Origin of the sequence: Leifsonia sp. YAF41 (assembly GCF_052113185.1) — a bacterium.
Lineage (GTDB): Bacteria > Actinomycetota > Actinomycetes > Actinomycetales > Microbacteriaceae > Cryobacterium.
Window position 1 is genome coordinate 112,619 of record NZ_JBFRCS010000008.1, and the last position, 57,671, is coordinate 170,289.

At 65.9% G+C, this 57,671-nt stretch carries 47 protein-coding genes (2 of these 47 running past the window's edge); 18 read left to right on the forward strand and 29 right to left on the reverse strand.

Annotation, left to right across the window (positions count from 1 at the left end; genetic code table 11):
- The 3 genes in view from AB4Y63_RS09795 to AB4Y63_RS09805 are tightly spaced (each overlapping or abutting the next) and all read left to right on the forward strand, a layout consistent with a single transcriptional unit that may run on beyond the window.
- Positions 1-155 carry the end of a peptidoglycan-binding protein gene (locus AB4Y63_RS09795; protein ID WP_441790864.1) on the forward strand. It extends 913 nt beyond the left edge of the window, so only the last 155 of its 1,068 coding nucleotides appear in the window; its start codon lies off the left edge, out of view; the stop codon is at positions 153-155.
- Positions 152-916 (forward strand): ABC transporter ATP-binding protein, encoded by a 765-nt coding sequence (locus tag AB4Y63_RS09800; protein WP_441790865.1) that lies wholly within the window; start codon positions 152-154, stop codon positions 914-916. Before AB4Y63_RS09795 ends, AB4Y63_RS09800 begins: the two co-directional genes overlap by 4 nt.
- Positions 913-2,103, forward strand: a complete 1,191-nt coding sequence (locus tag AB4Y63_RS09805; protein WP_441790866.1) for an ABC transporter permease — start codon at positions 913-915, stop codon at positions 2,101-2,103. The genes AB4Y63_RS09800 and AB4Y63_RS09805 overlap by 4 nt, the downstream gene beginning before the upstream one ends.
- 188 nt (positions 2,104-2,291) lie before the next feature.
- Here AB4Y63_RS09805 and AB4Y63_RS09810 read toward each other — a convergent pair whose 3' ends face one another.
- The 3 genes from AB4Y63_RS09810 to AB4Y63_RS09820 form a co-directional block, all read right to left on the reverse strand.
- A complete protein-coding gene (locus AB4Y63_RS09810) occupies positions 2,292-3,245 on the reverse strand; it encodes a carbohydrate ABC transporter permease (protein ID WP_441790867.1) in 954 nt (317 codons plus the stop codon).
- Positions 3,246-3,247: 2 nt separating this feature from the next.
- Positions 3,248-4,195, reverse strand: a complete 948-nt coding sequence (locus AB4Y63_RS09815) for a carbohydrate ABC transporter permease (protein WP_441790868.1) — start codon at positions 4,193-4,195, stop codon at positions 3,248-3,250.
- Between the two features lie 124 nt (positions 4,196-4,319).
- Complete coding sequence (locus AB4Y63_RS09820; RefSeq protein ID WP_441790869.1) at positions 4,320-5,582, reverse strand: extracellular solute-binding protein; 1,263 nt, start codon at positions 5,580-5,582, stop codon at positions 4,320-4,322.
- A gap of 340 nt (positions 5,583-5,922) precedes the next feature.
- Between AB4Y63_RS09820 and AB4Y63_RS09825 the strand changes: the two genes are divergently transcribed.
- The 7 genes from AB4Y63_RS09825 to AB4Y63_RS09855 all read left to right on the forward strand — a co-directional run bounded on the left by AB4Y63_RS09825 (position 5,923) and on the right by AB4Y63_RS09855 (position 13,430).
- A complete protein-coding gene (locus AB4Y63_RS09825) occupies positions 5,923-6,813 on the forward strand; it encodes an SIS domain-containing protein (RefSeq protein WP_441790870.1) in 891 nt (296 codons plus the stop codon).
- Positions 6,810-7,823, forward strand: coding sequence for an ROK family protein (locus AB4Y63_RS09830; protein ID WP_441790871.1), 1,014 nt, complete (start codon positions 6,810-6,812; stop codon positions 7,821-7,823). Before AB4Y63_RS09825 ends, AB4Y63_RS09830 begins: the two co-directional genes overlap by 4 nt.
- Complete coding sequence (locus AB4Y63_RS09835; RefSeq protein ID WP_441790872.1) at positions 7,820-8,848, forward strand: 1-phosphofructokinase family hexose kinase; 1,029 nt, start codon at positions 7,820-7,822, stop codon at positions 8,846-8,848. Before AB4Y63_RS09830 ends, AB4Y63_RS09835 begins: the two co-directional genes overlap by 4 nt.
- Positions 8,845-9,732 carry a class II fructose-bisphosphate aldolase gene (locus AB4Y63_RS09840; RefSeq protein ID WP_441790873.1) on the forward strand — a complete coding sequence of 296 codons (888 nt, stop codon included), beginning with the start codon at positions 8,845-8,847 and terminating at the stop codon, positions 9,730-9,732. The genes AB4Y63_RS09835 and AB4Y63_RS09840 overlap by 4 nt, the downstream gene beginning before the upstream one ends.
- 2 nt (positions 9,733-9,734) lie before the next feature.
- Positions 9,735-10,520: a DeoR/GlpR family DNA-binding transcription regulator gene (locus tag AB4Y63_RS09845; RefSeq protein WP_441790874.1), complete on the forward strand. Its 786-nt coding sequence runs from the start codon at positions 9,735-9,737 to the stop codon at positions 10,518-10,520.
- The gene (gene nagA / locus AB4Y63_RS09850) at positions 10,520-11,677 is read left to right on the forward strand and encodes an N-acetylglucosamine-6-phosphate deacetylase (RefSeq protein WP_441790875.1); all 1,158 of its coding nucleotides are present in this window, start codon (positions 10,520-10,522) and stop codon (positions 11,675-11,677) included. Before AB4Y63_RS09845 ends, nagA begins: the two co-directional genes overlap by 1 nt.
- Positions 11,678-11,771: 94 nt before the next feature.
- Positions 11,772-13,430, forward strand: coding sequence for an amino acid permease (locus AB4Y63_RS09855; protein ID WP_441790876.1), 1,659 nt, complete (start codon positions 11,772-11,774; stop codon positions 13,428-13,430).
- Between the two features lie 96 nt (positions 13,431-13,526).
- Here the strand turns inward: AB4Y63_RS09855 and AB4Y63_RS09860 are convergent, their stop codons facing one another.
- Positions 13,527-14,774, reverse strand: coding sequence for an MFS transporter (locus tag AB4Y63_RS09860; RefSeq protein ID WP_441790877.1), 1,248 nt, complete (start codon positions 14,772-14,774; stop codon positions 13,527-13,529).
- 161 nt (positions 14,775-14,935) lie between these two features.
- Between AB4Y63_RS09860 and purU the strand changes: the two genes are divergently transcribed.
- From purU to AB4Y63_RS09880, 4 genes are all read left to right on the forward strand, one after another.
- On the forward strand, positions 14,936-15,808 hold the full coding sequence (purU, locus tag AB4Y63_RS09865; RefSeq protein ID WP_441790878.1) for a formyltetrahydrofolate deformylase: 873 nt from the start codon (positions 14,936-14,938) through the stop codon (positions 15,806-15,808).
- A 177-nt stretch (positions 15,809-15,985) separates the two neighbouring features.
- Positions 15,986-17,332, forward strand: coding sequence for a PIN-like domain-containing protein (locus tag AB4Y63_RS09870; protein ID WP_441790879.1), 1,347 nt, complete (start codon positions 15,986-15,988; stop codon positions 17,330-17,332).
- 208 nt (positions 17,333-17,540) lie between these two features.
- Positions 17,541-18,452 (forward strand): hypothetical protein, encoded by a 912-nt coding sequence (locus AB4Y63_RS09875; RefSeq protein WP_441790880.1) that lies wholly within the window; start codon positions 17,541-17,543, stop codon positions 18,450-18,452.
- Positions 18,453-18,542: 90 nt separating this feature from the next.
- The gene (locus tag AB4Y63_RS09880; protein WP_441790881.1) at positions 18,543-18,899 is read left to right on the forward strand and encodes a YrdB family protein; all 357 of its coding nucleotides are present in this window, start codon (positions 18,543-18,545) and stop codon (positions 18,897-18,899) included.
- 611 nt (positions 18,900-19,510) lie between these two features.
- Here the strand turns inward: AB4Y63_RS09880 and AB4Y63_RS09885 are convergent.
- The 10 genes from AB4Y63_RS09885 to AB4Y63_RS09930 form a co-directional block, all read right to left on the reverse strand.
- Entirely contained in the window at positions 19,511-21,247 is a 1,737-nt protein-coding gene (locus tag AB4Y63_RS09885; RefSeq protein ID WP_441790882.1) for an ABC transporter ATP-binding protein, read from the reverse strand.
- A 77-nt stretch (positions 21,248-21,324) separates the two neighbouring features.
- The gene (locus AB4Y63_RS09890) at positions 21,325-22,521 is read right to left on the reverse strand and encodes a serine hydrolase domain-containing protein (RefSeq protein WP_441790883.1); all 1,197 of its coding nucleotides are present in this window, start codon (positions 22,519-22,521) and stop codon (positions 21,325-21,327) included.
- Positions 22,518-23,678 carry a dipeptide epimerase gene (locus AB4Y63_RS09895; protein ID WP_441790884.1) on the reverse strand — a complete coding sequence of 387 codons (1,161 nt, stop codon included), beginning with the start codon at positions 23,676-23,678 and terminating at the stop codon, positions 22,518-22,520. The genes AB4Y63_RS09890 and AB4Y63_RS09895 overlap by 4 nt, the downstream gene beginning before the upstream one ends.
- Positions 23,675-24,931 carry an MFS transporter gene (locus tag AB4Y63_RS09900; RefSeq protein WP_441790885.1) on the reverse strand — a complete coding sequence of 419 codons (1,257 nt, stop codon included), beginning with the start codon at positions 24,929-24,931 and terminating at the stop codon, positions 23,675-23,677. Before AB4Y63_RS09900 ends, AB4Y63_RS09895 begins: the two co-directional genes overlap by 4 nt.
- A complete protein-coding gene (locus tag AB4Y63_RS09905; RefSeq protein WP_441790886.1) occupies positions 24,928-25,470 on the reverse strand; it encodes a GNAT family N-acetyltransferase in 543 nt (180 codons plus the stop codon). The genes AB4Y63_RS09900 and AB4Y63_RS09905 overlap by 4 nt, the downstream gene beginning before the upstream one ends.
- A 7-nt stretch (positions 25,471-25,477) precedes the next feature.
- Positions 25,478-26,650: an anhydro-N-acetylmuramic acid kinase gene (locus tag AB4Y63_RS09910; protein WP_441790887.1), complete on the reverse strand. Its 1,173-nt coding sequence runs from the start codon at positions 26,648-26,650 to the stop codon at positions 25,478-25,480.
- A complete protein-coding gene (gene murQ / locus AB4Y63_RS09915; RefSeq protein ID WP_441790888.1) occupies positions 26,647-27,597 on the reverse strand; it encodes an N-acetylmuramic acid 6-phosphate etherase in 951 nt (316 codons plus the stop codon). Before murQ ends, AB4Y63_RS09910 begins: the two co-directional genes overlap by 4 nt.
- A complete protein-coding gene (locus AB4Y63_RS09920; protein ID WP_441790889.1) occupies positions 27,594-28,559 on the reverse strand; it encodes an ABC transporter permease in 966 nt (321 codons plus the stop codon). Before AB4Y63_RS09920 ends, murQ begins: the two co-directional genes overlap by 4 nt.
- Positions 28,556-29,527 carry an ABC transporter permease gene (locus AB4Y63_RS09925; protein WP_441790890.1) on the reverse strand — a complete coding sequence of 324 codons (972 nt, stop codon included), beginning with the start codon at positions 29,525-29,527 and terminating at the stop codon, positions 28,556-28,558. The genes AB4Y63_RS09920 and AB4Y63_RS09925 overlap by 4 nt, the downstream gene beginning before the upstream one ends.
- A gap of 68 nt (positions 29,528-29,595) precedes the next feature.
- Positions 29,596-31,149: an ABC transporter substrate-binding protein gene (locus AB4Y63_RS09930; RefSeq protein WP_441790891.1), complete on the reverse strand. Its 1,554-nt coding sequence runs from the start codon at positions 31,147-31,149 to the stop codon at positions 29,596-29,598.
- 218 nt (positions 31,150-31,367) lie between these two features.
- Here AB4Y63_RS09930 and AB4Y63_RS09935 point away from each other — a divergent pair, with 218 nt between their 5' ends.
- Complete coding sequence (locus AB4Y63_RS09935) at positions 31,368-32,267, forward strand: MurR/RpiR family transcriptional regulator (protein ID WP_441790892.1); 900 nt, start codon at positions 31,368-31,370, stop codon at positions 32,265-32,267.
- Entirely contained in the window at positions 32,268-35,084 is a 2,817-nt protein-coding gene (locus AB4Y63_RS09940) for an FAD-binding and (Fe-S)-binding domain-containing protein (RefSeq protein ID WP_441790893.1), read from the forward strand.
- Between the two features lie 619 nt (positions 35,085-35,703).
- Here AB4Y63_RS09940 and AB4Y63_RS09945 read toward each other — a convergent pair.
- The 9 genes from AB4Y63_RS09945 to AB4Y63_RS09985 form a co-directional block, all read right to left on the reverse strand.
- A complete protein-coding gene (locus AB4Y63_RS09945; protein WP_441790894.1) occupies positions 35,704-36,999 on the reverse strand; it encodes an MFS transporter in 1,296 nt (431 codons plus the stop codon).
- Positions 37,000-37,156: 157 nt separating this feature from the next.
- Positions 37,157-37,942 (reverse strand): glucosamine-6-phosphate deaminase, encoded by a 786-nt coding sequence (locus AB4Y63_RS09950; protein WP_441790895.1) that lies wholly within the window; start codon positions 37,940-37,942, stop codon positions 37,157-37,159.
- Between the two features lie 75 nt (positions 37,943-38,017).
- On the reverse strand, positions 38,018-39,550 hold the full coding sequence (locus AB4Y63_RS09955; RefSeq protein WP_441790896.1) for a glycoside hydrolase family 3 protein: 1,533 nt from the start codon (positions 39,548-39,550) through the stop codon (positions 38,018-38,020).
- On the reverse strand, positions 39,547-40,506 hold the full coding sequence (locus tag AB4Y63_RS09960) for a carbohydrate ABC transporter permease (protein WP_441790897.1): 960 nt from the start codon (positions 40,504-40,506) through the stop codon (positions 39,547-39,549). The genes AB4Y63_RS09955 and AB4Y63_RS09960 overlap by 4 nt, the downstream gene beginning before the upstream one ends.
- A complete protein-coding gene (locus AB4Y63_RS09965) occupies positions 40,503-41,447 on the reverse strand; it encodes a carbohydrate ABC transporter permease (RefSeq protein WP_441790898.1) in 945 nt (314 codons plus the stop codon). Before AB4Y63_RS09965 ends, AB4Y63_RS09960 begins: the two co-directional genes overlap by 4 nt.
- Positions 41,448-41,579: 132 nt before the next feature.
- Positions 41,580-42,932 carry an extracellular solute-binding protein gene (locus tag AB4Y63_RS09970; RefSeq protein ID WP_441790899.1) on the reverse strand — a complete coding sequence of 451 codons (1,353 nt, stop codon included), beginning with the start codon at positions 42,930-42,932 and terminating at the stop codon, positions 41,580-41,582.
- Positions 42,933-43,003: 71 nt separating this feature from the next.
- Positions 43,004-44,179 (reverse strand): ROK family transcriptional regulator, encoded by a 1,176-nt coding sequence (locus tag AB4Y63_RS09975; RefSeq protein ID WP_441790900.1) that lies wholly within the window; start codon positions 44,177-44,179, stop codon positions 43,004-43,006.
- A gap of 171 nt (positions 44,180-44,350) precedes the next feature.
- Positions 44,351-46,246: a heavy metal translocating P-type ATPase gene (locus AB4Y63_RS09980; RefSeq protein ID WP_441790901.1), complete on the reverse strand. Its 1,896-nt coding sequence runs from the start codon at positions 46,244-46,246 to the stop codon at positions 44,351-44,353.
- A 121-nt stretch (positions 46,247-46,367) separates the two neighbouring features.
- On the reverse strand, positions 46,368-48,578 hold the full coding sequence (locus AB4Y63_RS09985) for an NADP-dependent isocitrate dehydrogenase (protein ID WP_441790902.1): 2,211 nt from the start codon (positions 48,576-48,578) through the stop codon (positions 46,368-46,370).
- Positions 48,579-48,754: 176 nt separating this feature from the next.
- Here AB4Y63_RS09985 and AB4Y63_RS09990 point away from each other — a divergent pair, with 176 nt between their 5' ends.
- Entirely contained in the window at positions 48,755-49,207 is a 453-nt protein-coding gene (locus AB4Y63_RS09990) for a GNAT family N-acetyltransferase (RefSeq protein WP_441790903.1), read from the forward strand.
- A 19-nt stretch (positions 49,208-49,226) separates the two neighbouring features.
- Positions 49,227-49,553, forward strand: coding sequence for an MGMT family protein (locus AB4Y63_RS09995; RefSeq protein ID WP_441790990.1), 327 nt, complete (start codon positions 49,227-49,229; stop codon positions 49,551-49,553).
- A gap of 22 nt (positions 49,554-49,575) precedes the next feature.
- On the opposite strand, the gene AB4Y63_RS10000 is transcribed toward AB4Y63_RS09995, so the two are convergent.
- From AB4Y63_RS10000 to AB4Y63_RS10025, 6 genes are all read right to left on the reverse strand, one after another.
- Entirely contained in the window at positions 49,576-49,746 is a 171-nt protein-coding gene (locus AB4Y63_RS10000) for a hypothetical protein (protein ID WP_441790904.1), read from the reverse strand.
- 10 nt (positions 49,747-49,756) lie between these two features.
- Positions 49,757-50,908 (reverse strand): AI-2E family transporter, encoded by a 1,152-nt coding sequence (locus tag AB4Y63_RS10005; RefSeq protein WP_441790905.1) that lies wholly within the window; start codon positions 50,906-50,908, stop codon positions 49,757-49,759.
- Between the two features lie 5 nt (positions 50,909-50,913).
- Positions 50,914-52,452: a leucyl aminopeptidase gene (locus tag AB4Y63_RS10010; protein WP_441790906.1), complete on the reverse strand. Its 1,539-nt coding sequence runs from the start codon at positions 52,450-52,452 to the stop codon at positions 50,914-50,916.
- Positions 52,453-52,463: 11 nt separating this feature from the next.
- Positions 52,464-54,206: an MFS transporter gene (locus AB4Y63_RS10015; protein ID WP_441790907.1), complete on the reverse strand. Its 1,743-nt coding sequence runs from the start codon at positions 54,204-54,206 to the stop codon at positions 52,464-52,466.
- A gap of 168 nt (positions 54,207-54,374) precedes the next feature.
- The gene (locus AB4Y63_RS10020) at positions 54,375-56,180 is read right to left on the reverse strand and encodes an ABC transporter ATP-binding protein (protein WP_441790908.1); all 1,806 of its coding nucleotides are present in this window, start codon (positions 56,178-56,180) and stop codon (positions 54,375-54,377) included.
- Positions 56,177-57,671, reverse strand: the 3' portion of a protein-coding gene (locus AB4Y63_RS10025; RefSeq protein ID WP_441790991.1) for an ABC transporter ATP-binding protein. It continues 278 nt past the right edge of the window; only the last 1,495 of its 1,773 coding nucleotides appear in the window; the start codon falls outside the window, past its right edge; the stop codon is at positions 56,177-56,179. Before AB4Y63_RS10025 ends, AB4Y63_RS10020 begins: the two co-directional genes overlap by 4 nt.

The window sequence follows — 57,671 nt, forward strand, 5'->3', positions numbered from 1 at the left end:
TCTTGGCCCAGCCGGGTGGCGGCTTCGCCGTGGAAACGCTTAAGGGCACAAACAGCACAATCGTTCCGGTCGAGCTCGGAGCTTTTGCCGACGGAATGGTGGAGATCGTGTCGGGCAAACTCGTCGAGGGCGCGGCTGTGGTGGTCGGGCAATGAGCGCGACCGTGCTCGCTTCGCCGCCGATCGTGAGACTCGCCGGAGTGTCCCGCTCCTACGGTTCTCCAGCCACCGTCGCGCTCTCCGAGGTCGACCTTCTGATCGAACGCGCCGAGATGGTCGCGGTAGTGGGGCCGAGCGGTTCAGGAAAATCAACCCTGCTCAACCTCGTCGGGACTCTTGATCTGGCCAGCACTGGCGAGGTGCACATTGCCGGTCACGACGTCGGCACGATGACCGATGCCGAGCTGTCTGCCCTGCGCGCCCACACCATCGGCTTTGTCTTTCAGCAATACCATCTCGCCGACGGGGTGCCGGCGCTCGACAATGTGGCAGAAGGGTTGCTCTACACCGGCATGCCGCCGAAGGAACGCCGGGCCCGCGCCGAACATGCGCTCGAACGCGTGGGACTCGGCGCCCGAATGCGACACCGCCCCCGCGAGCTGTCGGGCGGCGAGCGCCAACGGGTGGCAATTGCGCGCGCGGTGGTCGGCGAGCCGGCACTCATCCTGGCCGACGAGCCGACCGGCGCCCTCGATACCAAATCCGGGGAGGGAGTGATCGAGATCTTGCAGGAGTTGAACGCTGCCGGAACGACCGTCGTCGTGATCACCCACGACCTCGGTGTCGCCGATCTGGTGCCGCGCCGGGTGTCACTGCGCGACGGCAGGGTCGTCGACGATGCGCGAGACGCGGGCATGCGCCGTGCTCGCAGCGTGGATGCGCCGACAACGTTGAAGCTCGCCGGGGTGCCCTCATGAGCGCGCCGCTGCGTTCCCGGCTGCGCCCGCAGGATCTCGTCGGGCTGGGCTTCCACGGCCTGCGCGCGCATCCGCTACGTGCCATGCTCTCGGCTCTCGGGATTGCGATCGGGATCGCCGCGATGATCGCGGTGATCGGGATCTCAACCTCCAGTGAGGCGCTCGTGCGCGAGAAACTCTCGGCGCTCGGCACCAACCTGCTCACCGCATCGGCGGGCGATGATTTCTTCGGCAAAGAATCGACGCTTCCGGTCGATGCGGTTGAGCGGGTGCGCCGGATCGACGGAGTCGAGCAGGCCAGTTGGACGGCCGCCCTGAGCGAGGTGCACGTCTACCGCAACACCTATATCGACACCGGATCGACCGCGGGTCTGACAGTTCACGCCGCCGATGCGCATCTGCTTGAAGCCACCGGCAGCGAACTACTCGCCGGCTCCTGGCTGAACGCCGCCACCGAGCGCTACCCCGCGGTCGTGCTCGGTTCGACCGCGGCCGAGCGGCTCGGCATCCGCAGTGTGGGCACGCAGGTCTGGCTCGGCGGAACACAGTTCTCGGTCGTCGGCATCCTGAAGCCCTCACCGCTTGCCCCGGAGCTCGACAGTGCGGCTCTGGTCGGGGCGGCGTTCGCCGCAGAAGCGTTCGGTTTCGACGGCTCGCCGACGGTGATCTACGAGCGTTCCGCCGAAGAGTCGGTCGAGGCCGTTCGGGCCCTGCTGCCCGCGACCATCAACCCAGAGTCACCCAACGAAGTGGGGGTGAGCCGACCGTCCGACGCCCTCGCCGCCAAGAACACCATCGACCAGGCATTCACCGGGCTGCTCGTCGGCGTCGGCTCGATCGCGCTGCTCGTCGGCGGCATCGGGGTGGCGAACACCATGGTCATCTCGGTGTTGGAGCGACGTCGCGAGATCGGGTTGCGCCGCTCCTTGGGAGCCACCCGGGGCCATATCCGTTCGCAGTTTCTCGTGGAGGCGATGCTCCTGGCCGCTTACGGCGGAGTGGTGGGAACACTCCTCGGCTGGGGAATCACCGCGCTCGTTGCGCACGGCAACGGATGGTTGGTGTCGATCCCTCCGGCGGTGCTGGTCGCCGGCGTCGGCGTGACCGTGCTGGTGGGAGCGGTCGCCGGTGTCTTGCCGGCGATGCGGGCGGCGCGAACCTCCCCGACGGCGGCGCTCGGCGCGTAGGCCCGGCGAGGCCATTTCGTTGATCGAGGAGCAGCCGACGAAGGAGGCCGCGTCTCGAGATCTCGCGAGCCAATCTTTGAACGCGGGTTGCGTCTGAGGAAGGGCTTGCGGGGTCTCGAGACACGGGCTCGCTGCGCTCGCTCGCTCCTCGACCACCGAGAGCGCGACGCACGGCTCCGCGGCGTGGGCTACTTGACGCTGCCGGCCGTCAAGCCGCCGACCAAGCGCTTCTCAATCAGCAGGAACAAGAGCACCACCGGCAGGATGGCCACGATCGAGACGCCGAACACGTAGTGCCAGCTCGTCTCGTACTGCCCGACGAATTTCGTCAGCGCGACCGACAACGGCTGGTTTCCGTCGGTGGACAGGATGACCAGGCTGGCCGCGAACTCGTTCCAGCACGAGACGAAGGTGAAGACGATCGCCGTGACGATGCCCGGCCAGACCAGTGGCAGGTTGATTTTGAACAGCACGGCCAGGCGTCCGGCGCCGTCGATCTGTGCCGCCTCGTCGACCTCTTTGGGCACGCCGGCGAAGAAACTATGCATGATCCAGGTCGCGAACGCCAGGTTGAAGGCGGCGTTGATGATGATCATCGCGACCCAGGTGTCGGTGAGTCCGAAGAAGCTGAACTGGCGGAAGAGGCCCGAGGTCAGCACGGCCGGCTGCAGCATCTGCGTGACGATGACGAGGAAGAGGAACGCCAACCGGCCGGGAAATTTGAACCGAGCGGTGTAGTACGCGGCGGGAAGTGAGACGGCCAGCACCAGAATCGTCGCGAAGACGGCGATGACGATGGTGGAGATGAGGTTCTGCACGAGGGGCGTCTCTGGCGCCGACCACATGGTGATGTAGTTGTCGAAGTTCCAGGTCGTCGGCAGGTAGGTCGGGTTGACCGAGCGAATCTCACTCTTCGTCTTGACCGAACCGAAGAACATGATCAGGTACGGCAACACGAAGATGATCAGCACGATGGCGCCGACGATCATCCGCAGCACCACTGAACCGAGCGGAACCTGATCCGTCGTGAACCGGCGCTTGCGTGGCTTGCTCGGCAGAAGCGGGGCGGATGCCGTCTGGGCGGGTGCCGCGTCGAGGCTCTGATCGATCGGGGCGTTGATCGCCGTGTCGAGTTCGGTCATGATCAGACCTCCTTCATGGGCTTGACGATCTTCACGTAGGCCGCGACGATCACGATCACGATCAGGAACGCGACCACGCTGAGGGCGCTGGCGACGTCGATCTTGTGCTCGTTCTGGATGTATTTGAAGATCATCGTGATGATCGTGTCGGCGTCGTAGCCCGGGATCGACCCGGTCATCACCTTCAGGATCGGCAGCGAGTTGAAGACGTTGATGATATTGATCAGCACGGCGACAGCGAGAGCGCCGCGCAGCTGCGGGAGAATCACGCGGAAGTAGGTGCGCACCGGGCCGGCGCCATCCATCTTCGCCGCCTCGAGCACGTCACCGGGCACGCTCTGCAGCCCGGCGAGAATCGTGTAGGTGGTGAACGGCAGCGACACGAACACGGCGATGCCGATCGACCAGTTGAACGCACTGACGGCGTTCTTCGTCCAGCCGTAGGGCTCGTCGATCAGGTGGATGTCCACCAAGAATTTGTTGATGATGCCGATGTACCCCTCGAGGCCGTAGTAGATGACGAGGGTGGTCATCACCACGCTCGCCGCCCAGGGAACGATCACGGCCATGCGCACCAGGCGCCGACCGGGGAATGCCTTGTTCAGCAGTTGGGCGAGGGCGAGAGAGAGCACGACGGTGATGCCGACCACGGCGACGACCCAGATCAGGGTGCGCAGCATGATGCCGCCGAGCGGCTCGAAGGCGAGGAGGGTCGCATAGTTCGCGAAGCCGACCGGTCCCTTATCGATCCCGCTGATGCTGATGTCGCGCGTCGAGTTGTAGAACATGACGATCGCCGGAAACAGCACGACGCCGAAGATCAGGATGAGCGCCGGGCCGATCCAGGGCAGCGCGGCGAGAAGATCGGACCAGCGGGAGCCGACCGCCGCCGGGCGGCGACTCTTCGTCGGTCGCGCCTCGGGCGGGGCGTCATTCAAAGTTCGTGTCATGGGGGTCAATCACCGATGCGTGTCGAGAACTGCGGGTCAAAATGTGTCTTTAAGTAGGGAGCGGTGGTCGTGTTCTCGCCGGAACACCGGCCGGAAACACGACCACCGCAACTGAGGTGAACGCCTAGCCGGCGTCGACCTTTGCCTGGATCTCAGTCAGAACTGCCTGCGGGTCCTTGCCCTGGGCGACCTGGCCGATGAGCGCCTTGAAGGCGGCGTCGGTGGCCGACCACTTCGGGTTGGTGCTCGGGTAGAACTTGGCGTTCGGCAGAGCGGCGAGGAACGGAGCGAGGTCCTTGTCGCCGTTCATCTGCTCGGCGCCCGACTTGGTGGTCGGCAGGAACTTCTCGGTGGTGACCCAGTTCACGTACTGATCAGCCGAGAACGTGAAGTCGAGGAACTTGGTGATGGCTTCCTTCTTCTTGGCGTCTTCGTCGTTCTTGAACGCCATCAGGTGGTCAGCCACACCGAGCGTGAACGGCGCGCCGTCAACGGTCGGGATCGGGTTGATCGAGTACTTGAGCGCCGCGTTGTTCTCGGCGATCTGGCCGACGGTCGGCGGGAGGCCGATGATCATGCCGATCTTGCCCTGCACGAAGACGTCCATCAGCGGGCTGCGGTCGGTGGCACCGGCGTCGGGCTGGGTTGCGCCCTCGTCGACCATCTTCTGCATGAACTGCGCAGCGGTGAGGTTCGTCGGGGTGTCGACGGTGATCTCCTTGGCGTCGCCGAAGGTTCCGCCGCCTCCGTAGAACCAGATCGCGCTTTCAGCCTGCGCCTCTTCGGAACCGAGCGGCATGCCGTAGCCGGCCACTCCGCCGCCGATCGCAGCGATCTTCTTCGACGCGGCGAGCAGTTCGTCCCAGGTCTTCGGCACTTCGGCGACACCGGCCTGCGCGAGCAGGTCGGTGTTGACGAACAGTGCACGAGCGGATGCGATCAGCGGGGCGCCGTACTGCACGCCGTCAACCGAGGCGCCTTCGACGAACGACGGCTGGAAGTCGGCGAGGGTGTCAGCGGAGACGACATCCTTGATCGGGTAGAGCAGGTCGTCGGCGGCGAAGCCGGCGAACGGGCCGCCGTTCATGATGTCGGGAGCCTTGTTGCTGGAGACCTTGGTGGTGATCACGCTGTCGAGGTTGTCCCACGACTGCACCTCAAGCTTGACCTTGATGTCGGTGTTTTCCGCTTCAAAGTCCTTGATGACGCCTTCCCAGAGGCCCTTGGTGGCGTCGGAGTAGCTGGGAACGAGCAAGCTGATGGTCGTTGCCGATCCGTCGGATCCGGAGTCGGCAGCATCGCCGCTGCTGAAGCCACAGGATGCGAGCGACATGGTGGCCAGCGCCGCAGTCGCGACGATGCCTCCGATTCGCAAAGACTTTTTCATAGTGGTGCATTCCTCACTGTTGGGTGCAGAGCCGCCGCAAAAAGAGCCTCTCGCGACGTTGCGTGTGGTTCAGGTCGCCCTCGGATCTCACAATCGCGATGACTACTGATGACTACTTGAGCGCCCAACCAATCAAGATTGTTCAGCCGCCGGACACATCCTGTAAGCATTTTTCGCCCAAGTCAAGGGTTTGGACCGAAATTGTTATGATCCTTTACAATCAAGAAACATTCATGAAATGATTGCGGAACTACTGTTACGATCATCTTCGATCACTTTGGCGGGTGTAAACCCGCTCGAACACCCCACACCTACTCACAGAACCTCGAGGAGCACCGCCATGACCCCCACCCCCGAACACATGGCCGTCGAGCTCGCTTCGCAGCCTGAGACCTGGGCTCGTGCTGCCGGGATGCATGCGGAGCACGCGATCCTTCCCGTCTCCGGCGCGAAGGTGGCCATTGTCGGCTGTGGCACGTCCTGGTTCATGGCGCAGGCCTACGCGGCGCTGCGGGAGAGTGGCGGTCACGGCGTCACCGACGCGTTCGCGGCATCCGAGGCCTTCGTCGACCGCGACTACGACGCGATCATCGCCCTCACCCGGTCGGGAACGACGAGCGAGGTGCGCGAACTCGTCGGCGCCCAGCGCGGCCGCACTCGCATCATCGGCATCGTCGGCGATACCGCCTCCCCCTTCGTCGACGAGGTCGACGACCTGATCGCCCTGCCGTTCGCCGACGAGCAGTCGGTCGTGCAGACCCGGTTCGCCACCACTGCTCTCGCCTTCCTGCGCGCCTCGCTCGGCGAAGACCTGACTGCGGCGATTGACGACGCCCGGATCGCCGTTGCCGACGAGCTCGATGACGACCTCGTCGCGGCCGAACAGGTCACCTTCTTGGGTCGCGGCTGGACCGTCGGCCTGGCGCACGAGGCCGCGCTGAAGATGCGTGAGGCGTCGCAGTCCTGGACCGAGTCATACCCCGCGATGGAGTACCGCCACGGCCCGATCAGCATTGCAGCACCTGGCCGTGTCACCTGGATGTTCGGCGCCGCTCCCGAGGGCATCGACCAGGATGTCGCAGCCACCGGCGCCCGGTTCATCTCGAGCGAGCTCGATCCGCTGGCCGACCTCATCCGGGCGCAGAAGCTGTCGCTGCTGCGCGCCAGGGCGAAGGGGCTGAACCCCGACGAACCGCGCAACCTCACCCGTTCTGTCATTCTGGCTTCGTGAGACCCAGCAGAGCGGCCCCGACCGCAGTGACGACAGAAGCACTCCCCCTCGGCGACGGCGATGCCGTCATCGCGATCGATGTGGGCGGCACCGACACCAAAGCCGCCCTCTTCGACGGCTCGGGGCGCATGCTCGGGCTCAGCCGTACTCCGACTCCGCTCGATGGCGCGCGCACGGCGCCCGCGGTGATCGCGCGCGTGCACGAGCTCACACTGCAGTTCGCTGCCGACTTCCCCGGTGTCAGCCCGCGCGCCGTGGGACTGCTTGCGCCGGGCCTCGTCGACGATGACGCGGGGATCGGCATCCTGTCGACGAACCTTCACTGGTCGAATGTGGAGTTCAAGCGGCTGACCGAGCAGCTCGTGCACCTGCCGACCACGTTCTCGCATGATGTGCGGGCCGCCGGCGAGGCAGAGTTTCGGCTGGGCGCCGGACGACCGTATCGCGACCTCGTCGTGATGGTCATCGGCACCGGCATCGCGGCCTCGCTGTTCGTCGATGGCCACGCGCACACCGGCGGAGGCTACGCGGGCGAGATCGGTCATTGCATCGTCGACCCGAACGGCCCGGTCTGTGCCTGCGGTTCGCGCGGCTGCCTCGAGACGATCGCCTCGGCCGGAGCCATCGCACGTCGGTATGAGGAGCGCACCGGAGTGCGCCCGACCGGCGCCCGCGACGTGTTGGCTCGGGCCGCGGCCGGCGACGAGACGGCAGACCAGATCTGGGGCGAGGCTCTCGACGCACTCGCGCTCAGCATCGCCCAGCTCGCGGCCGTGTTCGCCCCCGAAGCCGTGGTCATCGGCGGCGGTTTGGCCCAGGCCGGCGACACCTTGTTCGTTCCCCTGCGTCGGCGCGTCGACGCGCTGCTCAGCTTCCACCGTCGCCCCGCGCTCGTGCCGGCCCTGATCGGCGAGAACGCCGGCCTGCTCGGTGCGGCGCTGCGCGCACGCGACCTGGTGCGCGATTCGGCTCACGATCCGGCCCTGACCGCCGTTGGCACGTCTGCATGATCGTCACCGTCACGCCGAACCCGGCACTCGATCTGACCTACCCGGTGAATGTCGTGCGCCTCGGCGACACGAACCGCGTCGCGGCCGCCTTCGTGCGCGCCGGCGGCAAGGGCCTCAATGTGGCCCGCGTGGTGCACCAGCAGGGTCACCGGGTGCTGGCCATCGCTCCGGTCGGCGGAGCGTCGGGCGACGAGTTCGCCGCGGAACTCGCCGCCAGCACGGTGACTCACCAGCTGGTTCGGGTGCAGGCGCCCACGCGACGCACGATCGCGTTCGTCGAACAGGACACCGACCAGACGACGATGTTCACCGAGAACGGTGAGAACCACACGCCCGCCGAGTGGCAGTCATTGACGGATGCCGTCGCATCCGCTCTGCCGGCGGCCCGCTGCCTCGTCGGCTCGGGAAGCCTGCCGGCCGGTGCCCCCCTCGATTTCTATCCGCGCCTCGTCGCACTCGCCGCGGCCCGCGGAGTGCCGAGCATCATCGATACCTCGGGCGCCGGGCTCCTCGCCGCTGCCGCCGCCGGCGCGACGGTACTGAAACCCAACCGCCAGGAACTCGCCGACGCGACGGGACTCGGCGATCCGCTCGCCGGTGCCCGGCATCTGCTCAGCCTCGGGGCGGGCCTGGTGCTGCTCTCGCTCGGCGAAGCGGGAATGGTCGCACTCTCCGCCACCGATCCAGAGCACCCCCGCTCCGCCCGCCTCCCCCGGGTTCTGCACGGCAATCCCACCGGTGCCGGCGACGCGGCCGTCGCCGCAGCCGCCGTCGCCTTTGCGACGGGGCAGCACCAGATCGACCAGGTGCTGAGGGCCGCCACCGCGTGGTCGGCCGCCGCGGTGCTGATGCCGCTCGCCGGCGACATCTCGCCCGAACACCAGGCTCTCGCCGGCGAGTTGCTCTTCGACACGCTGGCCGCCGACGAGCTGAGTTTCGATGAGCCGGCCGCCAACACCCAGACCTCTGGCCCCCTGAGCTCAGGCTCCCAGATTTACGTCCCGACCGATCGAGAGAACCCATGACGCTCACTCCCACTCGCGCGCTCATGCAGGGCGCCGCCACGGCCGGCACCGGCATCGGCGCGTTCAACGTGATCCACCTCGAGACAGCCGAGGCGCTTGTCGCCGGCGCCGAACGCGCCGGCCTGCCTGTGATTCTTCAGATCTCCCAGAACTGCGCCACGTACCACGGAGGCCTCTCGCCCATCGCGCTGGCCAGCCTCGCGATCGCGGGGGCGGCATCCGTGCCGGTGGCCGTGCATCTCGACCACGCCGAAGACGAGCGCCTGGCGCTCGAGGCGGTCGATCTCGGCTTCGGCTCGGTGATGTACGACGGCGCGCACCTGCCCTACGCCGAGAACGTGGCGGCCACCGCCCGGGTGCGGGCGTACGCGCACACGGCCGGCATCTTCGTCGAGGCCGAGCTCGGCAAAGTCGGCGGCAAAGACGGCGCGCATGCTCCCGGTGTGCGCACCGATCCCGCCGAGGCCGTTTCTTTTGTGAGCGCAACAGGCGTCGATGCACTGGCCGTGGCCGTCGGCTCCTCTCACGCGATGACGGCACGCAACGCTGCGCTCGATCTCGAGCTGATCGCCCAGCTGCGTGCCGCCCTGACTGTTCCGCTGGTGCTGCACGGTTCGTCGGGTGTCGCCGACGACCAGATCGTCGCCGCGATTCGGGCCGGAATGACCAAGATCAACGTCTCGACGCACCTCAACGGGTTCTTCACCGCCGCGATTCGCGGCTACCTGGCCGAGCATGAAACCGTCGTCGATTCCCGCAAATACGTGGCGGCAGGGCGCGAGGCCGTCGCCGGAGAGGCCGCGAGACTGCTCACTCTGTTCGCGAGTGGCGCCGCCGTTGCCACCGGCACGGATGCGACACTTGCAGTGGACATAAAGGGGTAACCATGAACCGCGCAGAGCGCCTCACCGCTGTGCTTGACCTGCTCGCCGAGACGGGTCATCTCGATGTCGAAGACATCATCACCAAGCTGCACGTGTCGGCTGCCACCGCGCGCCGCGACCTCGACACGCTCGCCGAGCAGCAGTTGCTCACGCGCACGCGCGGCGGAGCGACCGGTCAGACCGTCGCCTACGACCTTCCGATCCGGTACAAGAAGGAGCAGCACGCTCCCGAGAAACTGCAGATCGCCCACGCGGCGAGCGCCCTGGTTCAGCGCGGCGCGGTGATCGGGCTCTGTGGTGGCACGACCAGCACCTCGATCGCGGCGGTGCTCTGCGCTCGCGCCGACATCATGGAGGCATCCCCCCACTCCAGCCTGACCGTGGTGACCAACGCCATCAATATCGCGGCCCAGCTGGCCATGCGCCCCCAGATCAAAACCGTCGTCACCGGCGGCGTCGTTCACCCGCGCTCCTACGAGCTGGTCGGACCGTACAGCGATGTGATGCTGCGCAAGATCACCCTCGACCTCGCCTTCATCGGCGTGAACGGCATCGACCCGGTGATGGGTGCCACCGTGCACGATGAGCAAGAAGCCGCGGTGAACGCGCTGATGGCCAGCCGCGCCTCCCGGGCCGTGGTCGTCGCGGATTCGAGCAAGATCGGGGTCATCGCGTTTGCGACGATCGGCGGATCCAAGCTGTTCAGCACGCTGATCACCGACGCGGGAATCACCGACGAACAGGTCGCCGCGTTCAACGACAACGGCATCGCCGTGATCGTCGCCTGATGAATCCCACCGACGTGATCATCCATTCCGCGCGCCTCGTCTCCAACGGTCAGAGCATCGCCGATTCCTGGGTTGCGTTCAGCGGCGACACCATTTCCGGCGTCGGCACCGGCCCCGGCTGGCAGGCGTTCGCCAGCCCGCACACGACGGTGACGGATGCGGCCGGCCGCCTGCTCACTCCCGGCTTCGTCGACATCCACTGCCACGGCGGCGGCGGGGCGGCGTTCGACCTCGGCGCAGCCGACATCGCCACCGCCCTGGCCGTGCACCACCGGCATGGCACCACCCGGGCCGTGCTCTCCCTGGTCACCGCCGGGCAGTCCGACCTGGAAGCGCGCGTCGCGGTCATCGCCGACGCGGCCGAGCAGAACCCACTCATTCTCGGTGCGCACCTCGAAGGACCGTTCCTCGACACCGAGTTCCGCGGTGCTCACGATCCCGACCTGTTGCGTGCCGCCGACCCCGATTCGATCAGCCGACTGCTCGCCGCCGGCCGCGGCACGATCCGTCAGGTGACGCTGGCCCCCGAGCTTCCCGGCGCATTCGAGGCCATTCGGCAGCTCACCGCCGACGGTGTCGCGGTGGCGGTCGGACACAGCGCCGCCGACTACGACACCGCGCGTGCCGCCTTCGACGCCGGCGCCTCGATTCTGACGCATGCCTTCAACGGCATGCGTGGCATCCATCACCGAGCACCGGGTCCGGTCGCCGCGGCCACCCGCTCGCCCCATGTCACCCTTGAGGTCATCAACGACGGCGTGCACGTGCATCCGGAGGTGGTTCGGCTCGCCTTCGCCGGGGCACCCGGCCGCATCGCGCTGATCACCGACGCGATGGCCGCCACCGGCGCCGCCGACGGTGCGTACATTCTCGGCACCCTGCCGGTCACGGTGACCGATGGCGTCGCCCGGCTGACCGAGGGCGGCTCGATCGCCGGCTCGACCCTGACCATGGATGTCGCCCTGCGCCGCGCCGTCACCGAGGTCGGTGTGTCGATCGAAGAAGCGGTCGCCGCCCTCACCTCGACGCCGGCCCGTGCGATCGGACGCTCCCACGATCTCGGCGCTCTCGCGGTGGGCTTCGCGGCCGACGCGGTGCTCCTGAACGACGGGTTCGAGGTCGAGGCGGTGTTCGCCGCCGGGCGGCGCCTGATCTGATCCGATCTGAAAGTTTGACCCACATCCGGGGTACAGCCGGGGGTCTGCCGGAGTAAAGTTGGGCCGCACACCCGATTGATTCGGAGCATGCACAATGACGAGCAGACCTGGCGAACCGAACGACAGTACCCTACCTCCCGCTCCGGCCGGGAGCGGGGCAGAGCAGACACGGCAGCAACCTCCCGATCCGCCGCACGTGCATCCGCCGCACGGCCATCCGCACGTCGAGCACCTGCCCGACCACCTCGAGACCCCCGTCGAGCACATCGTCGATGCGGTCACGGTTCACGAGGATGCCGGGCTGCACAAAGGCCTGAAGGCTCGCCAGGTGCAGATGATCGCGATCGGTGGTGCGATCGGCACCGGGTTGTTCCTCGGCTCGGGCGGACGCCTGGCCACAGCCGGACCCTCGCTCGTTTTCGTCTACGCGATCTGCGGGTTTTTCGCGTTCCTGATTCTGCGTGCCCTCGGCGAGCTGGTGCTTCACCGCCCCTCGTCCGGCTCATTCATCTCCTACGCCCGCGAGTTCTTCGGAGAGAAAACGGCGTTCGTGACGGGATGGCTCTACTGGCTGAACTGGGCCATGACCGCCATCGTCGATGTGACCGCCGTCGCGCTGTATATGGGATTCTTCGCCAAGTATTGGGCGCCATTCGGGGCCGTTCCGCAGTGGTTGTATGCGTTGCTCGCGCTCGGCATCGTGCTCTCGCTCAACCTGCTCTCGGTGAAGGTGTTCGGTGAGATGGAGTTTTGGTTCGCACTGATCAAGGTGGTCGCCATCATCGCTTTCCTCGTGGTCGGCACCTGGATGGTCATCTTCGGCACACCGATCCCCGGCCAGCAAGTGGGCTTCTCGCTCATTGCCGACAACGGCGGTTGGTTTCCGAACGGTTTGATCGCCACGGTTCTGGTGGTGCAGGGCGTCGTCTTCGCCTACGCGGCGATCGAACTTGTCGGCACAACGGCCGGCGAGACGAAGAACCCCGAAAAGGTGATGCCGAAGGCCATCAACACGGTCATCATCCGGATCGCCGTCTTCTACGTCGGATCCATCCTGCTGCTCTCCCTGCTGCTGCCGTACTCCGACTACAAAGCCGGGGAAAGCCCGTTCGTGACCTTCTTCGGCAGCATCGGCCTGGAGGGTGTCGACGTGATCATGAACCTCGTCGTGCTCACAGCCGCGCTCTCGTCGCTGAACGCCGGGCTCTACTCAACCGGTCGCATCCTGCGCTCGATGTCGTTGGCCGGATCGGCCCCGCGCTTCGCCAGCCACCTCAGCCGTCACGGGGTGCCGTTCGGTGGCATCCTGCTCACCGGCGTCGTCACATTGCTCGGCGTCGGCCTGAACGCGTTTGTTCCGCAGGAGGCATTCGAAATCGTGCTGAACGCGGCGGCGATCGGCATCGTCAGTTCGTGGGGAATGATCGTGCTCTGCCAGCTGCGATTGCTGGCCTGGTCGAAGAAGGGACTCATCGCGAGACCGGCGTTCCGGATGATGTGGGCACCGTACTCGGGCTATCTCACGCTGCTGTTTCTCGTCGGTGTGCTGGTGCTGATGGCGTTCGACTGGCCCGTCGGCACGCTCACGATCAGCTCACTCATCATCATCATCCCGGCGCTGATCGGAGGGTGGTTCCTCTGCCGCGACCGGATCTTCGCCATCGCCGTCGAACGGGAGGGCTTCACCGGGCACGTGCCGGTGGTGGCCAACCGTCCGCTCGCCGACCAAGCCGGAGACGATCAGTCCACGTAGGCGGTCCTTGCGGGCGTCGAACCGTGTCGAATCACCATTCGTGAGCACTCGAAATGGTCATTCGGCACGGCTCGGCGGCGGGCTAACGGCGACGGGCTAGGCCAGCGCCTTCCGGCGAATCACGATGTCGCTGACAACGAGCAGCGCGCAGGCCGCCGCCAGGAGTCCGACGTAAACGAACGGCAGCATGTTGAGTCCGACAACGTTCAGCACGATGGCGCCGAGAAGCGCGCCACCACCGATTCCGGCGTTGAACGCCGTCGTGTAGAAGGCGCTCGCGGTGTCCCGGAATCGCACCGACGCGGTGTGCAGCATCCGGGTCTGCAGGAGAGGCGGGAAGGTGCCGAATGCGATGCCCCAGAGCACAAAGGCGGCGATCGCGACGGGGAGGTTGCTGGCGAACAGGGCGAATGCACTCACGCTGAGCGCCGACACGATCACGGCCAGCATGATGCCAAGCTGCGGGCGGGGTCCGAAGACGGTGCCCGAGAGCAGCAGCCCGACGGCGCCGGCAATTCCGAAGACGAAGAGCAGCGGGGCGAGCCCGTCGGTGCCGACTCCCAGTACGTCGATCAGGTACGGCGCGATGTAGGTGTAGAAGGTGTAGTGGCCGACCATGATCAGCGCGGTGATGCAGCAGATCAGAATGACGGCGGCAACGGTCGGGTCCTTCTCTTTTTTGAGCTTCTTCGCGCCCGGTGCCACGGTCGGCGTGACGTTGGTGTCCGTGTTCCGAATCGCGTGGTGGGTGACCTTCGGCAGGAAGCGCCAGACGAGCACCGCACCGATGAGCATGAGCACGGCGAGCGCCACAAATGACATCCGCCAGCCGATCAGATGCCCGGCCGCCGTGGCGAGCGGAACGCCGAAGACGAAGGCGAGAGTGCCGCCGGCGACGGTGATCGAGACGGCGCGGCCGATCTGTTCCTTGGGAACCAGGTGCGCGGCGTAAGCGCCGACGACCGACCAGAACAGACCGTGTGCGAGTCCACCGAGCACCCGCGAGGCGACGACGAGTTCATAGGTCGGGGCGAAGGCGGTCATCACATTGCTGACGGCGAAGACGACGAGCACGGCGATGACGAGACCGTGGCGGGGTAGCCGCCGGGTCACATGCGCCATGGTCGTGCTGGTGGCGACGACGGTGAAGGCGAACCAGGTCACCAGCAGGYCGACGCTCGACTCGCTCACGCCGAGCGATTCGCTCATCTCGGGCAGCAGGCCGGTCGGCAGCATCTCAGACGTGATCGACAGAAAGACGGCGGCGGCCAGGGTGATCAGGCCGACCCAGGGGAAAGAAGAAGAAGAGGCGACAGGCGCCTTCGGAACAGCGGTTCTTGACATAGAAGGACTAACTCACGGACGGCAGATCCGTTGAATGCTCACCTGGAGCCGGATCGACTGCGCGCGACGGGCGCGCCCGGGGCCGCGCGAATCCGGCGCGACCAACGATGAGTCTAACCGATGCCGCATCGCCTTGCCTGGATGGCCGGTAGCCTAGGCGAATGAACAGTTTCACCCCGGCAACCCCTCACCACCACTGGGTGATCACCCTGGTCTGCGCCGACCAGCCCGGAATCGTGCACGCGGTCAGCGGCGCCATCGTCGCTGCGCGCGGCAACATCACCGAGAGCCAGCAGTTCTCGAGCGCCGACACCGGTCGATTCTTCATCCGTCTGCAGGTCGAGTCGCCCGCCGACCGTGCCGAGTTGCACGCCTCCCTCGACCCCGTGATCGCGCGCTACGACATGCACGCCGTCATCGATGTCGTCGGCCGCCCCTTGCGCACCCTGGTGCTCGCGTCGACCGCCGGGCATTGCGTCAACGACCTGCTCTTCCGTCAGCGCGCCGGGCAACTCGCCGTCGAGATCCCGCTTGTGCTCAGCAACCACGGGAGCCTGCGCGACCTGGTCGGCTTCTACAGCGTTCCGTTCGAGTCGATGCCGATCACGGATGCCGCCAGCAAGGCGGCGTTCGAGGACCGCGTGATCGAGGCGATCGAGGAGCACGACATCGAGCTCGTCGTGCTCGCTCGCTACATGCAGATTCTCTCCCCCGAACTCTGCGCGCGCCTCGAGGGCCGCGCCATCAACATCCACCACTCGTTCCTGCCCGGGTTCAAGGGGGCCAACCCCTACCGTCAGGCTCACGCCCGCGGCGTGAAGCTGATTGGGGCGACGGCGCACTTCGTCACCAGCGACCTCGACGAGGGGCCGATCATCGAGCAGAACGTGGTGCGCGTCGACCACTCGCGCACGCCAAGCGAGCTCGTTGCAATTGGTCAGGACGAAGAGAGCCGCACGCTCAGCCAGGCCGTCAAATGGTTCGCCGAGAACCGGGTGCTGCAAGACGGAGCGCGCACCATCATCTTCAAGTAGGCGTTGCCGCCGCTCGTCCATGGTCGCTTGAAGAGAAAACTGACTGCGATCCGCGGCTTCGTGCACGCGCGCAATGCACTTCTCCCGCCGCCCAAAGGTCGATTACTGATCGCGGCAGTTCCGAGCACAATTTGACTGAAGTACGCTCGGACTTAACGTGAACATCTGGTGGGGGAAATGAAGAAGCAATTTCGTGCGTATTACAGGCCATCTGAGGAAGAGCTAGGTGAGCTCTGGAGTACCGGGCTGATTGTGCTCGACACCAATGCACTCTTGAACTTTTATAGGTACACAAGCCTGACCCGGGCAGATTTCACCGCTCTACTTCGCTCCATGCGGGACCGGCTCTGGTTGCCGCATCAAGTCGGCTTGGAATTTCACCGCAATCGGCTTGAGGTAATAGACCAGCAGGAGCTTGCCTTCGACTCGATCGAGTCTGCACTAGCCAAGGCCAAGCATCTCGTTGAGAAGGAACTCAATAGCTTCAGGCGGCATCCCTCCCTTAATACGCACGGCATAACTTCTGCGCTGGAATCTGGACTGAACACTGTCACCGAGACAGTTTCGGTATCTCGTCAGGCATTTGTCGATTCGCCACTCATCGACGATGGTGTTGACACCGTTCTTGATGCGCTGACCGACTTGTTCGACTCACGCATGGGCGAACCATTTTCCGACACAGAGCTGGAAGCGATATACGCGGAAGGCACAATCCGCTACGAAAGTCAGGTTCCCCCAGGCTATGAGGATCGGCGAAAACCCGAACCGGAGCGGTACGGCGATCTCGTGCTTTGGCGGCAGATGCTCGCCAAAGGAATTCAAGTACAGCAGCCAGTCATCTTTGTAACAGACGATGGCAAGGAAGACTGGTGGCAGCACTTCAAGGGGCGCACAATTGGCCCGCGCATTGAACTTGTAGAGGAATTCTACGAGACCACTGGTCGTCGCATTCACTTCTATAGCCCAGAAGGCTTCCTCAAGTACGCGATTGGCCGTGGAATCACTACAGAGATCAGTGCTGAATCCATCGGGGAAGTCCAGCAGGTTTCCGACGAAGAATTCCCAGCTCGCGCCTATGCAGTACTTTCTGAGCAACTGGAGGCTTTGCAGTCTCATCGGTCGCGCCTAGAGCACGAGGTTGCTCGGTTAGACCCCGATCTCGCGCCCAGTTCAGAAACGAGAGACGAGGAACTAATTCGTCTCATGGCCGAGGTCGATGGTGCCAAGGAACTCTATTCGCAGCTTTCGGACCAACAGGTTCGGATTCGGGAAATGATTGTCGAAGCGGATCACCCCGACGACAAGAGGGATTTCCTTCGCGATCTCGACCGAATCACGGCTCAGCGCCTCAAAGTCCGGGACAGAATCGTCACCGTATCGAAGAGGGCAAGATCCATGTCAAGTCCGACAGGGAGACGTGAATCGTCCCGGGAAGAATTGCGGGCCCGACACCTTAGGCATCAACTTGAACAGATTGAGGCCGAGATTGAAAAAACGGCACTCGCTGTCGCAGAGTTGGAATAGTTCCGGGGCCCCGATCTTCGCCGAGCCGCACGCTCAGGCCAGCCATCGTAGGGCTCGCCGACAACCGCGTGCTGCAGGACAGCGCGCACGGTCAACTTCCAAGCAGGTTCTGCGCCGTCGGAAAAGTGATCGAACTTGTTGAGGTGCCGTTCCGTCTAATGATTCGCGACGATTCAGTTGCGATACGTCTGACCCCTATGCTGATTCGATGGTCGATCCTATAACTTTGATTCCCAGCGCGTTGAATGCGGATGCGGCTGGGGCGGCGAGCGCCAAAGTGGCTGCGACAATCGTCGAGGATCTCGTTCGACCGTCGGCCCAGGTCGTAGGAAGACATTGGGCGAACCGGGTCGAGGATTGGGTCGAGAGTAGCAACGCTCGGCGAGTACTCAAGCTCGCTGCGCGACGAGTAAACAGCACTCAGCCCAGCAATCGCGCTGCGGAAGGCGCTGTTGCCGCTCGGGTTGCTGCCGCCATCCTTGACGGCGCAGTCTTTGCGGAGAACGAGATCGCGGCCGAGTATCTGAGCGGAGTTTTGGCCTCCTCACGAAGCGAGGATCGAAATGATCGCGGCCAGCCGTGGGCAGCGTTGGTCAGCAGGCTAAGTTCTGACCAGATTCGCCTTCACTTCATCATCTATCGTCTGCTTCGCAAGTTGTTGTTGGGCAAGGACATGAACATCATGGTCCTCTCGTATTCCTGGATCTACATACCGTTCCGTGAATTGAATGAAGCAATGTGCTGGCCCGAAGGCGACGACACTGGATTTACGCAAGCGTTTTATGGGCTTCATCGGGAGGGCCTAGTTGCGCCAGCCGATTTCTGGTTTGGGCCGCCGGAGATGATCTACGAGGTCACTGGAACGAGTGTTCCTGAGCCGGGGCTGGTTGTTACACCGTCTCGCGCTGGTCTTGGCTTGTTCCTATGGGGACTTGGGCATGGTGATTTGAAACTGGAAGCAGTCATCGATCGCAAAGTTGCCCTGGACCTCGTCGCAGCCGAGGATCCATCTACGAGGATCTCGGGGGCTATGAGCCTGCCTCTCCCGGCCACACCCGAACTAGTACCAGACCCGTCGCCCAATCGCGCGGCTCGACGCGCAAGGAAGCCAAACCGCTAATTGAATCCGATGTCTACTGGCCTAATGCCGCGTGGCGCCCGAATGCCGGGCCCGGGCAATGTGCCCGCGCAGCTTCGGTAGAATAGCCGGGTGACAGAGACACACCCAGAGATCAAGCTCGGCCCCAACGACGTTCTGCGATTCGTGCTCGAACTTTTCGCATTCGTCAGTCTCGGCATCTGGGGCTTCGCCGCCTGGCCGCTCCCCTGGCCCGGTGTGCTGATCGGCATCGCCGCCCCCGCGTTCGCCATCTTGATCTGGGCGCTGTTCCGTTCCCCCAAGGCCGTCTTCCGTCTTGACCCTTTCGGCAAGGCAATCGTCGAGATCGCCGTGATGGGTGCCGCGGCGCTCGCCCTCTGGGACCTCGGCTGGCCGATCGTCGCCGGAATCTTCGCCGTGCTCGCCACGGTCAGCGGCGTCATCTCGGGGCGCAAAGAGCTCAGCTAGCTTGAGTCCGATCTGCGGCAGGGTGCTGTCTGCGGCTGGCTAGGTCCGCCGCTGGTGCTGTCCGCAGCTGGTGCTGTCTGCAGTCGGTACGGAAGGTCCCCTCGGCCGCCTCGGTGGCTAATTCAGGAAATCCTGCCGAGTATCCGTCGAGAACCGCATGATTCTGCGGGTCAGCCCCTTCGGCATTCGCAGATCTCCTGAGTTGGCCCCCACTCCCACCGCGTTTCCCGCCACGTCTCCCGCCCGGTGGATGATGCGGGACGGGCGACAATCGCGCAACGGCTCGAGGCGCACCGGTGGCTAACTCCGGCAATCCCGGCGGCGGGCACAAACCAACCCGCGCCATACCGCGGAAGTCGGCGCGTGCATCCGCCGATTGCCGGAGTTAGCAACATCCCAGCCCCGGAACTGGCCCCGGGTGAGGCATGTCCAGCGGGCAGAATGCGCCCTCAGCCGAGCGCGCCCCGGTGGCTAACTCCTGCAATCCGAGCCGCGGTCGACAACCAGCCCGCGCCATTCCGCGGATGTCGGCGCGCGCATCCGCCGATTGCAGGAGTTAGCCACACCCCAGCGCTGGCACGAGGGTAAGCCGGGGTGCCCGCCCGTGCGACCTAGACGGCCAGACGCGCGCCCGGGATCGCATCCAGCAGCTCACGGGTGTAGTCGGCCTGCGCGTTCTCGAAGATCTCGGCCGGCGTGCCGCTCTCGACGATGCGCCCGCGCTGCATCACATGCACCTCGTGCGAGATCATCCGCACGACGGCGAGGTCGTGGCTGATGAAGAGGTAGCTGAGTCCCAGCTCCCGCTGCAGCCCCGCGAGCAGGTCGAGGATCTGCGCCTGCACGAGCACATCGAGCGCCGACACCGCCTCATCGAGCACGACAAGTTCCGGCGAGAGCGCGAGCGCCCGGGCAATCGCCACACGCTGACGCTGGCCACCCGACAACTCGTGCGGCAGCCGTTCGGCCATCGCCGCGGGGAGCGCCACCTGGTCGAGCAGCTGCGCGACCATCGCCCGGCGGGTGTGCTTGGTTCCCACCTTGTGCACGCGCAGCGGCTCGGCGATCGACTCCTCAACCGTGTAACGCGGGTCGAGCGAGGCGTAGGGGTTCTGGAACACCGGCTGCACCCGACGGCGGAAGGCGAAGAGCTCCCGCTTGCCGAGGCTCGCCATGTCGGCGCCGTCGAAGAGGATGTTGCCCGACGTGATCGGCTCCAGACCGAGAATCAGGTTCGCGGTCGTCGACTTGCCCGACCCCGACTCCCCAACGATCGAGACGGTACGTCCGCGCGGGATGCCGAAACTCACCTGGTCGACAGCGGTGAACTGGGAGGCGACCCCGGTTCCGGCCGCCCGGATCGTGAAGACCTTCGTCAGATCGCGCACCTCGACGAGGCTGTCCGCCTCGGGCAGCCCGTCGACATCCGTTGCCCCGTCGATCACCGATGCAGCCCCGACTGATACAGCCCCGACCGACGTTGCGCCCACCGGCCCGGCGCCCACCGAAACAGGAATCTGACGGGCGTTGACCGCACTCACCATGCTGATCGAGCTCAGGCTCGGCGCGGCCTGCAGCAGCTGCTTCGTGTACGCGTGCTGGGGGTTGGCCAGGATCTCGTCGGCCTGCCCGAACTCGACGATCTCACCGCGCAGCATCACGACGATCTTGTCGGCGCGCTCGGCGGCCAGTCCGAGGTCGTGGGTGATCAGAAAGACCGACGTGCCCATCTCGGCGGTCAGCTGGTCGAGCTGATCGAGGATGCGTCGCTGCACGGTCACATCGAGGGCGGAGGTGGGCTCGTCGGCGATCAGCAGCTTGGGGCGGCAGGCGAGACCCATCGCGATCAGCACACGCTGACGCATCCCGCCGGAGAACTCGTGCGGGTACTGGTTCACGCGGTGCTCGGGGTCTGGAATGCCGACCATGGTGAGCAGCTCGATGACCTGCGCCCTGGCCGCCGCGCCCGATGCGACGCCGTGCACCTCGAGCGCCTCCGCCACCTGCGCGCCGATGCGCATCAACGGGTTCAGGTTCGACATCGGGTCTTGCGGCACCAAGCCGATGCCGGCGCCCCGAATCGCCTGCATCTCGCGTTCGCTGAGCGTGGCCAGGTCGACGCCGTCGAACCAGACCTCACCGCTGGTGAGCTTGCCGGTGCCGGGAAGAAGCCGGTTGATCGCGGCGGCCGTGGTGGACTTGCCCGACCCCGACTCGCCCACGACGGCAACCGTCTGTCCGGGCAGCACGTCGATCGAGACGTGCTTGACCGCCTGCACCTCGCGGGTGCCGGTGTTGAACGACACCGAGAGATCACGGATCGACAGAACGGGAGTGGGTGTGTTCATGGTTACCTCTTCGGTGCTGGACGAACTGGGGTGTGGTCGAAAACTGTGGGGGCGAACGGATGCCGCGCGCTGGTCGGTCATGCGCGTGCCCCGCGGTGAACCGCGGGGTGCGCCTCGAGATGCTCCTCGAGGTTCTCCCCGGCCAGCGCCGCGCGTGCTGCGTTCCGTAACTCCTGCCAGAGGTGCTCGTTCGGAACGGGGACGCCCGGGGTGACCAGTCGGTTGCTCGCCAGAGCGAGCGACACCCCGTGACCGGGAACGAACCCGACCATGCAGCCGACGAAGCCAGGATGCCAGAGCAGATCGAGCATCCGCCCGTCGACCTCGAGGTGCGAGCGACGAAAGCCCAGCGCCTGCTCGGCGTCGGGCCCGGCGGCGAAGAACTCCTCGGCCACCTCGGGACGCCACAGTTCCGCGTGCTCGCGATAGTTCGCGAAGGTGTTGGCGAAAGTCATCAGGTCGGGCAGCGTGGAGAACAGTCCTGCATGCCCCGACACCCCGTCGAAGAGATGGAACGCGTTGCCGTCGTTGACCTCACCGCGCACGGGCGTGCGTCGCCAGCCGGTGAAGTCGCCGTTGGTGTGCGGCACCGGGTAGGGCATCCCGGTGTCAACCATGGCGAATTCCGCTTGGTCGCCCAGCGAACTCGTCGCGACATCGTCGCCCAGCGGGTGGGCGAATCGGGTGGAGCCGAGGCCGAGCGGACCGGTGACCAACGCCTCAATCGCATCCGGCAGCGGCAGACACGTCACCGCGGCGATGATGCGGCCGAGCTGGATGAAACCAAAGTCGGAGTAGTGACGAGCGGTTCCGGGCTGGTAGCGCAACGGATGCCGGTCGACGAGTTCGAAACCCGCCGGAGCGGTGTCGGCGGCGAGGTAGAGCGGCTGCCACTCCCAGAGGCCGGCCCGGTGCTGCAGCAACTGGCGCACCGTGATCGTGTCTTTCTGACCGTCGCAGAACTGCGGCAGGTACCGGCGCACCGGGTCGTCAAGGTCGAGCAGTCGGTCAGACACGAGCCGAAGGATGGCTGTGGTCGTCGCGACGACCTTGGTGACCGACGCAAGATCGTGCTGGGTCCGGATGCCGAGGGGCGCCGCATCCGTCTGGTTGGTGGATAGTGCGCGGAACCCGGCGACGGCGGACTGATCGAAACCGGGCGCACGCACGGCCAGGGCAACGCCGGCCGGCGGGGTGCTGCCGTCCGGCCCCCCGACGGGAACGGTGTCGATGAGCTGCCGGGCGGTGCGGTCAAGAATTGTGGAGTGAGTCATCGTGTCTCCTCCGCTCGCGCGGGATCGGCCAGACCGCGGATTCCGAGCCCCGACCCGAGACCTGAACCAGCCTCAGCCCCGGCACCGGCCCCAGCCCCAGCACCGACACCAGGAATCACGGCGTCTCCGTGGTAGCTCACACCGCCGCGCACCGGCGAGGCGCGCAGCCAGAGCCCGGCGTCAAGGTCGTGTGCACGCTGGCGGTCGGCCGTCGAGAGCGTGCCGACGAAGGCCGTCGCAGCGGCAATGCCGACATGACTTTCCATCATGCAGCCGACGAGCACGCCGACGCCGTTCTCGGCGGCGAGCGCGGCGAGCCGTCCGGCCTCGGTCAGCCCGCCGGTCTTGGCCAATTTGATGTTGATCAGATCGGAGGCATGACGGGAGAGGATCTCCTCGAGATCCCGCGTCGTCCAGACCGACTCGTCGGCGAGCACCGGGGTGTCGACGCGGCTCGTCACGAAGGCGAGGTCGGCGAGTGCCCGCGCGGCGACGGGCTGTTCGACGAATTCCAGTCCGAGGCCGGCGTCTTCCCACCCCTGGATGATGTCGACGGCCTGCTCGGCGTTCCAGCCCTGGTTGGCGTCGACGCGGAGGGCGATCGCCGGCCCGACGGCCGCTCGCACCGCAAGCAGCGCGTCCCGGTCGTTGTGCCCGGCACCGACCTTGATCTTGAGCGTGCTGAACCCGGCAGCGACCTGTGCGCCGGCCTGTGCCACGAGCGCGTCGGTGGCGTCAGCGGAGAGAGTCATATCGGTCACGACGGGCACAGTCACTCCGCCGAGAAACGCGCTGAGCGGGACGCCGGCCTGCTGGGCGGCCAGGTCATGCAGCGCACTGTCGACCCCGGCACGGGCGGCGGAATTGTGCAGGATGCTGCGGGCCAGCGCGGCACTCAACGCGCCGGGCTCCTCCAAGGTGCGGCCGAGCACCGCGGCCGAGAGCGGACCGTCGACGGCCGCGGCGATGCTCGCCGGGCTCTCCCCGGTGACACRCCAACTGGCCGCTGCCTCGCCCCACCCGCTGCGTCCGTCACTGTCGATAGCCTCGACGAGCACGGCACGGATCGCGTCGGTGCGGCGAATCGCCGTGACGAAAGGACGCACCAGCGGAAGGTCGACGGTGTGCACGACAAGCCGTTCGACGCTGGCGCTCATCGTGAGCCCTCGGCGGAAACCTCGGCGGAAGCCAAGGCGGAGGCCGACGTGGCCGCGTCCGGAGTGCTCAGGGGGGCACGCCACGCCCGCGAGGCAATGAAGAGTGCGAGCAGCACCACCGCTGAGATCGCTGCGGTGGTGGTTGCCGCGCCGTGGCCCGACGACAGCGTGACGGATGCCGCGATGAAGGGGATCGCCGCTCCCCCCGCCGCGCCGAGCGCGACGAATGCGGCGGAGGCACGCACGGAGTGCTGCGTTGGCGTGAGCTCGACGGCAATTCCGATCAGGAGCCCATAGCAGGATCCCGAGGCGAACACCGCGACGCCCAGGCAGAGCAGGGCGCCGACCGGAGAGAGCGCCTGCACCGCTGCCGCCCCGCAGAGCGCCGCGGCGATCAGCACCGTGCAGCCGAGAGCGACGCGTCCGGGCAGCACGCGACCGGTCAGCGCGACCCCCGACATCCGTCCCAGGCTCATCAACAGCCAGAACGCGCTGGTGCCGACGGCCGCGACGGCAACGGACGCGCCGAGCTCCTGCTCGAAGGTCGACGCCGACCAGCCGGAGATCACCGATTCGGTGCCGACATAGCAAAACAGGGCGGCGGCGAGAAAGGCGAGTTGGATGCGCCGTGAGTCACCTAGTCGACTCTCTCCGCCGAGCGGGGCCGTTGAGTCGCCGTCGACGTTCTCCTCGACCGCGGCGCGGCGCGGCACCGTCGGAATTCCGCGCAGGCTCACGGCGACCGCGAGCTGCGCGAGGGCGATCAGAAGTGGAACCAGCCGCGCCTGTCCGGCCATCGCCGTGGCGAGGACCGCGAGCGGCGTGAGGGTGGCGACGATGCTGATCATCAAGGTCAGCTTGGTCAGGGCGCGCGGCATCCCGCCGGCACCGATCACGCGCACGGCGGCGGTGCCGGCTGCCTCGACGATGCCGAAACCGAAGCCGGCCAGAGCGGCACCGACGACGAACCAGAGTGATGCGGGAGCGCAGGCGGCCAGGGTCAGGCCGACGGCCTGAGCGGCGGCGCCGGCTCGCAGCAGGGTCGTCAGCGAAAACGATGACGATGCGAACGAGGTCGACAACACCCCGACGAGCAGCCCGGTGAAAAGGGCGGGAATCGCGGGGAGCAGGGCGGCAGAATTCACGCCGAGGTCGGCGGCGAGCGCCGGGATGACCGCCGGAATCACGGCCGCGGTTCCGCCGAGCGCCGCGAACGCGAAGGCGAGGGAGCGCACCGAGTGGCCGCCGGTCACAACGCGCTCCCGGATGTCGGGGCTGCGTCGAGCACCCGGGTCAGGCCGAGCTCCGGCTCGCCGAATTCGGCCTGCACCCGGGTCTCGCCGGTCGGCGTCCACCCCTGCCGCAGATAGAAGGTCAGCGACGGCGCGTTGTCGGCAAAGACCCACAATCCGGCGGTTGCCATGCCGCACGCGGCGAGGGCGTCACCGGCGGCGCGCAGCAGGCGCGAGCCGACGCCCATGCCTTGCGCCTGCGGCGAGACGTAGAGCGAATGCACGGCGCCGTGGGCGTCGGCTCCCCCGGCGAAGCGGGTGACGCCGAGGATCTGAGCGTCCGACCCGTCTGACCCGCCACCCCGCTCGGCCACGAGCACCTCGCCCGGCATCGCTTCGGCGAGCACCCGCGTCCAGAGCGCGTGCGCCTGCTCATCCGTCATGGCGTCAATCAGCCGTTCGGGCAGCACGGCCCGATAGCTTCCGCGCCAGCAGTCGAGAAACACTGTCACGATGCCGTCAATGTCCCCCTTCGTTGCGGGGCGGTAGACGATGGACATGCCCGGCTCAGCGCTTCGTCTGCAGGGTGAGCGAGCGCAGCGGTTCGGTCAGCGGGGCCGGCAGCACCAGCGGTCCGTTGCCCGGCGTGATCGTGCCGAGCACCCGAGCCTCCCGAGCACCGGTACCGGCCGGGTTCGTGCCGGGCAGGCCGTGCGCGGTGCACCAGCCGATCAGCGCGAACGCAATGGCTTCCTTTTCGTCGGCCGGGGCGCCGAACTCGTCGGAGAGCACGACGTTCACCGCGGGCAGCGCGGCACGCAGGCCGCCCAGAATCAGCGGGTTGCGGCAGCCGCCGCCCGACACGACGAGCAGGTCGATTCCGGCGGAGCGCACGTCCCTGGCCACGGTCTGCACCGTCAGCTCGGTGAGCGTGGCGACCAGGTCGATGTCGCTCACCGTGCGGCCGGAGCGCAGAATCGCATCGCTGACGTAACTGCCGTGGAAGTGCTCCTTGCCGGTGCTCTTCGGCGCGGGCAGTGCGTAGTAGGCGTCGTCGAGCAGTAGCTCGAGCAGCACGGCATCAATAGAACCGGATGCCGCGATGCGGCCGTCTCGGTCGTAGCCGAGCGTGTTCAGGGCGCGTTCGGTGATCGTTGCGTCGATGAGCGCGTTCGCCGGCCCGATGTCGTAGGCGTAGAGATCGCGGTCAGGGGGAACCACGGTCATGTTCGAGATGCCGCCAAGGTTGAGTGCGGCCGGCGTGCCGGGCGAGCCGGCCAGCAGCAGTGCGTCCAGAAAGGAGACGAGCGGGGCGCCATGTCCACCGGCAGTGATATCCCGGATGCGCACGTCGGAGACAACCGGCGTGCCGGTCTTCTCGGCGATCCAGGCGGGCTGGCCGATCTGCAGGGTGCCGAGGGCGTGCCCGGCGTCCACCCAGTGGAAGACGGTCTGACCGTGCGAGACGATCAGGTCGACGGCGCCATCGGCGGCGATCGCCGCATCCGCTGCATCGGCGAACGCCTGCCCGATCAGGGTGTCGAGTTCGCAGACCTCGGCGAGGGTCGTCTCGGCGGGCGGGAGTGCGGCGATCAGCCGGGCGCGCAGCTCGGGCGCGTACGGCGTGCCGCTGCGGTGGAGCACCTCGCCGGTCAGCACCCCGTCGACGAAGTCGAAGTCGACGACTGCTGCGTCGATTCCGTCGTGCGACGTGCCAGAGATCATGCCGAGAATCTTCATTTTTCCTCCAGTGCGGCGCGCAGGTTTCCGTTGACCGCGCTCAGGCGAGCGCCGGCTTCGTCGATGCTGAGTCCGGTGCGCAGTGCCACAATTGTCTGCTTGACGTTGTAGTTGTTCGCGACAAGGGCGACGACGGCAGTCTCACGATCGACGTTCGCGATGGTGCGCACGATGCCGAGTGCCCGCTCTCGCAATTTGACGTTTGTCGGTTTCACATCGACCATCAAGTTGCCGTAGGTCTTGCCGAGCTGCACCATCACGATCGTCGAGAACATGTTGAGCACCAGCTTTTGCGCGGTTCCGGCCTTCAGCCGGGTGGATCCGCTGATGATCTCGGGGCCGACCAGAACTTCGATGCCGTGTTCGGCGGCCGCGCTGAGCACGGTGTCGTGGTTGCAGGACAGGCCGATGCTCAGGGCGCCGAGTTCCCTGGCCCGGGCGATGGCGGCGACGACATAGGGGGTCCGTCCGCTCGAGGCGATTCCGATCACGGTGTCGAGCGAGGTCACCCCGGCCGCGTCGATGGCGGCGATGCCGGCCGCGGGGTCGTCTTCGGCACCCTCACACGGCGACACGATCGCCTTCGACCCGCCGGCGATGATCGCGAAGACCTGCTCGGGCGGGGTGCTGAAGGTGGGCGGGCATTCCGATGCGTCGAGCACACCGATCCGTCCGGGCGTTCCGGCTCCGACGTAGATCAGTCGCCCGCCGGCCTTCATCCGCAGGGCGGCGGCCTCGATGGCCGGCACAATCGTCGGCAGCGCCAGCGCCACCGCGCCGGGAACCGTGGCGTCGGCGTCGTTCATCAGCGCGGCCAAGACGCCCACCGGCATCCGGTCGATTTCCGCGAAGCGCGGATCCGCCGCTTCGGTGGCCAGCCCGGCGAGCGAGATTGTCACGGCTTCTGCGGCTGTAGTGACGGTCGGGTAGGGGTCGTGCCGGGTCATCGTTTGCCTTTGTTTCGTGGATCAAGTGTGTCGCGCAGGCCATCGCCGAGCAGGTTGAGGCCGACGACGAGAAGAACGACGATCGCGCCGGGCGCGATCATGGTCCAGGGGGCGATGTAGACCAGGGTGCGCGCCTCGAAGATCATCGAGCCGAGCGACGGCGTGGGCGGCGGTGCGCCCAGGCCGAGGAAGCTCAGCGACGCTTCGGTGAGCACCGCCCACGACAGGGAGAGGGTGACCTGGATGATGATGATCGAGGTGATGTTCGGCAGCACGTGACGCATCATCACCGCCATGCGGCTGGCGCCGGTGCTGGTCGCCGCCTTCACATATTCGATCTCCCGCAGCGAGAGCACGGGGCCGCGAGTGACGCGGATGAAGATCGGCACATAGACGATCGCGATCGCGATTGCGATGGTGAACCAGTTGCGGTCGAACACGGATGCGAGGGAGAGCGCGAGCAGCAACGGCGGGAACGCGAAGAGCACGTTGGTGACCCCGCCGATGGCGGCATCGGGAGCACCACGGAAGAAGCCGGCGATCAGGCCGCCCATCGTTCCGATCACCGTGGCGAAGGTCACGGCGACGACGGCGATGAGCGCGGAGTTCGCCACACCGGCCGCCACGCGGGAGAAGACATCGCGCCCGAACTGGTCGGTGCCGAACCAGTGTTCCGGCGACGGCGGGAGCAGGCGCGACGGCGGATCCTGGGCGATCGGGTCGTACGGAAGAAGATTGAGGAATGACGCGAAGGTCAGGAGCACGAGCACGCTGACGATGATCAGCCCGCTCAGGCCGCTGGGGCTGCGAAGCAGCGCGCGGAATCGTCCGGCGGCGACGCTGCGGGTGCGCGGCGCCGGGCCACCCGGCACCGGGCTTCCGGTCGTCAGGCTCTCCGTCGTCGGGCTGTCGGTCGTCGAGCTCTGCGTTGTCGGGCTCTGGGCATGGGCGAGGTCGGTCATTTTGCACGCACCCGGGGGTCGATGAGGCGGTAGGTCAGGTCGGTGAGCAGGTTCACGATCACGAAGGCGAGGGCGATCACCAGCACGGTGCTTTGCACCAGCGCGTACTCCTTCTGCTGGATTCCGAGCAGAACCTGTCGGCCGATGCCCGGCAACGAGAAGATCTGCTCGACGACGACGGCGCCGCCGAGAAGGTAACCGAATTGCAGGCCGGTCATCGTGACGATCGGTACCAGCGCGTTGCCGAGCACGTGCTTCAGCTGCAACCGGCGGGGAGGAACGCCCTTGGCGCGCGCCGTGCGGATGAAGTCGTTGGAGCGCACCTCGAGTACCGCGGTGCGCGTGGTGCGCATGATCGGCGCGGCGATTCCGAAGCCGAGAACGAGGGAGGGCAGCAGCATCTGCTGCAGGTTCAGCAGGGGGTCGCTGAACAGCGTGGCAAAGGTTTGCCCGTTGGGGTTGAAGCCGAACGACGACGCCAGCACCGAGAGCAGGGCGGTGGCGAGCAGGAAGGCGGGGATCGACAGGCCCGCGAGTCCGACGATCTGGCCGAACGCGTCACGCGGGGAGTCGGGCTTGGAGGCCGACAGCATGCCGAGCGGGATCCCGATCAGCAGCGCGAGGACGATCGAGAACAGCGCAAGCTCGAAGGTGACCGGCAACGACGCAGCGGTGAGATCGAGAACGCTTTCTTGGGCGCGGGACGAGAAACCCAGGTTTCCGGTGAACAGGTTGCCCAGCCAGGAGAAGAACTGCACGACGAGTGGCTGGTCGAGGCCGTAATACTGCTCGAGGGCCAGCTTCTGGGCCGGAGTGAGCGCGGCGGCCTCGGTGCCGAGCCCCGCGGTGATCTGGTTGCCGGGGATGGCCCGCAACATGATGAAGACGAAGATCGCGACGCCGAGGAGGGTGAGCGCCGCGGCGCCGATCCGGCGCACGATGCTGTTGTGGAAGAGAGTTTTGAGCATGTCCTTCGGGCATTCCCAATTGCATGGCGGGTGCCGACCTTCTGGGTCGGCACCCGCCCCGGCAATCGTTAGTTAACGGTTGTGGTGCGCAGGTACTGGAGCGAACCGTTGGCCATGGGAACGAAGCCCTTGACCTTCGAGTCGGTCGCGGTGTAGCTGTAGCTGGTGAAGAGCCACACCCAGGCAGCGTTGTCCTCAAGCTCGTTCGAGACCTTGGTGTAGATCGCGGCACGGTCCTTCGGGTCGCTAGTTGCACGGCCTTCGGCGAACAGTGCGTCGAGCTCGGGCGAGCTGTAACCGGCGACCTTGTTCAGGTTTCCGGTGCTGGTGAAGTAGCGGCCGTACATGCCGTCGGGGTCCGGACGTCCGCCGTTCAGGGCGACAGCGGCGTCGAAGTCGCCGGCGATCCAGCGGTCGACGTAGGCGCCGGATTCCAGGGTCTCGACGTCGAGGGTGATCTTCGCCTCGGCCAGCTGTGCCTTGAGGTTCTGGGCTTCGTTCACCGAGGTGGCGTATTCGCCCTGCGACACGATCGTCTTGATGGTGACGCCGTCGGCCTTGCCCGCCTTGGCCAGGTAGGAGGCAGCCTTCTTGAGGTCGCGCTCCGGGCACGGACGCGATTCGGGGTCTGACTTGTAGGCCGGCGACGTGATCGGGCCGATGACTTCGCCTTCGCCGAGTGCCGCGGTGTCGAGAACTTCCTGGCGGTCGATCGCACAGGAGACGGCGAGGCGCACGTTGACGTCGGCGAGATCGCCGCGCGTCGCGTTCAGCTGCAGCGCGTGGTAGCTCAGCTGCGGGGTCTTGGCGACGGCAATCGTTCCGCTCTCAGCGGTCTGGGCGACCAGCGGGTCGTCGAAGACCGCCATCTGAACGTTGCCGGACTGCATGGCCGACACGATCGAGGACTCGTCGGGAATGACGCGGAACTCAACGTTGTCGAGCGTCGGCTCGTCGCCCCAGTACGCGGTGTTCTTCTTGAGCGTGATCGACTGGTTCGCCACGCGGCTGTCGAACGAGTAGGCGCCGGTACCGTTCGGCGTCGTGTTCAACGCCTCTTCGGTGTCGTCGGAGGAGAGCATCGCCATGTTGATCACGGCGAGGCTGGCGGGCAGCGCGGCATCCGCGGCCGACAAGGTCAGCACGACGGTGTTCTCGTCGCTGGCCTCGATTGTGGCAACGGACGCGAGGGCGCTGCGGGAGACGGCAGCGGTCGCTTCGTCCTTGATCTTGGTCAGTGAGCTGACGACGTCTTCGGAGCCGAACGTGCTGCCGTCGGCGAAGGTGACGCCTTCACGCAGCTTGAGAGTGACGGTCAGGCCGTCCTCGGATGCTTCCCACGACTCGGCGAGGCCGGGAACGACATTCAGGTCTGCGTCGAACTCGGTCAGGGTGCCGTACACGTTCTGCAGAACGTTGACCGCCTGGAACTGCGTGGCCTTCCAGGGGAAGAGGGTGTCAGGGTCTGACGTGACTCCGACGACCAACGAACCGCCGGCCTTGGCCGATTCAGCCGGTGCTGGTGTTGCGGGGCTCGAACAGCCCGATACTGCGAGTGAGACGATCGCGGCGATACCAAGTGCCGAGACTGCCCCACGAGAAAAACGAGAACCGTGTGACAAGGGTTACTCCTCAGGTGTGTTTGTGATGCTCCATTGCATGGGCCACGAGTGGGGCTCGCGGTTACACTGAAAGCGTCTGTGATCCAGGTTGGAATAAAAGTACACCATCTTTACAACATGTGTACTTTCTTTTCTCGTATTGTTATCCCTATGCAGCGAAAGTCCGGCGGCAGTGTTGCCACGGATCACCTCTTTCGCTGCTCGAAGGGGACAAGAACGTGACTGACGACATCCTGGAACGACCGGATTCCCGGACCGTTTTGGTGCGCATGCGGGCGGCCATGCCGGCGCTGCGCCCGACCGAACGGCTGATCGCCGAACTTTTTCTCGCCAACCCGACGGATGCCGCCAACCTGTCGATCGCGGAGCTCGCCGCCCGCTGCGGCACCTCGACGACCTCGGTCGTGCGGTTCTACAAGCGCATCGGCTACGAGCACTACAAAGACCTGCGCATCGATCTCACCCGGGAGACGACGCGCGAGAACATGGAGAACACCAACTTCTCGTCGGTGTCCGGTGACATCAATCGGGAGGACTCTCTCGATGACATCGTCGCGAAGGTGGCACTGAACGAAACCCTGTCGATTGCCGACACGGCCAAGGTGCTCGACACGGTGGCGCTCGGCCGCGCCGTCGACCTTCTGCAATCCGCCCGGCGCATCGACAGCTTCGGTGTCGGCGCGAGTTCGTTTGTGGGCCTCGACCTGCAGCAGAAACTGACCCGAATCGGTCGCACCGCCCTCAACTGGCCGGACACCCACTCGGCCTGGACCTCGGCGGCAACCCTCGACGCATCCTGTGTCGCCATCGCCGTGTCGCACACCGGCTCGACGATCGACACCGTGGAGTTCCTAAAGCTTGCGCGGGCCGCGGGCGCCGCCACGATCGCCATCACCAACTTCGGGGAATCCCCCCTGGCCAACGCGGCCGACATCGTGTTGACCACTGCAGCGCGGGAGACCCGGTTCCGTTCCGGGGCGCTCGGCAGCAGAATCGCCCAGCTCATGGTCGTCGATTGCCTGTTCACCGCGGTGGCCCAGGCCTCGTTCGACGAATCGATGACGGCAGTTCGCACCACATATGAGGCAGTGCATAGCCGCAGCCTGAAAGGATCTTGAATGAGCGCCGCTTCGGCACTGAGCACCCCGCCGAACGCGAGCACCCGCTCGATTGATCGGCTGAAGTACGCCCACGACGCCTCGCACTACTTGCTGGTCCCGACCAGCGTGGCCACCCCGTCCACCGCCGCTGAGGTGGCCGAGCTCTATCGGGAAAGCCAACGCCGCGGCATCCCGCTCACCTTCCGCTCCGGCGGAACCAGCCTGAGCGGGCAGGGCGTGACCGACGGCATCCTCGTCGACACGCGCGCCAACTTCCGCAGCATCGAGGTGCTGGATGCCGGCGCCCGCGTGCGCGTTCAACCCGGTGTGACCGTGCGCCAGGTCAACGCCCGGCTGACCCGATTTGGCCGCAAGCTCGGGCCGGACCCGGCGAGCGAGATTGCCTGCACGATCGGCGGGGTCGTCGCCAATAACTCCAGCGGCATGGCCTGCGGCACGGCGCAGAACAGCTATCAGACGGTCGAATCGATGGTCGTCGTGCTGCCGAGCGGCACCATCGTCGACACCGGCGCGGCCGACGCCGATGAGCGTCTGCGCCAACTCGAACCCGCCCTCTACCGGGGACTTGCCCGGCTGCGCGACCGGGTGCGCGGCAACGCGGCATCCGTCGCGCTGATCGAAGCGCAGTTCTCGATGAAGAACACCATGGGCTACGGGGTCAACTCGTTTCTCGACCATGAGCGGCCGGTCGACATCCTCGCCCATCTGATGATCGGCAGCGAGGGCACCCTCGGCTTCGTCGCCGAGGTCACCTTCCGCACGGTTCCCGCGCTCCCCCAGTCGCTCACCGGCCTGGCCCTTTTCCCCACGCTGAGCGCGGCCACCTCGGCGCTTCCGTCGCTCGTCGCCGCCGGGCTCGGCACGATCGAGCTGATGGATGCGACCTCGCTGCGGGTCGCCCAGACCCAGCCAGACAGCACGCCGGAATTGCAGGCACTCGCTGTCGACGGTCACACGGCCTTGCTGCTCGAATTCCTGGCCGAAAGTCCAGAGCAGCTGGCCGCACAGCGCGATGCCGGCGCATCCGCTCTCGCCGCACTCGACCTGGTCGCTCCCCTTTCGCTGACCGGGAACGCACGCGAGCGGGCGAATCTCTGGCACATTCGGAAGGGCCTCTACACGACGGTCGCCGGCGCCCGCCCCTCGGGCACGACGGCGCTGCTCGAAGACATCGTGGTTCCGGTTCCGGCGCTCCTCGGCACCTGCGAAAGCCTGATCAGCCTCTTCGACGAGTACGACTACGAAGAAAGCGTGATCTTCGGGCATGCCAAAGACGGCAACATCCACTTCATGCTCAACGAGCATTTCGACGACCCGGCGTCGCTCACACGCTACGAACGGTTCACCGAGGAGATGGTCGACCTCGTTCTCGGCAATGGCGGCTCACTGAAGGCCGAGCACGGCACCGGGCGCATCATGGCGCCGTTCGTGCGGCGCCAGTACGGCGACGAACTGTACGAGGTGATGCTGGAACTCAAGGCGCTGTTCGACCCGACCGGCTTGCTGAACCCCGGGGTGATCCTCTCCGACGATCCGCAGTCGTACCTCGCGAACCTCAAGCTTGCCCCGACGGTGGAGGCCGAGGTGGATCGCTGTGTCGAGTGCGGCTACTGCGAACCGGCCTGCCCGTCGAAAGACCTGACGATGACGCCCCGGCAGCGCATTGTGATTCGCCGGGAGATGAAGTCGGCGGAGGCCGCCGGTGACACCGCGCTTCTCGCCGAACTCCGCCGCGACTACGCCTATGACGGCGTCGAGACCTGCGCCGTCGACGGAATGTGCCAGGTCGCCTGCCCGGTGAACATCAACACCGGCGATCTCGTGCGCCGGCTGCGCGCCGAGAACACCAGCGCGCTCGAGCAGTCGGCCTGGCTCGGTGCCGCCAAGAACTGGGGCGCCGTCACCGCGCTCGGCGGTGTCGCCCTGAGTGTGGCCGACCGGGTGCCGGCGCCGATCGTCACCGCGGCCACCCGGGTCGGCCGGGCGCTGCTCGGCGCCGACACGGTGCCGCTCTACGACAAGAATCTGCCGCGTGGCGGGTCGCGCCGCCAAGACCTCTCGGCCGGCGCACCGACCGCCGCGCCGACCGCGGTCTACTTCGCCGCCTGCATCGGCACGATGTTCGGTCCGGCCGCCGACGGGATCGGCGTGACCGATGCCTTCCTCGAACTCTGCACGCGGGCGGGAGTGAGCGTCGCGATTCCCGAGGGCCTCGATTCGCTCTGCTGCGGCACCCCGTGGAAGTCGAAGGGCAATACGCGCGGCTACGACCGGATGACCGACACCGTGCTGCCGGCGCTGCTGGCCGCCAGTCGCGGTGGCGAGTTGCCGATCGTCTGCGACGCGGCATCCTGCACCGAAGGTTTGGAGACGATGCAGAAGAACGCCATCGCCGCCGGCGGCGACTATGCGGCGTTGCGCTTCGTCGATGCGGTCGAGTTCATCCATGAGAACGTGATCGAGCAGGTTCCGGTCACGACGCCGGTGGCATCAATCGCGCTGCACCACAGCTGTTCGTCGACGCAACTCGGCATCAACGCGATGATGACCGCCCTGGCCGAGCGGATCAGCCCCGACGTGCACGTACCGGTGGACTGGAGTTGCTGCGCCTTCGCCGGCGACCGCGGGCTGCTGCATCCGGAGCTCACCGCCTCGGCGACTGCACGCGAGGCCGCCGAGGTCGCCGAGCGCAGCTACGCCTCGTATGCGTCGGCGAATCGCACCTGTGAGCTCGGGATGAGTCGGGCAACCGGGCAGGAGTACCGGCACCTGCTGGAGCTCGTCGAGGAGGCGACCCGGCCGCTGTCCAGCTGACCGTGCCTTGTAGCCGAGCCTCGTTCGCTATATTGCCGACCCGAGCCCAAACCGGTGGCTAATTCTTGCAATTTGCGTGCAATTTGCGCTCGGCAGGCTTGCGTCCGTCGTGGTGGCTAATTCAGGAAATCCGGGCGGCCGGCTGCGAGCACTCGCGTGATTGCGGGCGGCACCGTCGGCATCCGCAGTTTTCCTGAGTTCCCCTCTCCCCCGGATGTGGTCGACGCCGCCCGCGGTGAGCCCAGCTTCGAGCCGGTGTTGGTTGCTAACTCACCGGATGTGGTCGATGCCGCCCGCGGTGAGCCCAGCTTCGAGCCGGTGTTGGTTGCTAACTCCGGGAATCCCTGCGCGCGGCAGCAACAACCCGCATGATTCCGCGGGAGGCGCGTCGGACATTTGCCGATTCCCGGAGTTAGCAACCGCTGTTTGGGTGTTAGTAGGCGGCGACTGACGTCGCGGGCTTCAGCGTCAGCACGGCCTGCGTCCGGTTGCTAACTCCGGTAATCCGAGTTCCTGCGAGCGGACGCCCGCGTGATTTCGGGGCTGTGCCGTCGGACATCCGGCGATTGCCGGAGTTAGCCACCACAGCTTCGGTGACCGAGACGGAACCTATGGCTCATCAGTCCGTAGCGGCGGTCGGGCGCGCTGTCGGCGGGGTCGGCACGGCAGGAGTCACGGCGGGAGTCGAGGCTGTGTCGATCGCCGGTACCCCACCCGGCATCCGCACCGCGTAGACGGATGCGACGACGAACAACACCGCGCCGACCCCGAACGCTGCGGGGTAGGAGAGCGTGTCGGCGAGAAGTCCGGCGGCCAACGGGCCGATGATCGCTCCGACATCCCCGAACATGGAGAAAACGGCGACCGGACGCCCGCCGCGGGAACCCGCCGCGTCGCCGACGGCCGCGGCCGGCGCGGTCCCCATAAATGCGGAGGCCACCCCGTACAGGCAGAGCAACACCGTCAACACCCAGATGTTCGGGGCGAACGGCACGGCGAAGATGATGACCGCCGCCGCAGCGAAGGAGCCGATGATGGCGGGCTTGCGCCCCACGGTGTCGATGAATCGCGCGGCGGGAGCCAACGCGATCGTCTGAGCGACGGCGGCCACGGCGAAGGCGATCCCGGTCCAGGCGCTCGGGCCGTTCAGCACCTCGACGATCAACACCGGGATCAGCGCGCCGCGCACCCCGAATGAGGTCCAGCCCTGCGCGAAGTTCGCGAGGCAGGCGGCCCGGTAGCGCTTGTCGGTGAGCACCGTGCGGAACGGGATCGCAGCGGCAGCCTCGGCCGCCGCACCCGCGGCATCCTGAGCAGTGCGCGGACGCAGCAGGATGAGGCCGACGACCCCGGCGATCGCGAGGGTCGCCGCATAGAAGAAGAAGGGCGCGGTGAGCGATATCGCGGCGAGCAGACCGCCGATTGCCGGCCCGGCCATGCCGCCGAGCAAAAAGCCGCCCTGGTAGAAGCCGATGGCCCTGGCCCGCAACGCCGGCGAGGTGGAGCCGAGCAGAAGCGTCATCGCCGACACGGTGAACATGGCCGATCCGATTCCGCCGACTCCACGCAGCAGCAACAACTGCGGGTAGTTCGCGGCGATGCCGACCAGACCGCTCGACACGGCCACGATGCCGATGCCGGTCGCCAGGACCAGGCGTTCGCCCATCCAGTCGATCAGCCGCCCGCAGAACGGACTCGCAACCAGGCGCATCAGCGCGAAGGCCGACACGACGGCGCCGACTTCGAGGTTGCCCACATTGAAGCTGCGCACGTAGACCGGCAGTACCGGGATGACGACGCCAAAGCCCACCATCACGAAGAAGGAGATGACGCCCAAGACATAGACGTCACGGGAGAGTCGAGGTTTCGCGGCGGCTCGGCGGGTGTCAGTGCCGAACGGCCGGGAGAACTTCATCCCTCCAGGGTACGCGCTGGGCACGGCGTCGCCGAGCTTGCCACGTGCGGTCGAGTTTGCCCGGCAGAACAGGAAGTCTCGACCGGAACGCGCAAACTCGGCGCGGCAATTCGGGCGACTCTCGACGAGAGAGCGCCAGGCCGACGGATGCGCCGGGCTAGATCCCCTGCCAGGCCGGCTTGTGTGCCCAGGCGTGCTGGTAGTAGTCGCGGTTGACGAGCTTGCTCGCTGCTGCCGCATCCACGACCACCGTCACATGCGGGTGCAGCTGAATGGCCGAGCCGGGCTGGCTGGCCGTCATCGATCCCTCGACGGCCGCGGCGATCGCGTCGGCCTTGCCTGCCCCGAACGCGAGCAGCACCAGGTGCCGCGCACGCAGAATCGTGCCGAGCCCCTGCGTGATGCAGTGCATCGGAACCTGATCGGGAGTGTCGAAGAACCGCGCATTGTCGACGCGTGTCTTCTCGGTCAATGTCTTCACGCGAGTCAACGAGCCGAACGAGGAGCCCGGCTCGTTGAAACCGAGGTGTCCGGTGCGACCGATGCCGAGAATCTGAACGTCGACCCCGCCGGCATCGAGAATCGCCTGCTCATAGTCAGCCCCGGCGTGCTCGATGGTCGCGAGGCTGCCATCGGGCACATGGATGTTCGCGGCGGTCAGCCCGAGCGGCTCGACGACCTCGCGGGTGATGACCTGGCGGTAGCTCTCCGGGTGTCCGACTGGCAGGCCGACGTACTCGTCGAGGGCAAAACCCCGCACCCGGCTGACATCGAGCGGGCTCGCCGCGAACGAGGCGGCGAGCGCCTGATAGACCGGAATCGGCGTCGAACCGGTAGCCAAACCGAGCACGGCGTCGGGCCGGGATTCGATCAAGCCACGGATCGACTGCGCGATGAGTACGCCGGCGGCGGCCTCATTCTCAACGATTACAACTTCAGCCACTGCATGCTCCCACTCCAGCGGCACCGATCACCACTGATTGAATTCTATCTCAAACGATCAGGTTCGATCAGAAAGTCAGGGAGTCAGCAGCTCCAGCAGCGCTCGTCCGGCGAGCCGCGACGCACCGAATGTCGCGATGTCGGCGTACGCGAGGTCGTCGGACGGCCACCCCATGTCGACGACGAGAACTTCACGCCGCTCGGCCCGCAGTGCGTCGATCAGCTCACGCACGAACGGATGCCGGTGGTTGTCTTTTCCGATCACCAGCACCGGGGCATGGGCGGCGAGCACGATCTCGTGCGTGTCTTCCGCCGTGCGGGAGACGACCGGTCGGGCTCTCCAGGCGTCCGCGAGTTCAGAGTCAGGACTCGCTTCGAGCTCGGCGAACGGACCCCACGGCGCTTGACCGACGGCGATGTTCGTCACCGTCTCGAGGCGCAGCACCGAGAACGTCTCCGGCGCCGACGCGACCCACTTCGTCGCCCGATCGTTCAGGTCGAACGAGGAGGCGATGCGCTTCGTGTCGAAGCTCGGCTCCTCCATCGCCCAGGCGTATTCCGTAATCGGAATACGCTCGAAGTCGGCCCGGGTTTCCTCGGCCAGACGAATCACCCGGTCCGCCGCATCGATCACGCGCGAACGCGAGAGCACGCCGGCTTCCACCGCGGCAAGCACCGCGGCCTCGATCTCATCCATCTGCTCGTCGGTGTTCTCGGTGCCGATGCAGAGCAGATCGCAGCCGGCCGCCAAAGCGGCGGCGGCGGCGCCCGGAATCCCCAGGATTCCGCTGGCCCCGGTCATGTCGAGGGCATCGCTGACGATGACTCCTTCGAAGCCGAGCTCGGCGCGCAGCACCTCGCCGAGAATGATGCTGGACAGCGTGGTCGGGTAGGCCGGGTCCACCTGCGGCAACAGGATGTGCGAGGTCATGATGGTCTTCGCCCCCGCGGCGATCGCCGCACGGAACGGAACGAGTTCACGCTCCCGCAACGTCTCCAGCGACACGTCAACGATCGGCATGGCCAGATGGGAGTCGAGCGCAGTGTCGCCATGCCCCGGAAAATGCTTCGGGCTCGCCGCCACACCGGTCGCCTGCAGGCCGCGCACCCAGGCGGCGGAGTGCGCACCGACGGCGCTCGGGTCGGTGCCGAAGCTGCGCACCCCGATCACCGGATTGTCCGAGTTCGAGTTGATGTCGACATCCGGCGCGAAGGTGAGCGTACAACCCGCCTTGCGCAGCTCCCAGCCGACCAGGCGGCCCACCTCTTCGGTGTAGCTCACGTCGCCCAGGCGACCGAGAATGGCGTTGCCCGGGTAGGGCGAACCCGAGCCGTAGTAGAGCCGGGTGACGTCGCCGCCCTCCTCATCGATCGCGATGACGGCGAGCGGGTTCGCCGTGAGAATCGCAGTGGTCAGCCGAATCAGCTGCTCGCGCGACACGATGTTCTGGCCGAAGATGCAGACCGCGCCGAGCCCGTTCTGCAGCCGGCGTTCCAGCCATTCGGGGAGCGTGGTGCCCACGAACCCGGGCATCAGGGTCGTGCTGACGCTGCGGCGAAGCAGATCGGTGTCGATGCTGTCGTTGGTTACATGCTGAGTCAGGCTCATCCCTTGACCGCCCCACTGACCAGCCCGCTGGTCATACGCCCCTGAACGAAGAGGAAGAAGATAATCACCGGAACGGCGACCATTGTCGAAGCGGCCATCACCTGGCCCCAGTCGGTGGCCCGACTGGCGCTGGCTTGAATGAATCCGCGCAACCAGAGCGGAAGCGTCTGGTCTGAGTTGTTTTGAAGCAGCACGAGGGCGACGGTGAACTCGTTCCAGGCCTGCAAGAAGGCGTAGACGCCGGATGCGATCAGCCCCGGTGCGAGCAGCGGGAACGTGATGCGCATGAACGCCTGGGTGCGACTGAGGCCGTCGATCATGGCCGCCTCTTCGAGGTCGGCCGGCACGCCGGCAACGAAGCCGCGCAGCATCCAGATCGTGAACGGCACCACCGCGGCGATGTAGATGATGCTCACGCCGACGATCGAGTTGAGCAGGTTGAGGCTGCCCATCATCTTGTACTGGGCGATGAAGAGGCCTTCGGCGGGCAGCATCTGGATCAGCAGCACCGCCAGCACGAACGTTTTGCGTCCGCGGAACCGGAACCGGCTGATCGCCAACGCGCCGAAGAACGCGAAAAGCAGACAGAACGTCACGGTGATGAACGCGATCGCGGTCGACATCCCGAGTGCCGGGAGGAAGGTTCCGCCTTCGAACACGGCGATGAAGTTGTCGAACGAGCCGCCGAACGGCAGCCAGCTGGGCGTGGTCTTCTGCAACACGACGTTCGGAAGCAGCGACGAATTGAGCATCCAGTAGACCGGGAAGACCCAGATCACGGAGACGACGACGCCGATGACGCCGAGCGCGACCTTGCCGGGCTTGAACCGGCGACTGCCGCTGCGGGTCGTGCCGGTGCGGGTGGTCGAAGTTGTCAGATCGGTCACCGTCGGACGCCCGGCGACGGCGCCGGGCGAACCGGGAATGGTGGGCGTCGGGTTCACTGTCGAGGTCATGACTCGTCCTCCTTGAGCATGCTGCGCACGTAGAACCAGCTGAGTGCGACGGTCAGAATGAGCACGAAGATCGACACGGCGCTGGCCATCGCGAAGTCGCTCGATCCGACGCCGAGCTGGTAGATGTAGGTGCCGAGCAGGTTGGTCTCTGAAGCGATGGAGCCGGCATCCTGCAGCAGCCGGATCTGGGTGAACACCCGCAGATCCCAAATGATCTGCAGCAACATGATGATGGCGAGCACGGGCTTGATGATCGGCACGATGATGTACCAGAGCCGCTGGGAGGGCGTCGCGCCGTCCATCTGGGCGGCCTCGAGCACCTCGGTCGAGACCTGGGTGAGTCCGGCGAAAATTGAGAAGGCGACGAACGGCACGCTCATCCAGACCACGATGATCATCGCGATGAAGAAGAAGGAGAGCGGGTCGGCCAGCCAGTTGTGGTTTCGGAATTGCTCGAATCCCATCGACACGAGCACGTTGTTGAGTACGCCCCGACGCCAGTCGATGAGCCAGTTCCAGACCGTCATCGCCGCGACGACGGGCATCGCCCAAGCGAGCAGCATCGAGATCTGGATCGTGATGCGAACGCCGGTGTTCACGGCGTTCATCAGCAGGGCCATCAGCGTGCCGACGACCATGGTGACCCCGGCGGTGATCAGGCAGAAGGCGATCGATCGCGCGACGACTGTCCACATGTACGGGTCGGTGAAGAGCGTGACGTAGTTGGCGAACCAGACGAACTCCGGCGGTTGACCGAACTGCTGGGCAAGCCCGAACTTCTGCATCGACGTCACGAACTGCCAGACCAGCGGGTAACCCAGCGCCAGAATCAGGATGCCGACGGCGGGGACGATCAGCAGGTACGGGGCGATCTGCCGCTTTCTGCGTTTGTCGGCGCGGGGCGGGTCGGCCCGGTCCAACACGAGGTTCTGCGTTGTCACGCTGAGCCTCCTTTCAGTGGGCAACATCGGTGGTTGAGGAAGGTGCTCGGTGATCGAGCCTGTCGAGATCCGAGCCCCTGACGGCCGCGGGCGGCCTCCTCAACCACCGAGATGGTTGATGCAGTGTGCTTGTTACTTGCCGTTCAGCATGGGCGTGAGCTTCTCGTCGTACTCGGTGGCGAGTGCCTTGAGGTCGGTCGAGTCCTTGATCTTGCTGAAGAACTCCTCCATCACGAGCGAGCCCTCAACCGTGGCCCAGCCGGGAGCGGCCGGGGTCAGCTTCGAGTTCGAGGCGGACTCGATAAGTGCCTTCGCGAACTGGTCATCGCCGAGTGAGGCGGTGTAGTCGCTGTTTGCCGGGCCGAGGCCGTTCTTGCCGAGCATGTTCTGGTAGTCCTCGGAGAAGATGATCTTCATGAGGGTCTTGGYCAGTTCGGGGTTCTTGCTCGTGGCCGAGATACCGATGTTCGAGCCGCCGGCGAAGACCGGGGCCGGCTTGCCGTCGTTGCCCGGCAGGGCGAAGATGGCGTTCTTGGTGTCGTCCCAGGTGCGGGTCGCCTTGCCGTCAGCGTCGGTGCCGAGGGTTCCGATCGACCAGTGGGCCCAGGTCGGCGCCATGATCGTTGCCGCGGAGAGCGAGGTGCTCGACGTGACGTTGCCGTCGGCATCCTTGATCTCATCGCTGTCGTTGAGGTAGATGTACTGGTTGCTGTCCTTCGCGTCGTTCGGCGCGTTGGATGCGGTCTTGTACAGCTCCTGCAGCTGGGCGAGGCCCTTCTGGGTGTTCTCCGACGCGAGCGTCGAGGTCCAGGTGCCGTCCTTCACCGTGGCGAGCTCGCCACCGTTGGCGAAGATCCAGGAGATGCCGTTGCGCCAGTCCTGGCCGCCCAGGTAGAAGCCGGAGAAGCCCGGGATGTTCAGTGGGTTGGCTGCGGTGACCGCTGCGACACCGGCGTTGAACTCATCGAGCGTGGTGGGCTGAGCGACTCCGGCCGCTGCCCAGACATCCGAACGGGTGAACACGGCGCGGGAGCCGAAGTAGTACGGCAGCGTGTAGTTCTTGTCGCCGACCTTGCCGGCGTCGACGAACGACTGCAGCAGCTTGTCGCCACCGAGCTCGTCATACATGTCTGAGATGTCGAGGAAGGCACCGACGTTGGTGAAGGTCGGCGACTGGGTGTTGCCCATCTCCGTCACATCCGGCGTGTTGTTGGCGTCGGGAAGCGACGTCGTCAGCTTGGTGACGAGGTCTCCCCAGTCCTGCTGCTGGATGTTCAGCGTGGCGCCGGTTTCCTTGTTGAACTCGGTCTTCAAGTAGTCGCGCAGTTCGTCGGGGGTGTCCCCGCCGGCGAGCCACAGGGTGATGGTCTTTCCCGCGCCGTCGGTGCTGGCGCCATCGCCGGCTCCGGCGTTGGAGGAGCAGCCTGCAAGTACGAGAGCGGATACAGTCGCCAGGGCGGCGAGAGATGCGAGCTTTCTCTTCATGAGAAGTTCCTTTCTTGGATTGCCGATGTGCGCGGGTGCCACATCGCTTAGTGCTGGGGTGAACGCTGTGCTTACGAAACCCCGAGTTGGCCGGACAAGACCATGGCGGCCGCGCCGCGCAGAACGATGTCCTGCCCTTGCGAGGTCATCCGGAGCGTGAGATCGCCAGTGATATCAGCCATCGTTCGATTCCGGAGCGTCTCGACGGTGGCCGCGGACAGCGGCCCGTCAAGAAGATCGGCCGGTCCGCTCAAAACAATCTCCAAGAGATTGAGCGCACCGACGACGGGAGCGAGAACGATGCCGAGGCGTCGCCCCGCTTCCGCAAGAATGTGGTGGGTTGCCAGTTCGGCGTCGGCCGGTGTGGCGGAGGCGGCCCGGGCGGCTGCGACAGCGGCGGTCAGGCGCGGGGCGGAGAGCCAGGCTTCCAGACACCCGGTCCTGCCGCAGGCGCAGAGCGGGCCCTCGTCGGTGCCGACCACGACATGGCCGATCTCACCGGCGGCAAAGCCTTCGCCGAAGACCGCGCGACCGCCGATCAACAGTCCGGCACCGACCCCGTGGTCAACCTTGATCAGAAGCAGGTCTCGCTCGGCGCCGCCGAAGCTGTGCTCGGCCAGAACCGCGGCATTCGCATCGTTCGACACGAGCACGGTCAGGCCGGTTGATTCCTGCAGGCGCTGCTGCAGCGGCAGGTCGCGCCAGCCGAGATTGGGGGCGTTACGCACGACGCCGGCCCGGTCGACGATGCCGGGCGAGCCGATGCCGACGCCGAGGATGGGCGCGGTCGCCTGAGCGATGACCCGGGCAAGCAATTCGGCGACCTTGGCGAAGGCATCCTCACCCCGCGCTCCGACGAGTTCGAGTTCGGAGCTCGCCAGCACGTCGCCGTCCAGGCTGAGCACCCCGCCGCGCAGGAGTGTGTGGCCGGACAGATCGAGGGAGACGATCTGAAAGGCGGCGCGGTCAATGTCAACGATCGTCGCGGGTTTGCCCGGACGCGCTTCTTCACGCTGACCGAGTTCGATGACGAGGCTCTCCCCCATCAGTTCGCTGATCAAATCGGAGATCGTCACGCGGGTGAGGCCCGTCTCGCGGGCGAGGTCGGCGCGGCTCTGTGAGCCCGAGCGATAGAGCGTCTGCAAGACGAGCGAACGGTTGTGTCCGCGGGCATGCTCTGGCAGCACCTTCGCGGTCGTGCGAAGGGCGCGGTCGTCGCTGATCCGCTGAGCACCCATTGCTGTCATGTTTGTTAGTAAATCTTACGAACTAATTATGCGCAAGGTTTTGCGGCGACTTTTTTAGGTTTCTTTACCAATTCGTGATCCTGGCGGTCCCGAATCGCTACGCGGGTCGGATGCCGCGGCGCGCGTTGGGCACGACCCGCGCGCCGGCTCCCGGCCCGCGCGATGCGGAGTTCAGTCAATCACGACATGGGCGGGAATCGACTGGGTGCCGGTGTGCGCCGCAGCGACCTTCGCGTCCCGGCGCCCACCGATGGCGCGCAGGGCATTCAGGATGGTGGCCAGATCGACGATCTCTTGCAGAAGAGCGCCCACCGTTGCCGGGATCACTCCGAACGCGGCAATGATCATGAGCCCAACGCTGAGCGCGATCCCGAGCCAGATGCTCTGCAGCGCGATCCGCACGGTGTTCTGACCAATCGCAACGGCACGCGCTGCGCGCGAGATGTCGTCGACGAGAATGACGACGTCCGCCGACTCGCTCGCCGCTGTCGCCCCTTTTGCGCCCATCGCGATGCCCACATCGGCCGTCGCGAGCACGGGGGCATCATTCACGCCATCGCCGACCATGATGACGGGGCGCTCACGAAGAGCGCGCACGAGAGCGACCTTGTCCCCGGGCAGACAATCGGCATGCACCCGGGTGATGCCGACCTCTTCTGCGATGTGATCTGCCGTCGCCTGGGCGTCGCCGGTCAGCATCAGTGTTTCTCGCGCTCCGAGCTCGCTCAACTCTGCAATTGTCTGTTTGGCGTTGGCCCGAACGGGGTCGCTGGCGATGATGCTGCCGGCGAATCGACCGTCGATGGAGACGTAGATGGCAAGTTCACCGCCGACGAGTCTGGCCGCCCGCGCTTCCGGGGCGCGAGTCTCGATGAACGACAATTTGCCCACGGCGACTTCGCGGTCGCCGAAGTGCGCGAGAACGCCGAACGTGGCTACTTCATTGGCGGTGTCGGCCACGGTGAGCTCGATCTCTGCCGCGTCGGCGGCTGCGATCACTGAGGCCGCCAGCACGTGCGACGAGTACTGCTCGGCCGACGCGGCAAGACCGAGCACCTCGGATTCGGTGAATGGCGCCTCGGCACGCACCCGGGAGATCGTCGGCCGCCCGGTGGTCAGGGTTCCCGTCTTGTCGAAGACGACGGTGCGCGCCCGCGCGAGCGTCTCGAGCACTCCGCCGCCCTTGACGATGATGCCGTTGCGAGCCGCTCTGCTCATTCCGCCGAGGAATGCAACCGGGGCGGCGATCAGCAGCGGGCACGGCGTGGCCAGCACGAGAACTTCGGCGAATCGCACCGGGTCGCCGCTGACCAGCCAGGCGCTTCCCGCGATCAGCAGCGACACGATGGTGAAGGGCACGGCATAGCGATCGGCGAGCCGCACGACGGGGGCTTTGCTGCGCGAGGCTTCCTCGACCAGGGCGACGATGCGCTGGTATTGGCTGTTCGCTGCGGTGGCCGACGCGCGGATGGTTGCCGCCCCTGAACCGTTGATGGAACCACTCAGCACCGTGTCACCCTGGTGACGCTCCACCGGGATGCTCTCCCCGGTCAGCGACGACTCGTCGAATGAGGCGTTGAGCGAGACGAGCACCCCGTCGACGGGCACGATCTCTGCGGGACGCACGAGCAGCAGGTCGCCGATTGCAACCGCCGTCGCCGGGATGTCCGCTCCCGCGGAGCCGTCGTCGGAGAGTCGGTGCGCGATCTGCGGCGCACGCGTCAAGAGCGCGTTCAGCTCGCGCTGCGCGCGGTTCGCCGCGAAATCCTCCAGCGCTTCGCCGCCGGTGAGCATGAGCACGATCAGGATGCTGGCTACGTACTCCCCGACGAGCACCGTCGCGACGATGGCCATGATCGCCAGGATGTCGATTCCCCAGCTCCCCCGTCGGAGGTTCTTGAGCATTCCGACGAACTGGATGAGTGCGATCACCAGGGCGTAGCCGCTGAACAGCCACTGCACCCCGGAGGTCGCCCCGAGCATCCAGAGCAGCACACCGACCAGCCCGACCACGAGCGTTGCAGTGACGAATGGATATCGGCGCAGGAGAACGATGACGGATCCCATTCCGTCATTCTTCTCTCACGCGGGTCGGCTCGCCAGCAAGGGCAGGCTCGCCTTCCGCCGGGAATCACAAAGGGCCCCGATCGATTCGATCGAGGCCCTTCGTGTGCGTTCCGGTGGTGCGTTACAGCGAGCGGAGAGCCTCGGCGAACGTGGTCGACGGGCGCATGATCGCGTCGGTCTTGGCCTCATCGACCTTGTAGTAGCCGCCGATGTCCACGGGCGAACCCTGCACCGCGATCAGCTCGTCGACGATCTTCTGCTCATTCTCGCGCAGCGTCGCGGCCAGCGGCGCGAACGCGGCGGCGAGATCGGCGTCTTCCGTCTGCTTCGCGAGTTCCTCGGCCCAGTACCGGGTGAGGAAGTAGTGCGAACCGCGGTTGTCGATGGTGCCGAGCGCCCGGCCCGGCGACTTGTTCTCAAGCAGGAACGTGCCGGTGGCGCGGTCGAGGGTCACACCGAGCACGCGGGCCTTGGCGTTGTCGTTCACGTCGGCGAAGTGCTCGAAGCTCGCGGCCAGCGCGAGGAACTCGCCGAGGCTGTCCCAGCGGAGGTAGTTCTCCTCCACTAGCTGTTGCACGTGCTTCGGGGCCGAACCGCCGGCGCCCGTTTCGAACAGACCGCCGCCGTTCAGCAGCGGAACGACCGACAACATCTTGGCGCTCGTGCCGAGTTCGAGGATCGGGAACAGGTCGGTGTTGTAGTCGCGCAGCACGTTGCCGGTCACCGAGATGGTGTCCTCGCCGCGGCGAATCCGCTCGACCGACAGCGTGGTCGCCTCGGCGGGTGCGAGCACCCGGATGTCGAGGCCATCGGTGTCGTACTCGGGCAGGTACTGGTTGACCTTCGCAATGAGGTTCGCGTCGTGCGCGCGGTGCTCGTCAAGCCAGAACACGGTCAGGGTTCCGGTCGCGCGGGCGCGGTTGACCGCGAGCTTCACCCAGTCGCGAATCGCGACATCCTTGGTCTGGCAGGCGCGCCAGATGTCTCCGGCCTGCACCTGGTGCTCGATCAGGGCTTCGCCCGCCGAGTTGACGACGCGCACGGTGCCCGCCTCGGCAATCTCGAACGTCTTGTCGTGCGAGCCGTATTCCTCGGCCTTCTGGGCCATCAGGCCGACGTTCGGGACGGTGCCCATCGTGGTCGGGTCGTAGGCGCCATGGGCACGGCAATCGTCGATCACGGCCTGGTAAATGCCGGCGTAGCTGGAGTCGGGGATAACCGCGATGGTGTCGTGCTCGCTGCCGTCGGCGCCCCACATGTGGCCGGAGCTTCGGATCATGGCCGGCATCGAGGCATCGACGATCACGTCGCTCGGCACATGCAGGTTGGTGATGCCCTTGTCGGAGTTGACCATCGCCAGGCGCGGGCCGTCTTTCAGGCCCTGGTCGAATGCGGCGCGGATTTCCGCGCCGTTCTCCAGTGCGCCGAGCCCGTCGAGGATGCCGCCCAGACCGTTGTTGGGGCTGAGACCGGCGGCCTCGAGCGTTGCGCCGTACTTCGCGAACACGGCGGGGAAGAATGCTCGCACCACGTGGCCGAAGATGATCGGGTCGGAGATCTTCATCATCGTGGCCTTGAGGTGAACCGAGAACAGCACGTCCTCGTCCTTCGCACGTGCGATCGCCTGGGCGAGGAACTCGTGCAGCTTCGCGACGTTGAGGAAGGTCCCGTCGATGACCTCACCCGGCAGAACCTTCACGCCGGGGTGCAGTGTGGTGACCTCGCCGGCTGCGTTCACATGCTCAATGCGCAGCACGTCGTCGGCGTCAATGATGACCGACTTCTCGTTCGAGAAGAAGTCGTCGTGACCCATGGTGGCGACGTTGGTCTTCGAGTCGGCGGTCCAGGCACCCATGCGGTGCGGGTACTTGCGTGCGTACTCCTTGACCGAGTGGGGCGCGCGGCGGTCGGAGTTGCCTTCGCGGAGAACCGGGTTGACCGCGGAGCCCTTGAGCTTGTCATAGCGAGTGCGGACATCCTTCTCGGCGTCCGTCTGCGGGTCGTCGGGGTGGTCCGGCAGGTCATAGCCTTTCGCCTGCAGTTCCGCGATGGCGGCCTTCAGCTGCGGCAGCGACGCCGAGACGTTCGGCAGCTTGATGATGTTCGCCTCGGGAGTGGTGGCGAGGGCCCCCAACTCGGCGAGCGCGTCACCGAGGCGTTGTTCGTCGTTCAGGTTTTCGGGGAATGCAGCGATGATGCGGCCGGCGAGTGAGATGTCTCGCGTTTCGATCTCGACACCCGCACTGCCCGCGAACGCGCTGATGACGGGAAAGAACGAGTGAGTCGCCAGCATCGGCGCCTCGTCGGTGTAGGTGTAGATGATCTTGGGCATCGTATGGCTGCTCCTTGGCGTTGCGGACGGCGAACTTGTCTTGATATCAAGATACAGGGAGAGTCTGGGAGGGATGACGGTCGAGCGCTGGCCGAGGGTTTACGTTCCCAGGTCCTTGCCAGGGTCGGCACCGATTCTGACTACCCACTCAAGCGGGCGCGCGTTAGCCTATTCTCATGACTGAGCTGAGACTGGAAGAACTTTCCGCACGTAACATCGTTGCGGCGAACAGCCTGAGCCTGAAGCCCGGCCAGGAACAATTCATTGCGCCGGTTTCGTATTCGGTCGCCGCATCCACCATTAATCCGGCGACGGCCTGGCAGCGCGTGGTGCTGCAGGGCGACAAAGTCGTCGGTTTCATTCACGGCAACTTCGATCCCGACGGCGAGCAAGAAGAGTTCCGCGCGTGCATCTGGCGTATCAACGTCGACGCTGACGCTCAGGGCAAGGGTGTCGGCAAGTTCGCCGCGCACGCCCTCGCCGAAGAAGCGCGCAAGCGGGGCTTCGACCGCATCACCGCGATCTGGGAAGCCGGCGATGACGGGCCTGAAGCATTCTTCCACCGCATCGGCTTCACCGACGTCGGCCAGACCCAGTACGGCGAGACGATCGGTGCCCTCGAACTCTAATTCGGTCGTCGACGTGACGATGCCGCCACCCGACACCTCCTTCGTGGCACGAGTGCTTGAACTCGTCGAAGACATCCCGCCCGGTCGGGTGATGACCTATGGCGGCGTCGCCGCCGTGCTCGGTTCGCGTGGTGCCCGACTGGTCGGCCAGATCATGGCCCGCTACGGGGCGGATGTCCCCTGGTGGCGGGTGATCAGGTCGGGTGGACATCCGCCGACCGGCCATGAGGAGCGCGCGCTTGCCCACTACCGTGATGAGGGAACCCCGCTGACGCCCTCGTCCGGTGTCGCCGGTTACCGCATCACACTGGCAGCGGCGGAGTGGGCGCCCGGCCGGGACCGCTAGAGACTCAGCACCCCGAGCACGATCAGCGCACTGCGGCGAGTCCGACGCCCGCGATCCAGCCGATCGCGAAGCCGGCCCCGGCGTGGATCCCGCGCGGAGCCAGCAACATCAGGATGACGCCCAGCACCGGCATCGGACTGATCGCGATCCCGAGAGCCAACGCGGTGAGCTCGCCGAGGTTAGACCACATCACGAGGCCCCGATCAGCGCGCTTCCTGCATCGGAGCGATGACCTTCTTGATGATCAGCAGCACCGAAGCCATGAACGGACACGCGACCAGGGCGCCGAGCAGGCCGAGGAGCGTTCCACCGATCAGCGCGCCGATCAACACAAGCGACGCGGGGATGCTGATGGCCTTGCCGACGATCTTCGGCGTGAGCACGTATGCCTCGAGCTGCATGTAGAGGACCAGGGCGATCAGCGCGATCAGCGCCGTGGTCGGTGATGTGAAGAGAGTGACGGTGACGATGATCGCCGTGCTGATCACACTTCCGACGAGCGGTATCAGGGTGATCGGCAGCGCCAACGCGGCGAGGATCGGCGCGTAGCTCACCCCGAGCGCCGTCAGCAGTACGAAGGTGAACAGCGAATTCAGTACCGCCAGAATGAACATTCCACTGAGGTACTTGCCGACTGACTCGAAGATCTGCTCGGCGATCTCGGCGAAACCGGCCCGGCGCGACTTCGGCACCAGCGTGTACAACGCGCTCTTCATGTTCTCCAGCGAAGCCACGAAGTAGATGGTGAGCACGACGACGAAGATCACGCCGACGGTGCCGTTCAGGATGTTCGCACCGACGCGAAGCGCTCCCCCGCTGACGGCCAACCAGACCGCCGGGTCGGCTGCAGCGTTCTGCAGGGAATCGAGCAAGGGGGTCAGCGCCCCGCCCAGAAACTCGTTGACCTCGATAAACCAGCTCTGATTCGCAATCTGGTCGAGTCCGCTCGGAAGGGTCTTCATCAGCTCGCCGGCCTGCTCGGTGAGGATGGGGATGATGATCCAGAGCAGCAGCGACACAATCACCAGGAAGGTGAACACCACCGCTAACACCGCCTGGCCCCGTGACAGCCTCCAACTCTCCAGCTTCAGCACCAGCGGGTAGAGCCCCAGGCTGATGAACAAGGCAAAGAAGATCAGGGTCAACGCGTAACTGACCGAGCTGATCGCCGAACCCAAGACGAGGGCCAGAAGCACACCGAGAGTCGCGACGAAGCCGAACCTGAACGGCCCGGCGTTCAGCAGGGCCGAGGTCACCGGATTCGCGGGTGCATGCGGAGCAATCAGGAGCGCCGCTGGGTTCGCGGGTACCTCTGGGCTCGTCGAGGTCGCATCGTTCCGTGTCGTTGTTGACATCGGTGTTACTTCACCGGGGTGAAGTTCAGGGCCAAATCGATCAGCAAACGGGTTCCGAACCCTGTCGCTCCCTTCGAACGCCAGACATCGTCGGCGTCGACCTGCATGGTCCCCGCGATATCGAGGTGCGCCCAGGGGATGTCCCCGACGAAGTCGGCCAGGAACAGTGCGGCGAGCGTCGCACCGGCGAACTTGCCGCCCATGTTCGACATGTCCGCGACATCCGAGTTCAGCTGGTCGCGGTAGCGGCGTTCGAGCGGAAGCTGCCAGATCGACTCGTCGGTGGCGAGGGCAGCGGCGCCGGCCTGATCGATCAACGCCTGGTTGTTGCCGAGCACCGCGGCCGTGCGCAGGCCGAGCGCCATCATGGCGGCCCCAGTGAGCGTGGCGATGTCGACGATGGCGTCCGGCGACTCTTCGCCGGCGAGAACCAGGGCGTCGGCGAGCACGAGGCGACCCTCGGCATCCGTGTTTTTGACCTCGACGGTTGTTCCGCCGCGAATGGTGAGCACATCGCCCAGTTTCATGGCCGAGCCAGACGGCATGTTGTCGGTGCACATCAGGAAAGCAGTGACAGCGGTCGGGCAGTCGAGGTCCTGCAGCGCGGTCATGGTGGCCAGAACGGCGCCGGCGCCGGCCATGTCCATCTTCATGGCAAGGTGCATGGGGTCCGACGGCTTGAGGCTGATTCCGCCCGAGTCGTACATGATCCCCTTGCCGACCAGGGTGAGCTGGGCGGGCGCGGCCGTGGCTTCGCTGGTGCGCGGCGTGTAGCTGATCTTGATCATGCGAGGCTCTTCGACGCTGCCGGCATTCACGCCGAGCAGTCCGCCGAGGCCGAGCTCGGTGACCTGCTTCTTGTCACAGACCTCAACGGTGAGGCCGTGCTCGGCGCCGAGAGCGACGGCAACGTCGCCGAGGTCGGTGGCGGTGAGATGCCCGGGCGGGGTGTTCGCCAGATCGCGGGCCAGGTTCGCGGCCTGCGCCAGAATCTGCCCGGTGCGGATTCCGGCGGTGACGTCGTCGATCTGGTCAGCGGCAACCACAATCTGAAGCGTCGACAACGCCACGTGCTTGCTTGTGGACTTGAGTTCGGTATACCGGTAGCGCGCGAGCAACGCTCCTTCGGCGACCAGACGACCGAGAGTGTTCGGCGCAATCGCGAACTCGCCGCCGATGACCAGTGCGAGGTTCTCCGCCCGGCGTGCGGCGCGGGTGAAGACCGCCGCGGCATCGCGCAGCACGGCCTCGGACTGGTCGGCGGCGTCGCCGGCGCCGACGGCGACCAGCTCGGGGCCTGAGGCCTGCGGAATCACCAGCGACTGGCCGGCTTTTCCGTCGAAGCCGGCACGGGTGAGGGCATCACGGTCGATGCCGAGCGCGGCAGGAACGGCGCCGGTCGTGCCGATCAGAAACCCGATCGCACCGGGAACGCCCGAGTCGCCGGCTTCGGCGACAGCGGTCACCGTGACCGCCTGCGCAGCGACCAGCGACGGAGTCGCGGAGAACGTGGCGGGAATGAGTTTGTAGTCGCTGGAGGGCATATCAATGTTCCTTAGGCTGCGTGGTTGCCGGCTGCGTGGTTGCCGGAGGGCGTGGGAAAGGGGTGGTGACCGGTCGCATCGAGGTCATCCACGTGGTCGGCTTCCTCGAGTTCTTCCTCGCTGGCCGGGTGACCAGACGAGAGTTCGGCCGGGAGGTCGCCGGGCCGGTAGTTCGGCATCCGTCCGGCGGGAATGATCGCCAGGACTGCGATCGATGCCAGCGCGAGCAGCGAGATCTTGAGGGCACGCAGTCGGGCTTCCTCGTTGAGCGCCACCGCCGCATCCACCTGCTCCGGAGTCGCGTTCGTCGTACTCAGCACGTCCTCGAGGTGGTCGTTGGTGACGAAGTTGATGCTGTTCAGGTCGACCTGACCCTTCAGATCGTCGGTCAGGGTAGCGTTGCCGGCGACACCGCTCAGCACCATCGCGCTCAGCACACCGACGGCGAACACGCTGGCCAGTGCGATGCCGACACTTCCCGAGATGTTGTGCACGAGACCGCGCCAGGCTCCGACGTCACCGGCGAGCGTCTTGGGCGCGGCCGAGAGCAGCGTGTTGAAGACCAGGGCGACGATCGCGCCCTGACCGAGGCCGAGGGTGATCAGGCCGAGGATGACAAACACCTGTTCCCACTCGTTGCGAATGGTGAAGGCGAGCAGGATCAGGCCGAGTGCCACGACGACGAAGCCGACGCGGGCGATCTGACGCGGAGGGAAGCGCTTGTACAAGGTGGCGACGATGGTGCTGGCCACGAAAATGGAGAGGGTGTACGGGATGACCGCGATCGACGTCTGAAAGCTTGACCGGCCCTGCACGATCTGGATGTACAGCGGGATCAAGAAGTTAGCCGCGGTGCCGACGAACAACATCGCCGCCATGCAGATTGTGGTGGCCTTCTCCGAGCTGGTGCGCAGCACGTCGAGGTCGAAGATCTGCGGGTTGCCCTGAGCCTTGCGGCGGCGCAGCCAGGTGAAGAAGACCTGGCCGCCGATGATTCCGAGAACGATCAGGATCGGTGCCGGTGAGATTCCCAGGATAGTGAACGGCGCATCCTCGGTCGCGAGTACAACGCCCCAGCTGTTCAGCCCGCTGAACCCGAAGCTGAGCAGGATGACTGATGCCGCGGCGATGAGGGCGCCGGTCCAGTCGATTTTCACGTCTTTCTGCGGGGCCACCGGCTTGAGCCTGAAGCTGAGCAGCAGGTTGATCACGGCGAGAACAACGATGAGCGCGAAGGAGTAGCGCCAGCCGATGGTGGAGGCGAACGTACCGGCGATCAGCAAGGCGAGAACTCCGGCTCCCGGGATGGCGGCGGCCAGGTAGCCGATGGCCTTGGCCTGCTGCTGTCCGTGGAAGTTGGCGGCGATGAAGACGACCAGCGCGGGGGCGATCAGCGCGATGACCGCACCGGATGCCGCTTGCGCGATGAACAGCATGGCGGGGGTGGCGCTGAGCGCGACGGCGGCCATCGCGGCACCGTGAATGACCACGGCGATCTGGAAGACCCGGCGCGAACCGAACTTCGCGCCGACCTTCGCGCCCAACAAGATGAACGCGGCCATCGCGAAGGTGCCCGCGGTGATCGCCGTTCCCACGCTGGTCGCGGGCGTATTCAGCTCGGTGGTGATTCCCTGCATCGAGACGGTGAGCGCGTTGACCGCGAACGACGCTTGGATCTGGGTGAGAACAACCACGATCAGCGGCAGCCAGGAGGCCTTCACTAACGTTTCGGTGTGATCTGTTGCTGCGGACATCTGTCTACGCTCACAATCCCCTGAAGGCACGACCTGAATTTCCTCGGTGGGAGGTCACTACATTATCCAGGCCCATTCGACGGAGATTGTGCCGAAATCGCCCAGCAATTGGGCGATTTCGGCCTCATTCACAAGAATCTCCGTCGAATGGGTGACCTCCGTCCGGGACTACACCAGCGAGTCCCGCCAAGCCGCGTGCAGTTGAGCGAACCGGCCGGTGCCGGCGATCAGCGACTCGGGTGACCCGTCTTCGACGATGATCCCGTGCTCCATCACGAGCACGCGGTCGGCAATCGCCACGGTCGACAGACGGTGCGCGATGATGACCGCGGTGCGATCGGCGAGCAGCGTCTGCAGACCCTCCTGCACCAGACGTTCGCTTGGAATGTCGAGCGACGACGTCGCCTCATCCAGGATGAGCACGGCCGGGTTGGCCAGGAACGCCCGCGCGAACGAGATCAGCTGCCGTTGACCGGCTGACACCCGGCCCCCGCGCTTGTTCACGTCGGTGTCGTAGCCGTTCGGCAGCCCGACGATGAAATCGTGAGCACCGACGGCCTGGGCGGCCGCAGCGATCTCGTCGAATGTCGCATCCGGTTTGCCGATGGCGATGTTGTCGGCGACCGACCCGCTGAACAGGTAGGCCTCCTGCGTCACCATGACGATGGCGCGGCGCAGATCTTTCGGATGCAGATCGCGCAGGTCGACACCATCGAGCTCAACCCGGCCGTCGGTCGGGTCGTAGAACCGCGAGATCAGCTTGGCCAAGGTTGATTTTCCGGCCCCCGTCGAGCCGACCAGGGCGATGGTCTGCCCGGCCGGCACGTCGAGATCGAAGTGCGGCAGGATGACCCGATCGGTCTTGTAGGCGAACTGCACATTGCGAAAACGCACCTCGCCCTTCGCCTCCCACAGGTCGACCGGGCGCAGAGGGTCCGGCACGCCGGGGCGCTCCTCGAGCACGCCCGAAATCTTCTCGAGGGCGGCGGCAGCCGACTGGTAGGAGTTGTAGAACATCGCCATCTCCTCCATCGGGTCGAAGAACCGACGTGCATAGAGCAGTGCGGCCAGCAGCGTACCGATGGCCAATTGACCGTCGGCCACCCGGAAACCGCCGACCAGCAGCACAGCGGCAACCGTCACGTTGCCGATCAGCACGAGTCCCGGGTCGAAGATTCCGAACAGCTGAATCACTCGGCTGTTCACCGCCCGGTAGTCCTCGACGAGATCGCCGAACTCCTGCTCGTTGCGCTTCTCCTTGCGGAACGCCTTGACCGCCCTGATCCCCGTCATAGTCTCGACGAAATGCACGATCAGGCGCGCCGAGGCCACCCGGCTCTGCCGGAACTGGGTCTGTGACCGCACCTGGAACCAGCGGGTCAGCACGGCCAGCGGGATGAGCGCGCCGAACAGTACCAGCCCACTCGTCGGGTCGAGGATGATCAGCGAGATCGCGATGAAGACCATGTACAGCACGCCCTGCAGCAGCTGGTTGATACCCGAATCCAGCAGTTCCCTGATGGCGTCGAGGTCGCTCGTCTGCCGCGAGATGATCCGTCCGGAGGTGTACGACTCGTGAAACTCCAGGCTCAGCTTCTGGGTGTGCAAGAAGACGCGCTTGCGCAGGTCAATCAGCACGGCCTGGCTGATGCGCGCCGACATGACCGTGTACCAGGCGATCAGCACGGCGCCGATCACGCCCGTGAACAGGTAGACGACACCGGCAGCGGCCAGCGGCATCCAGTCGTTGTTCATCAACGCTGGCAGCCCGGTGTTGAGGCCATACGCGATCAGCGCCGGACCGGCCACCTGGGCTGCGGTCGACACGACCACGACGACGAGGGCGAGGGTGACCCGCCAGCGCTCGGGGTGCAGCAGCGAACCGAGCAGCCGCAGCGAGCGCTCTCGAATCTGGGCACTCTCCGCCTTGGTGAAGTCGTTGCGTTCTTCGCCTTCTACTCCGGTGACACTCATCGCGTTCCCTCCTCTCGGGCGCTCTCTCTGCGTTCTTCGTCTTCCAGACTGGAGATGACGAACTTGTAGTGCTCATTGCTCACGAGCAGCTCGGAGTGCCGCCCCACCGCGGTGATTCTGCCGTCTTGCAGCAGCGCAACCCGGTCGGCGAGCGTGACCGTCGATGGCCGGTGCGCGACGACCAGAGCAGTCGTCGAGGCCAGCACATCACGCAGCGCAGCTTCGACCAGAGCTTCGGTGTCGACGTCGAGCGCCGACAGGGGGTCGTCAAGAACGAGCACGGCCGGGGACGCGGCCACCGCCCGTGCCAAGGCGAGGCGCTGGCGTTGACCGCCGGAGAGGCTCATCCCCTCTTCGCCGACCTTGGTGTCGACGCCGTCGGGCAGGTCATGCACGAACCCGGCCTGCGCGATGCGCAACGCTTCCTCCAGCACGGCGTCGGCTTCGGCGCTTCGCCCGGCGAACTCCTCACGACCGAGCAGCACGTTGTCGCGCACGGATGCCGAGAACAGCGTCGCATCCTCGAACGCCATCGCCAGGTGTCGGCGCAGCTCTTCACGACTGAGCTGGCGCACGTCGACGCCGTCGAGGGTCACCGCGCCATCCGTCACGTCGTAGAGACGCGTCGTCAATGCGGTGAGAGTCGACTTGCCCGAACCGGTCAGCCCGACCAAGGCCATCGTCTCCCCCGGCTCGAGCACCAGGTCGACCCCGTTCAGCAGGTCGGGCACGTCCGCCGGTGAATCGTGGTAGCGGAAGTGCACGTTCTCGAAGGCGAGGCGGCCGCGCGGCTCACTGATCGTCACCGGGTTCTCCGGGTCGGTGATCGTGTTCGGCGCGTCGAGAATGTCGAAGAACCGGTCGGTGGCCGTGCGGGTGTCGAAGGTCATCGACAAGAGGAATCCGATCGACTCCACTGGAAAACGCAGCACCGTCGCCGTGGCGAAGAAGGCGACCAGCTCGCCGAGACTCAACTGGCCGAGGCTGGCCAGCCAGACGCCGACCACCAGGCAGAGCGCGAACGCGACGTCGGGAACGAGCAGCAGCCACAGCCAGATTCCGGCGATCGCGCGAGCCTTCTCGATTTCGGTGCCGCGCAGGCTTTCCGCCTGCGACGAGAAGTTCTTCAGCGCGAAACTGCCGCGACCGAAGGCCTTCAGCACCCGGATGCCGTGCACCGACTCCTCGACGGCGGTCGCGAGGTCGCCGGCTTGATCCTGGCTGCGGCGGGCGATCACCGAGTACTTGTCTTCGAAGACGTAACCGTAGATCCAGATCGGGATGGAGCAGACCAGGAAGATGAGTCCGAGCACCCAGTTGATGGAGATCAGGATCCCGAATCCGATGATGATGGTGATGGTGTTGACCACCAACAGCACCGTGCCGAACGAGAGCCAGCGGCGAATCAGGTTGAGGTCGCTCACCGCACGGGAGAGCAGCTGGCCGCTCGGCCACCGGTCGTGGAAGGTCACGGGCAGGTCCTGCAGCCGG

What these genes read in the sequence shown, in the direction of transcription:
- AB4Y63_RS09995 (WP_441790990.1), top strand. Translation starts at nt 49,227, where the DNA reads ATGCCGCCACCCGACACCTCCTTCGTGGCACGAGTGCTTGAACTCGTC.
- AB4Y63_RS09815 (WP_441790868.1), bottom strand. Translation starts at nt 4,195, where the DNA reads ATGACACGAACTTTGAATGACGCCCCGCCCGAGGCGCGACCGACGAAG.
- AB4Y63_RS10015 (WP_441790907.1), bottom strand. Translation starts at nt 54,206, where the DNA reads ATGTCCGCAGCAACAGATCACACCGAAACGTTAGTGAAGGCCTCCTGG.
- AB4Y63_RS10020 (WP_441790908.1), bottom strand. Translation starts at nt 56,180, where the DNA reads ATGAGTGTCACCGGAGTAGAAGGCGAAGAACGCAACGACTTCACCAAG.
- AB4Y63_RS09805 (WP_441790866.1), top strand. Translation starts at nt 913, where the DNA reads ATGAGCGCGCCGCTGCGTTCCCGGCTGCGCCCGCAGGATCTCGTCGGG.
- murQ (WP_441790888.1), bottom strand. Translation starts at nt 27,597, where the DNA reads ATGACCCGGCACGACCCCTACCCGACCGTCACTACAGCCGCAGAAGCC.
- AB4Y63_RS09875 (WP_441790880.1), top strand. Translation starts at nt 17,541, where the DNA reads ATGGTCGATCCTATAACTTTGATTCCCAGCGCGTTGAATGCGGATGCG.
- nagA (WP_441790875.1), top strand. Translation starts at nt 10,520, where the DNA reads ATGAATCCCACCGACGTGATCATCCATTCCGCGCGCCTCGTCTCCAAC.
- purU (WP_441790878.1), top strand. Translation starts at nt 14,936, where the DNA reads ATGAACAGTTTCACCCCGGCAACCCCTCACCACCACTGGGTGATCACC.
- AB4Y63_RS09845 (WP_441790874.1), top strand. Translation starts at nt 9,735, where the DNA reads ATGAACCGCGCAGAGCGCCTCACCGCTGTGCTTGACCTGCTCGCCGAG.
- AB4Y63_RS09975 (WP_441790900.1), bottom strand. Translation starts at nt 44,179, where the DNA reads ATGACAGCAATGGGTGCTCAGCGGATCAGCGACGACCGCGCCCTTCGC.
- AB4Y63_RS09945 (WP_441790894.1), bottom strand. Translation starts at nt 36,999, where the DNA reads ATGAAGTTCTCCCGGCCGTTCGGCACTGACACCCGCCGAGCCGCCGCG.
- AB4Y63_RS10010 (WP_441790906.1), bottom strand. Translation starts at nt 52,452, where the DNA reads ATGCCCTCCAGCGACTACAAACTCATTCCCGCCACGTTCTCCGCGACT.
- AB4Y63_RS09940 (WP_441790893.1), top strand. Translation starts at nt 32,268, where the DNA reads ATGAGCGCCGCTTCGGCACTGAGCACCCCGCCGAACGCGAGCACCCGC.
- AB4Y63_RS09835 (WP_441790872.1), top strand. Translation starts at nt 7,820, where the DNA reads ATGATCGTCACCGTCACGCCGAACCCGGCACTCGATCTGACCTACCCG.
- AB4Y63_RS09825 (WP_441790870.1), top strand. Translation starts at nt 5,923, where the DNA reads ATGACCCCCACCCCCGAACACATGGCCGTCGAGCTCGCTTCGCAGCCT.
- AB4Y63_RS09990 (WP_441790903.1), top strand. Translation starts at nt 48,755, where the DNA reads ATGACTGAGCTGAGACTGGAAGAACTTTCCGCACGTAACATCGTTGCG.
- AB4Y63_RS09960 (WP_441790897.1), bottom strand. Translation starts at nt 40,506, where the DNA reads ATGACCTCGACAGTGAACCCGACGCCCACCATTCCCGGTTCGCCCGGC.
- AB4Y63_RS09855 (WP_441790876.1), top strand. Translation starts at nt 11,772, where the DNA reads ATGACGAGCAGACCTGGCGAACCGAACGACAGTACCCTACCTCCCGCT.
- AB4Y63_RS09820 (WP_441790869.1), bottom strand. Translation starts at nt 5,582, where the DNA reads ATGAAAAAGTCTTTGCGAATCGGAGGCATCGTCGCGACTGCGGCGCTG.
- AB4Y63_RS09980 (WP_441790901.1), bottom strand. Translation starts at nt 46,246, where the DNA reads ATGGGATCCGTCATCGTTCTCCTGCGCCGATATCCATTCGTCACTGCA.
- AB4Y63_RS09885 (WP_441790882.1), bottom strand. Translation starts at nt 21,247, where the DNA reads ATGAACACACCCACTCCCGTTCTGTCGATCCGTGATCTCTCGGTGTCG.
- AB4Y63_RS09870 (WP_441790879.1), top strand. Translation starts at nt 15,986, where the DNA reads ATGAAGAAGCAATTTCGTGCGTATTACAGGCCATCTGAGGAAGAGCTA.
- AB4Y63_RS09955 (WP_441790896.1), bottom strand. Translation starts at nt 39,550, where the DNA reads ATGAGCCTGACTCAGCATGTAACCAACGACAGCATCGACACCGATCTG.
- AB4Y63_RS09905 (WP_441790886.1), bottom strand. Translation starts at nt 25,470, where the DNA reads ATGTCCATCGTCTACCGCCCCGCAACGAAGGGGGACATTGACGGCATC.
- AB4Y63_RS09890 (WP_441790883.1), bottom strand. Translation starts at nt 22,521, where the DNA reads ATGACTCACTCCACAATTCTTGACCGCACCGCCCGGCAGCTCATCGAC.
- AB4Y63_RS09985 (WP_441790902.1), bottom strand. Translation starts at nt 48,578, where the DNA reads ATGCCCAAGATCATCTACACCTACACCGACGAGGCGCCGATGCTGGCG.
- AB4Y63_RS09800 (WP_441790865.1), top strand. Translation starts at nt 152, where the DNA reads ATGAGCGCGACCGTGCTCGCTTCGCCGCCGATCGTGAGACTCGCCGGA.
- AB4Y63_RS10005 (WP_441790905.1), bottom strand. Translation starts at nt 50,908, where the DNA reads ATGTCAACAACGACACGGAACGATGCGACCTCGACGAGCCCAGAGGTA.
- AB4Y63_RS09810 (WP_441790867.1), bottom strand. Translation starts at nt 3,245, where the DNA reads ATGACCGAACTCGACACGGCGATCAACGCCCCGATCGATCAGAGCCTC.
- AB4Y63_RS09920 (WP_441790889.1), bottom strand. Translation starts at nt 28,559, where the DNA reads ATGACCGACCTCGCCCATGCCCAGAGCCCGACAACGCAGAGCTCGACG.
- AB4Y63_RS09910 (WP_441790887.1), bottom strand. Translation starts at nt 26,650, where the DNA reads ATGAAGATTCTCGGCATGATCTCTGGCACGTCGCACGACGGAATCGAC.
- AB4Y63_RS09840 (WP_441790873.1), top strand. Translation starts at nt 8,845, where the DNA reads ATGACGCTCACTCCCACTCGCGCGCTCATGCAGGGCGCCGCCACGGCC.
- AB4Y63_RS09925 (WP_441790890.1), bottom strand. Translation starts at nt 29,527, where the DNA reads ATGCTCAAAACTCTCTTCCACAACAGCATCGTGCGCCGGATCGGCGCC.